At 71.6% G+C, this 47,501-nt stretch carries 38 protein-coding genes; 17 read left to right on the forward strand and 21 right to left on the reverse strand.

The window, feature by feature from the left end:
- The coding region (locus NYZ98_RS35590) for an ArsR/SmtB family transcription factor (protein WP_262848641.1) at window positions 1–425 on the reverse strand (425 nt) is incomplete at its 3' end.
- A gap of 243 nt (window positions 426–668) precedes the next feature.
- Between NYZ98_RS35590 and NYZ98_RS35595 the strand changes: the two genes are divergently transcribed.
- The 4 genes from NYZ98_RS35595 (at window position 669) to NYZ98_RS35610 (ending at window position 5,649) form a co-directional block, all read left to right on the forward strand.
- Window positions 669–2,267: an ABC-F family ATP-binding cassette domain-containing protein gene (locus NYZ98_RS35595; protein ID WP_262848643.1), complete on the forward strand. Its 1,599-nt coding sequence runs from the start codon at window positions 669–671 to the stop codon at window positions 2,265–2,267.
- A gap of 114 nt (window positions 2,268–2,381) precedes the next feature.
- Window positions 2,382–2,597 carry a helix-turn-helix domain-containing protein gene (locus NYZ98_RS35600; protein ID WP_093173121.1) on the forward strand — a complete coding sequence of 72 codons (216 nt, stop codon included), beginning with the start codon at window positions 2,382–2,384 and terminating at the stop codon, window positions 2,595–2,597.
- 143 nt (window positions 2,598–2,740) lie between these two features.
- Window positions 2,741–3,649 carry an enoyl-CoA hydratase/isomerase family protein gene (locus tag NYZ98_RS35605; RefSeq protein WP_262848650.1) on the forward strand — a complete coding sequence of 303 codons (909 nt, stop codon included), beginning with the start codon at window positions 2,741–2,743 and terminating at the stop codon, window positions 3,647–3,649.
- A gap of 125 nt (window positions 3,650–3,774) precedes the next feature.
- Complete coding sequence (locus NYZ98_RS35610; protein ID WP_262848652.1) at window positions 3,775–5,649, forward strand: ABC transporter ATP-binding protein; 1,875 nt, start codon at window positions 3,775–3,777, stop codon at window positions 5,647–5,649.
- 90 nt (window positions 5,650–5,739) lie between these two features.
- Here the strand turns inward: NYZ98_RS35610 and NYZ98_RS35615 are convergent, their stop codons facing one another.
- On the reverse strand, window positions 5,740–6,624 hold the full coding sequence (locus NYZ98_RS35615) for a sulfotransferase family protein (RefSeq protein WP_262848654.1): 885 nt from the start codon (window positions 6,622–6,624) through the stop codon (window positions 5,740–5,742).
- Between the two features lie 173 nt (window positions 6,625–6,797).
- On the opposite strand from NYZ98_RS35615, the gene NYZ98_RS35620 reads away from it, so the two are divergent.
- Complete coding sequence (locus tag NYZ98_RS35620; RefSeq protein ID WP_262848656.1) at window positions 6,798–7,724, forward strand: S66 peptidase family protein; 927 nt, start codon at window positions 6,798–6,800, stop codon at window positions 7,722–7,724.
- Window positions 7,725–7,762: 38 nt separating this feature from the next.
- On the forward strand, window positions 7,763–8,665 hold the full coding sequence (locus tag NYZ98_RS35625; RefSeq protein ID WP_262848658.1) for a hypothetical protein: 903 nt from the start codon (window positions 7,763–7,765) through the stop codon (window positions 8,663–8,665).
- A 51-nt stretch (window positions 8,666–8,716) separates the two neighbouring features.
- Here NYZ98_RS35625 and NYZ98_RS35630 read toward each other — a convergent pair whose 3' ends face one another.
- Both NYZ98_RS35630 and yczE read right to left on the reverse strand, forming a co-directional pair.
- Complete coding sequence (locus NYZ98_RS35630; RefSeq protein WP_262848660.1) at window positions 8,717–10,522, reverse strand: glycoside hydrolase family 15 protein; 1,806 nt, start codon at window positions 10,520–10,522, stop codon at window positions 8,717–8,719.
- Between the two features lie 85 nt (window positions 10,523–10,607).
- Entirely contained in the window at window positions 10,608–11,213 is a 606-nt protein-coding gene (gene yczE, locus NYZ98_RS35635) for a membrane protein YczE (protein ID WP_262848662.1), read from the reverse strand.
- 63 nt (window positions 11,214–11,276) lie between these two features.
- On the opposite strand from yczE, the gene yczR reads away from it, so the two are divergent.
- Window positions 11,277–12,722 carry a MocR-like transcription factor YczR gene (yczR, locus tag NYZ98_RS35640; RefSeq protein WP_262848664.1) on the forward strand — a complete coding sequence of 482 codons (1,446 nt, stop codon included), beginning with the start codon at window positions 11,277–11,279 and terminating at the stop codon, window positions 12,720–12,722.
- Between the two features lie 3 nt (window positions 12,723–12,725).
- Here yczR and NYZ98_RS35645 read toward each other — a convergent pair whose 3' ends face one another.
- A complete protein-coding gene (locus tag NYZ98_RS35645; RefSeq protein ID WP_262848666.1) occupies window positions 12,726–14,237 on the reverse strand; it encodes a peptide MFS transporter in 1,512 nt (503 codons plus the stop codon).
- Between the two features lie 242 nt (window positions 14,238–14,479).
- Here NYZ98_RS35645 and NYZ98_RS35650 point away from each other — a divergent pair, with 242 nt between their 5' ends.
- The 3 genes from NYZ98_RS35650 to NYZ98_RS35660 all read left to right on the forward strand — a co-directional run bounded on the left by NYZ98_RS35650 (window position 14,480) and on the right by NYZ98_RS35660 (window position 18,142).
- Window positions 14,480–16,321 (forward strand): AMP-dependent synthetase/ligase, encoded by a 1,842-nt coding sequence (locus NYZ98_RS35650; RefSeq protein WP_262848668.1) that lies wholly within the window; start codon window positions 14,480–14,482, stop codon window positions 16,319–16,321.
- Between the two features lie 75 nt (window positions 16,322–16,396).
- Window positions 16,397–17,152 carry a hypothetical protein gene (locus NYZ98_RS35655; protein ID WP_262848670.1) on the forward strand — a complete coding sequence of 252 codons (756 nt, stop codon included), beginning with the start codon at window positions 16,397–16,399 and terminating at the stop codon, window positions 17,150–17,152.
- A gap of 162 nt (window positions 17,153–17,314) precedes the next feature.
- Complete coding sequence (locus NYZ98_RS35660) at window positions 17,315–18,142, forward strand: hypothetical protein (protein WP_262848672.1); 828 nt, start codon at window positions 17,315–17,317, stop codon at window positions 18,140–18,142.
- Between the two features lie 85 nt (window positions 18,143–18,227).
- On the opposite strand, the gene NYZ98_RS35665 is transcribed toward NYZ98_RS35660, so the two are convergent.
- Complete coding sequence (locus NYZ98_RS35665) at window positions 18,228–18,539, reverse strand: hypothetical protein (RefSeq protein WP_262848674.1); 312 nt, start codon at window positions 18,537–18,539, stop codon at window positions 18,228–18,230.
- Window positions 18,540–18,685: 146 nt separating this feature from the next.
- A complete protein-coding gene (gene mihF / locus NYZ98_RS35670) occupies window positions 18,686–18,994 on the reverse strand; it encodes an integration host factor, actinobacterial type (protein ID WP_262848676.1) in 309 nt (102 codons plus the stop codon).
- Window positions 18,995–19,235: 241 nt separating this feature from the next.
- Between mihF and NYZ98_RS35675 the strand changes: the two genes are divergently transcribed.
- Entirely contained in the window at window positions 19,236–20,510 is a 1,275-nt protein-coding gene (locus NYZ98_RS35675) for a M14 family metallopeptidase (protein WP_262848678.1), read from the forward strand.
- Between the two features lie 321 nt (window positions 20,511–20,831).
- Window positions 20,832–21,824, forward strand: a complete 993-nt coding sequence (locus NYZ98_RS35680; RefSeq protein ID WP_262848680.1) for an aldo/keto reductase — start codon at window positions 20,832–20,834, stop codon at window positions 21,822–21,824.
- Between the two features lie 113 nt (window positions 21,825–21,937).
- Here the strand turns inward: NYZ98_RS35680 and NYZ98_RS35685 are convergent, their stop codons facing one another.
- Window positions 21,938–24,043 carry a ThuA domain-containing protein gene (locus NYZ98_RS35685; protein WP_262848682.1) on the reverse strand — a complete coding sequence of 702 codons (2,106 nt, stop codon included), beginning with the start codon at window positions 24,041–24,043 and terminating at the stop codon, window positions 21,938–21,940.
- Window positions 24,044–24,121: 78 nt separating this feature from the next.
- Window positions 24,122–26,914, reverse strand: coding sequence for a PQQ-dependent sugar dehydrogenase (locus NYZ98_RS35690; RefSeq protein WP_262848684.1), 2,793 nt, complete (start codon window positions 26,912–26,914; stop codon window positions 24,122–24,124).
- 865 nt (window positions 26,915–27,779) lie between these two features.
- Between NYZ98_RS35690 and NYZ98_RS35695 the strand changes: the two genes are divergently transcribed.
- On the forward strand, window positions 27,780–29,468 hold the full coding sequence (locus NYZ98_RS35695; RefSeq protein ID WP_262848686.1) for a DEAD/DEAH box helicase: 1,689 nt from the start codon (window positions 27,780–27,782) through the stop codon (window positions 29,466–29,468).
- 493 nt (window positions 29,469–29,961) lie between these two features.
- Here NYZ98_RS35695 and NYZ98_RS35700 read toward each other — a convergent pair whose 3' ends face one another.
- From NYZ98_RS35700 to NYZ98_RS35720, 5 genes are all read right to left on the reverse strand, one after another.
- Window positions 29,962–30,975: an NAD(P)/FAD-dependent oxidoreductase gene (locus tag NYZ98_RS35700; RefSeq protein WP_262848688.1), complete on the reverse strand. Its 1,014-nt coding sequence runs from the start codon at window positions 30,973–30,975 to the stop codon at window positions 29,962–29,964.
- Window positions 30,976–31,049: 74 nt separating this feature from the next.
- On the reverse strand, window positions 31,050–31,607 hold the full coding sequence (locus NYZ98_RS35705; protein WP_262848690.1) for an isoprenylcysteine carboxyl methyltransferase family protein: 558 nt from the start codon (window positions 31,605–31,607) through the stop codon (window positions 31,050–31,052).
- A 64-nt stretch (window positions 31,608–31,671) separates the two neighbouring features.
- Window positions 31,672–32,742 (reverse strand): type III polyketide synthase, encoded by a 1,071-nt coding sequence (locus tag NYZ98_RS35710; RefSeq protein WP_262848692.1) that lies wholly within the window; start codon window positions 32,740–32,742, stop codon window positions 31,672–31,674.
- A gap of 224 nt (window positions 32,743–32,966) precedes the next feature.
- Window positions 32,967–33,785, reverse strand: coding sequence for a thioesterase family protein (locus NYZ98_RS35715; protein ID WP_262848694.1), 819 nt, complete (start codon window positions 33,783–33,785; stop codon window positions 32,967–32,969).
- A 129-nt stretch (window positions 33,786–33,914) separates the two neighbouring features.
- Window positions 33,915–34,481 carry a YceI family protein gene (locus NYZ98_RS35720; protein WP_262848696.1) on the reverse strand — a complete coding sequence of 189 codons (567 nt, stop codon included), beginning with the start codon at window positions 34,479–34,481 and terminating at the stop codon, window positions 33,915–33,917.
- Between the two features lie 130 nt (window positions 34,482–34,611).
- On the opposite strand from NYZ98_RS35720, the gene NYZ98_RS35725 reads away from it, so the two are divergent.
- Window positions 34,612–35,283 (forward strand): MarR family winged helix-turn-helix transcriptional regulator, encoded by a 672-nt coding sequence (locus NYZ98_RS35725; protein WP_262848698.1) that lies wholly within the window; start codon window positions 34,612–34,614, stop codon window positions 35,281–35,283.
- Window positions 35,284–35,501: 218 nt separating this feature from the next.
- Entirely contained in the window at window positions 35,502–36,125 is a 624-nt protein-coding gene (locus NYZ98_RS35730; RefSeq protein ID WP_262848699.1) for an FMN-dependent NADH-azoreductase, read from the forward strand.
- Between the two features lie 22 nt (window positions 36,126–36,147).
- Here the strand turns inward: NYZ98_RS35730 and NYZ98_RS35735 are convergent, their stop codons facing one another.
- From NYZ98_RS35735 to NYZ98_RS35755, 5 genes are all read right to left on the reverse strand, one after another.
- The gene (locus NYZ98_RS35735) at window positions 36,148–36,783 is read right to left on the reverse strand and encodes a pyridoxamine 5'-phosphate oxidase family protein (protein WP_262848700.1); all 636 of its coding nucleotides are present in this window, start codon (window positions 36,781–36,783) and stop codon (window positions 36,148–36,150) included.
- Between the two features lie 97 nt (window positions 36,784–36,880).
- Window positions 36,881–37,900, reverse strand: a complete 1,020-nt coding sequence (locus NYZ98_RS35740; protein ID WP_262848701.1) for a LacI family DNA-binding transcriptional regulator — start codon at window positions 37,898–37,900, stop codon at window positions 36,881–36,883.
- Between the two features lie 250 nt (window positions 37,901–38,150).
- Entirely contained in the window at window positions 38,151–38,978 is an 828-nt protein-coding gene (locus NYZ98_RS35745) for an ATP-binding cassette domain-containing protein (RefSeq protein ID WP_262848703.1), read from the reverse strand.
- Window positions 38,975–39,976, reverse strand: a complete 1,002-nt coding sequence (locus NYZ98_RS35750; protein ID WP_262848705.1) for an ABC transporter permease — start codon at window positions 39,974–39,976, stop codon at window positions 38,975–38,977. Before NYZ98_RS35750 ends, NYZ98_RS35745 begins: the two co-directional genes overlap by 4 nt.
- 6 nt (window positions 39,977–39,982) lie before the next feature.
- Window positions 39,983–41,011, reverse strand: coding sequence for a substrate-binding domain-containing protein (locus tag NYZ98_RS35755; RefSeq protein ID WP_262848707.1), 1,029 nt, complete (start codon window positions 41,009–41,011; stop codon window positions 39,983–39,985).
- Window positions 41,012–41,186: 175 nt separating this feature from the next.
- On the opposite strand from NYZ98_RS35755, the gene NYZ98_RS35760 reads away from it, so the two are divergent.
- Window positions 41,187–42,170: a carbohydrate kinase family protein gene (locus tag NYZ98_RS35760; protein ID WP_262848709.1), complete on the forward strand. Its 984-nt coding sequence runs from the start codon at window positions 41,187–41,189 to the stop codon at window positions 42,168–42,170.
- A 79-nt stretch (window positions 42,171–42,249) separates the two neighbouring features.
- Here NYZ98_RS35760 and NYZ98_RS35765 read toward each other — a convergent pair whose 3' ends face one another.
- Window positions 42,250–43,320 carry a LacI family DNA-binding transcriptional regulator gene (locus tag NYZ98_RS35765; protein ID WP_262848711.1) on the reverse strand — a complete coding sequence of 357 codons (1,071 nt, stop codon included), beginning with the start codon at window positions 43,318–43,320 and terminating at the stop codon, window positions 42,250–42,252.
- Between the two features lie 303 nt (window positions 43,321–43,623).
- Between NYZ98_RS35765 and NYZ98_RS35770 the strand changes: the two genes are divergently transcribed.
- Complete coding sequence (locus NYZ98_RS35770) at window positions 43,624–45,594, forward strand: GH32 C-terminal domain-containing protein (RefSeq protein WP_262848713.1); 1,971 nt, start codon at window positions 43,624–43,626, stop codon at window positions 45,592–45,594.
- 163 nt (window positions 45,595–45,757) lie between these two features.
- Here NYZ98_RS35770 and NYZ98_RS35775 read toward each other — a convergent pair whose 3' ends face one another.
- The gene (locus tag NYZ98_RS35775) at window positions 45,758–47,260 is read right to left on the reverse strand and encodes an ISL3 family transposase (protein WP_316249641.1); all 1,503 of its coding nucleotides are present in this window, start codon (window positions 47,258–47,260) and stop codon (window positions 45,758–45,760) included.
- Window positions 47,261–47,501 lie beyond the last annotated feature (241 nt).

A 47,501-nucleotide genomic window follows, 5' to 3' on the forward strand; every position in this document is an offset into this window, starting at 1 on the left:
TGGGGGTGGTCGAGGGGCGGGCCGGGGTGGTCGGATTCGGCGTCGGGGTGCGGGCGGGGACGGTCGGGGTCGGGGGATGGGTCGTAGGGGGCGGTGGCGAGGGTGGTGGGGTGATGGTGGCTGAGGTGTTCCAGGTCGGTCAGCCAGTCGCGCGGGACCGTGAGTCCTTCGGGTCTGAGCCGGTAGAGCCGTTGCCTGCCGTCGGGACGGACCTCCACGAGCCCGGCGTCCCGCAGCACCTTCAGGTGTTGTGAGACCGCCGCCTGGGTGACCTTTAGGTCGGCCATGAGCTCCGTCACCGAGCGTTCGCCGGCCGTCAGCCGCTCCAGCAGGTGCCGCCGCGTCGGGTCGGCGAGGGCGGTGAAGGCGTCGGGACGGGCGTGCCTCAGCCGGGGCCTCCCGGTCTTCCCGGTCTTCCCGCTCATGCCGCGAACCTCCGAGACGCCGCCGGCTCCAGGCCCGCGCCGGGCGCCGTACCGCATCATATTAGTTCTTTCTAAAGTATCAATCCTCAGTACGGCCTGCCCGTACACTAGGAACATGCGCACTCCCGATTGATCGGCGCACTCATGGAAGCGGGCCGAGCCGCACGGCTGCCCTGCGACACTCCGGTCTCTTCCGACAGCACGTCCTTCGACCTCGTTCCCCTCTGGGAGTGTTCCCTCGCCATGATCACTGCGTCTGACATCGAACTGCGCGCCGGTTCCCGCCTGCTCATCGAGGGGGCGTCCTTCCGGGTCAACCCGGGCGACCGCATCGGCCTCGTGGGCCGCAACGGCGCGGGCAAGACCACGCTCACCCGCGTCCTGGCCGGCGAGGGCCTTCCCGCCGCCGGCACGGTGACCGTCAGTGGTGAGGTCGGCTACCTGCCCCAGGACCCCCGCACCGGCGACCTGTCGGTGCTCGCGAGCGACCGCATCCTCTCGGCCCGCGGCCTGGACGAGGTGCTGAGCGAGCTGCGCCAGGCCGAGCACGGCATGGCCTCCGACGTCGACCGCGTCCGCGACCGCGCGGTGCGCGCGTACGGCCGCCTGGAGGACCGCCTGCACGTCCTCGGGGGGTACGCGGCCGAGGCCGAGGCCGCCTCGATCGCCTCCAGCCTCGGGCTGCCCGACCGGGTGCTCAAGCAGCCGCTCCAGACCCTCTCCGGCGGGCAGCGCCGCCGCGTGGAATTGGCCCGGATTTTGTTCAGCGGAGCGGAGACTCTCCTGCTTGACGAGCCGACAAACCACCTCGATGCAGACTCAATCGGGTGGCTTCGTGATTTTTTACGATCTCACCAGGGCGGCTTGATCATTATTAGCCACGATGTGGGCCTTCTTGAAGCGACGGTCAACAAGGTCCTGCACCTGGACGCCAACCGCTGCGTCATCGACACCTACAACGTCGGCTGGACCACGTATCTGGCCCAGCGGGAGACCGACGAGCGGCGCAGGAAGCGGGAGCGCGCCAACGCCGAACGCCAGGCCTCGCAGCTGATGTCGCAGGCCGACCGCATGCGCGCCAAGGCCACCAAGGCCAAGGCCGCCCAGGACATGGAACGGCGCGCGAAGCGCCTGCTGGCCGGGGTCGAGGAGGAGCGGCGCAGCGACAAGGTGGCCAAGCTCCGCTTCCCCGATCCGGCGCCCTGCGGCCGCACCCCGCTCACCGCCACCGCCCTGTCGAAGTCCTACGGCTCGCTGGAGGTGTTCACCGACGTGGACGCCGCCGTCGACCGGGGCAGCCGCGTCGTGGTCCTCGGCCTCAACGGCGCGGGCAAGACCACGCTGCTGCGCATGCTCGGCGGGATAGAAAAGCCCGACTCCGGCGAGGTTCGCCCAGGTCACGGCCTCAAGCTCGGCTACTACGCCCAGGAGCACGAGACCCTGGACGCCGGGCGCAGCGTGCTGGAGAACATGCGCTCGGCCGGCCCCGACGTCCCCGACGTCAGTTTGCGTAAAGTTCTGGGCTCGTTTCTGTTCTCCGGAGACGATGCCGACAAGCCCGCCTCCGTGCTCTCCGGAGGGGAGAAGACCCGCCTGGCCCTGGCCACACTGGTGCTTTCGAGCGCCAACGTCCTCCTGCTCGACGAGCCGACGAACAACCTCGACCCGATCAGCCGCGATCAGGTACTTTCCGCGTTGAGGTCCTATTCTGGGGCAATTGTCCTCGTTACACACGATGAGGGGGCCGTAGCGGCTCTGCGACCGGATAGGGTGATCTTGCTACCAGACGGAGTGGAAGACGCTTGGAGCGATGAATTTTCCGATCTTGTGGCACTCGCCTGATCTTAATTTGAGCGGGTACGGATCTTTTCCCATGGAGTAGGTAGCCGATCCGGCTGAAATGACTGATCATGGCGTGAGTAACGCTGCGGAAGTCTGGCACTACAGGAGGTACTCGTGGCCGAGACTCTGAAGAAGGGCACCCGGGTGACCGGGGCCGACCGTGAAAAACTGGCCGCCGACCTTAAGAAGCGCTATGCCGCGGGTGAGAGCATCCGCGCGCTTGCCGCTTCGACCGGCAGGTCATACGGGTTCATCCACCGCATTCTCAGCGAGTCCGGAGTGACTCTGCGGGGGCGCGGGGGAGCCACCCGAGGCAAGTCGAAGCGCTAGAAAAGGCCGCCTCGGATACGCGCGACCGCAGCCGCTCGTCCCGTTCAGTCGAAACCCGTCCCGCCCGCGCCGGTAGAATCTGATTCTGGAACCTCACCGGGTTCGGGCGTGACGGGACAGCGACATGACGGACGGAGCGGGCGATGCCGGAAGCGACGCTTGGGGGGAGTGCGGCGGCGATCTCGGTGGGCGAGGGTGTCGAGCCGGGCACGGAAGGAGCGCTCACGCGCCCCGGAGGGGTGCGCGGCGAAACCGAGAGAACCCTTACGAGCGAGGAGCTCGCGGAGATCGGTCTGCGCTTCGAGGTGGACGGCGAGATCGCGACGATCACATTGGACCGGCCGGACAAGCGCAACGCGCAGACGTTCGCCACCTGGTCGGCTCTGGCTCGGATCGGCAGAACGCTGCCTGAGCAGGTGCGCGTCGTCGTGGTCAGAGGCGAGGGGCCGTCCTTCTCCGCAGGGATCGACCTGCGAACATTCACTCCGGAAGGGGTGCCGGGGCAGGGCTCGTTCGCGTCCGCGGCCGCGCTCGACGACGGCACGTTCGAAAAGCGGATCACCGAGGCCCAGCAGGGCTTCCTGTGGTTGCGCCGCCCGGACATCGTGTCGATCGCGGTGGTACAAGGACATGCGATCGGGGCCGGATTCCAACTGGCCCTGTCCTGTGACCTGCGGATCCTCGCCGACGACGCGAGGTTCTGCATGAAGGAGCCCGCGCTCGGCCTGGTCCCCGACCTGACGGGCACCAAGCCGCTGGTCGACCTCGTCGGGGTGGCCAGAGCGGTGGAGATCTGCCTGACCGCCCGGACCATCGAGGCCGGGGAGGCGCTGCGGCTCGGCCTGGCCGAGCAGGTGGTCCCGAGAGAGGAGCTGCCCGAGGCCACGCGAACGCTGGCGACGGCACTGCTGTCGACGAACAGGGACGCGGCGACGGCGACCAAGAGGCTGCTCCACGGCGCCGTGGGCCGGACGCTGGAGGAGCAGTGCGCGGCCGAGCGGGCCGAGCAGGCCGTCCGCATCCGGGCGTTGTTCGGGGGCACCGGCTCGTAGGTGATCGTTCGCCCTGAGCTGACCCGGGAATCACGCGACCGTTTCCCGTGCTTCGCCGAAGGAGCAATTGGGGGCGCACGCCCTCGTAGCGGTACACGCGGGGAGAGGACCGGCGAAGGACCACGATGGCGATGTTGGGCGGGGGATACGGGCCGCAGGTGATGCGGTCCCTGCGGCGGGACAGTTCGGTGACCAAGGAGCGGCTCACGCCGGGCACGGTGCCGCGCATCGCCCGGTACGCCAGGCCGTACCGCCGGCAGATCGCCGGCTTCCTGGCGCTGGTGGTGCTGGACGCGGTCATCGTGATCGCCAACCCGCTGCTGCTCAAGTCGATCATCGACCAGGGCATCGTGCCGCACCGCAGCGACGTGGTCGTCCGGCTCGCGCTGGTGATCGCCGGGCTGGCCGTGCTGGACGCCGGGCTCGGGCTCGCCCAGCGCTGGTTCTCCTCGCGCATCGGCGAGGGCCTGATCTACGACCTGCGCACCGAGGTCTTCGACCACGTGCAGCGCATGCCCGTGGCGTTCTTCATGCGCGCCCAGACGGGCGCCCTGGTGTCCCGGCTGAACGGTGACGTCATCGGCGCCCAGCGCGCGATCACCAGCACACTGTCGGCCGTGGTCTCCAACGTCGTGAGCCTGGTGATGGTGCTCGGCGCGATGCTGATCCTGTCGTGGCAGGTCACGCTGGTCGCCCTCATCCTGCTGCCGATCTTCATCTTCCCGGCCCGGTGGGTCGGGCGCCGCATGTCGGGGCTGACCCGCGAGCAGATGCAGCTCGACGCCGAGATGAGCTCGGTGATGACCGAGCGCTTCAACGTGGCGGGCGCCATGGTCGCCAAGCTGTACGGGCGGCCGGACGACGAGGCGGTCCACTTCGGCGGGCGCGCCGGCCGGGTGCGCGACCTCGGCATCACCGTCGGCATGTACGGCACGGTGTTCCGGGTGGCGCTCGGCCTGGTCGCGGCGCTGGCCACCGCCCTGGTCTACGGCGTGGGCGGCGTGCTGGTCGTCGAGGGCACGTTCGCGATCGGCACCCTGGTCGCGCTCGCGGCGATGCTCATGCGGCTCTACGGCCCGCTGACCAGCCTGTCCAACGTCCACGTGGACGTGATGACCGCCCTGGTGAGCTTCGACCGGGTCTTCGAGGTGCTCGACCTCAAGCCGATGGTCGCGGACGCCCCGGACGCGCGGCCGCTGCCGGGCGGGCCCGTCACCATCGAGTTCGACGACGTCTGGTTCCGCTACCCGGCGGCCGAGGAGGTGTCGCTCGCGTCCCTGGAGTCGGTGGCGCGGCCCGACACCGGGCCGAGCCAGGAGGTGCTGACGGGGGTGAGCTTCACCGCGCGGCCCGGCGAGCTGATCGCGCTCGTCGGCCATTCCGGCGCGGGCAAGACCACCATCACCGCGCTGGTCTCCCGGCTGTACGACGTGACCCGCGGCGCGGTGCGCATCAACGGCGCCGACGTGCGAGACCTCACCATGTCCTCCCTGCGCGAGGCCGTCGGCGTCGTGATGCAGGACGCCCACCTGTTCCACGACACGATCGGCGCCAACCTGCGGTACGCCCGGCCCGGCGCGACCGACGAGGAGATCTGGGAGGCGCTGCGCGCCGCGCAGATCGGCGAGCTGATCGAGGCCATGCCGGACGGCCTGGACACCGTCGTCGGCGACCGGGGCTACCGGCTGTCGGGCGGCGAGAAGCAGCGGGTGGCGCTGGCCCGGCTGCTGCTCAAGGCGCCGAGGGTGGTCGTACTCGACGAGGCCACGGCGCACCTCGACTCCGAGTCCGAGGCCGCGGTCCAGCGGGCACTGAAGGCGGCGCTGGCGGGACGGACCTCGCTGGTGATCGCCCACCGCCTCTCGACGATCCGCGAGGCCGACACGATCCTGGTCGTCCAGGACGGCCGGGTGGTGGAGCGCGGCCGCCACGACGAGCTGCTGGAGGCCAACGGCGCCTACGCCGAGCTGTACCGCACCCAGTTCGAACACCAGAGCTGACCACGCCGGGCGCCGGTCCGACGAGCCGGAGCGCGGGACCCGCCCCCGCGGCGGGGTCCGATGGAGCCGACCCGGGGTACGGGGCCGGGGTCAGAGGTAGCCGAGCCGGGCCATCTCCTCCTTGGCCACCTTCTCCACCAGCGAGGCGTCGTCCGGCCGAAGGCGGGCGCGCCAGGAGCCGACCTTGGGCGCCGCCGCCCCGTACAGGGCCACCTTGGAGACCCGGGTCTCCAGGAAGCCGGAGATCGCCGCGATGGTCTCGCCAGGAGAGCCGGCCATGTCCTCGTAGCGGACCGTCAGGAGCTGGTCGCGCGGGACCTCCTGGCGCAGCGCGGCGCTCAGGCGGACGGCGCTGCGCCAGCGCAGCGCGCACTTGCCCGCGAGCTCCATCGCCGACCACTTCTCGCGGTGCTCGCTGGCGTTGACGCCGAGGAACGGGTTCGGGAACTCGGTCTCGTCGCTGAGCATGCTCGGCCGGAACCAGCGCATGGAGGCCCGGTCGGCGAGCATGTCGGCGGTGACGTCCCTGGCGTCCCGGATGAGCTGGACGAACCGGGCGTCGGGGAAGGCCTGGAGCAGCACCGGGGCGCTGTACAGCAGGTCGGGGTTGGCGTCGCCGAACCGGACGATGGTGCCGGGCGAGACGCACGGGCCCGGGCCGGTGACCGCGCCGGCCTCGCGGCAGGACGCCGGGCATTCGGCGCAGGCGCCGGGGACGATCTGCCAGGCCTCGGCGAGCGCGTCGCGCAGCACCCGGACGGCGCCGCCGCCTGTCCTGCGCATGATCGACGGCCGCCGCGCGAACGCGTAGACGACGTGCGCGACCGCCGCCCTGCCCATGGTCACGTGGAAGCCGGGGGAGCGTTTCAGGGCGCGCGCGAGCAGGTCCGCGCCGGAGTGCGGGGCGCCGAGCACGAACACCGGCCTACGGACCTTGATGCCGTTGACCACGAGAATGTGGGTCGGGGGTCGCATAAGTGAGGACAGTCTGACACCCTTTGCGAGGTGAACGAACCGGCCACGCCCCGCCCATCGGTGGCACATGGCCTCACCTGGGTAAGACTACTCACTGTGGCGGGCATTTCCGCCGTTTTAGGCATTTCTGTCATCGGTGAACCGGGACAGACCGACGTCCACGGAGCGTCTCGATGACCAGCCACCGGCTCTGGATCCCGGCCCGGCTCCGCTCCGGCGACCGGGTCGCCGTCGTCGCGCCCTCCGGCCCCGTCGACCCGGTCCTGCTCGCGGGCGGCCGCCAGATCCTCACCGAGATCGGCCTGGACGTGGTCGTCATGCCGAGGGTGCTCAACCGCCGAGGCTACCTCGCCGGATCGGACGCCGGCCGGGCGGCGGACCTGCAGGACGCGTGGTGCGACCCGGACGTGCGCGCGGTGATCTGCGCCAGGGGCGGCTACGGCGCCACCCGCCTGCTCGACCTGCTCGACTGGGCCGCCATGGAGGCCGCCCGTCCCAAGATCCTGCTCGGGTCGAGCGACATCACCGCCCTGCACCGGGCCTTCGCCGTGCGGCTGGGCGTGGCGAGCTGCTTCGGGCCGATGCCCGCGTGCAGCACCCTGGGCGCCGCCGGCGGGCCCGAGCGCGACTCGCTGGAACACCTGTGCACGTCGCTGTTCGAGATGGAGACGCCCACGCCGGTGGCCGGTGACCAGGTGATCGTGCCCGGCCACGCCGAGGGCCCGCTCACCGGCGGCAACCTGACGCTGCTCGCGTCCCTGTGCGGCACCCCGCACGCCATGCGCGCCCAGGGGCACATCGTGCTGCTGGAGGACGTCGGCGAGGAGCCGTACCGCGTCGACCGCATGATCACCCAGTTGCTCCAGGCCGGCTGCCTGAACGGCGCCATCGGCATCGTCCTCGGCTCGTGGGTGGACTGCGGGGAGCCGATGGGGGTGCTGATCGAGCGGCTGGCCCCGCTCGGCGTGCCGATGATCGCCGGGCTGCCGATCGGGCATGGATCACCACAGTTCACGGCATGGATGGGAGCCGATGCGGTCATTGATACCGAATCGTGCTCTTTGACTTGCCTGTTCCGCGATCCTGCTACGGCACTGTAACGCTGGTCGGGGGTAGACGGCCGTAGTTGGGAGCCTGCGTGGGCTGGTTCAGGCGGTACCGAGATCGGCGGGCGGGCGCACCGCGCCGCCCGATCGAGGACGTCGACCTGGACTCCCTGGTCGCGCTGGTCGCCGACACCCTCGGGTACTCCTGCGCCTTCGACGCCGACGGGTCCTCGGTCACGCTGACGGGGCCGAGGAGCGTCACCGTGCGGCTCACCGGCCTGCGCCGTGAGGCCGGGCGCCGGTCCCGCGAGGACTGGCCGGTCCTGGTGTCGGGCCACCTGTCCCGTGCCCTGGCCCGCGCCGGCGACCTGCCCGACGTCTGCGACCTCACCCAGATCCGCCCGCTGCTACGCACCCGGCTCGTCCTGGCCGACACCGTCGAGGACGCCTCCCGGCTGATCGGCAGGCACGTCGGCTCCGACCTGATCGAGATCCTCACCGTCTCCGGCCGCCCCGTACGGCCCGAGGAGGCCTTCTGCTGGCCCATCCCGCCGGCCCAGGCCCTGGACCTGGCCGCGGAGAACGTGCTGGCCGACGAGCGGCTGTCGGCCGAGCGCGCCGACCTCGACGGGATCCCCGCCTGGGTCATGTCGGGGACGACGGTCAGCGCCGCGGTCCACCTGCGCCGCATCGAGGAGTACCTGCTGGTCTCCCCCGACGGGCTGATGGTGGCCCTGCCGCATCCAGGCGAGATGGTCGTCCACCCCATCGACGGCCTGTCGGTGATGCGGGCCATCGAGCGGTTGTGGCTGTTCGCCCGCCGGGAGTACCGCTCGCGCGAGGACGGCCTCAGCCCGCACGTCTACTGGTGGAACCACGGCCGGCTGACCCGCATCCAGGCCGACCTGGTCATGCAGAACGGCCAGCGCCGCCTGGTCGTCGCCCCGCCCCCCGAGTTCGCCCGCCTGCTCGCCGACCTCGCCCAGGACCGCTGACCACCGGGGAGACCGGCCCAGTCTCCGGGGACAGGGCCGGCCCGCGGGCGGCTAGTCGAGCATCTCGGAGTAGCGGGGCTTGCACGTGTCGCGCGACAGGGTGTGGGCGGTGTGGATCAGGGGCACGTGGCTGAAGGCCTGCGGGAAGTTACCCACCAGGCGGCCGTAGCGCGGGTCGTACTCCTCCGACAGCAGGCCGACGTCGTTGCGCAGGGACAGCAGCTTCTCGAACAGCTCCACCGCCTCGTCCCGCCTGCCGATCATGGCCCGGGCCTCGGCCAGCCAGAAGCTGCACGCCAGGAACGCCCCCTCGCCGCCGGCCAGGCCGTCGACGGAGTTCTGCTGGGCGATCGGGTAGCGCAGCACGAAGTCGTCGGACATCAGCTCGCGCTCGACGGCGTCGATGGTGCCGACCACGCGCGGGTCCTCGGCGGGCAGGAACCCCGTCTGCGGGATCAGCAGCAGCGCCGCGTCCAGCTCGCGTGAGCCGTAGGACTGGGTGAAGGTGTTGCGGGCCGGGTCGAAGCCCTTCTGCATCACCTCGGCGTGGATGCGGTCGCGCAGCACCCGCCAGCGCTCGATCGGCCCGGTCTGCCCGAACCGCTCGATCTGGCGGATCGACCGGTCGACGGCGACCCAGGCCATCACCTTGGAGTGCACGAAGTGCCGGCGCGGCCCCCGCACCTCCCACAGCCCCTCGTCGGGCTCGTCCCAGTGGGACTCCAGGAAGTCCATCAGCGAGCGCTGGATCGCCCACGTGCGCGACGTGGCCGTCAGGCCAGAGACCCGCGACAGGTAGAGGCAGTTCATCACCTCGCCGTAGACGTCGAGCTGGAGCTGGTCGACGGCGGCGTTGCCGATGCGCACCGGGCGGGAGTCCTCGTAGCCGTCCAGCCACGGGAGCTCCATCTCTGGCAGGCGGCGCTCGCCCGCCACCCCGTACATGATCTGCAGGTCCTGCGGGCGGCCGGCGATCGCGCGCAGCAGCCACTCGCGCCAGTCGCGCGCCTCCTCGACGTACCCGGCGCCGATGAGCGCGTCGAGCGTCATCGTGGCGTCGCGCAGCCAGCAGTAGCGGTAGTCCCAGTTGCGGCCGCCGCCGAGGTCCTCGGGCACCGAGGTGGTGGCGGCGGCCACGATGCCGCCGGTGGGGGCGTAGGTCAGCGCCTTGAGGGTGACCAGCGAGCGGATGACCGCCTCGCGCCACTGCTCGGCGGCCTGGGGCTTGCACTGGCCGACCCACTCGCGCCACATGGCGTCGGTCTCCTCGAGCTCCTTGATCGGGTCGATCTGCTCGGGCTTGGGGGAGTGGGAGGGGTGCCAGGTGAACACGAAGGACAGCCGGTCGCCCGCCGACATGCGGAACGACGCGCGGTGGGCGTAGTCGCCGCCCTGCAACGGCACGGGGGAGTGCAGCCAGACCGAGTCGGGCCCGCCGATGGCCTGCAGCAACCCGTCGTTGCGGCGGACCCACGGGACGATGCGGCCGTAGTCGAAGCGGATGCGGATCTGCGTGGCCATGTCGACGCTGCCGGCGAGGCACTCGACGACGCGGACCAGGTCGGGGTTGGCGTGCCGGGGCGGCATGAAGTCGGTGACCCGCACCGTGCCGTCCTCGGTGTCCCACTCGGTCTCCAGGACCAGGGTGTTCTCCCGGTAGCGGCGCCGGGTGCTGAGCCGGCGGTCCGGGCCCGCCGGGCCGATCCACCAGTGGCCGTTGCGCTCCCCCCCGAGCAGGGCGCCGAAGCAGGAGGGAGAGTCGAAACGGGGCAGGCAGAGCCAGTCGATCGAACCGTCGCGCCCGACGAGGGCCGCCGATTGCATGTCGCCGATGATGGCGTAGTCCTCGATCCGCATGCCGGTCACGCTAGTACGGTTCGGCCACCCGGATGAACACTACGGTCCGGCCACCTGGAGGGACGCCGCCCGCGGGCGCGGGGTCTCAGCCGCGGGGGCGCATCAGCGGCATGAAGTACTGGGTGAGCGGCCCGATCGCGAGCGCGAACACGACGGTGCCGACGCCGACGGTGCCGCCGAGCAGCCAGCCGGTGGCGAGCACGGTCAGCTCGATCAGGGTGCGGGCCACGCGGATCGACAACCCGAGCCGGTGCAGGCCGGTCATCAGCCCGTCCCGGGGCCCGGGGCCCATGCCGGCGCCGATGTACAGCCCGGTCGCGGCGGCGACGAACACCACGGCGGCCAGCAGGTAGACCCAGCGCGCCACCAGGTTCTCCGGGGTGGGCGCCAGCCAGATCGTCAGGTCGGCGAACAGCCCGAGGAACACGATGTTGCTGATCGTCCCGATGCCGGGCCGCTGCCGCAGCGGGATCCAGAAGACCATCACGATGGCGCCGACCAGGATGATCCAGGTGCCGATCGACCACCCGGTGCGGACCGCCAGGCCCTGGTGGAAGACGTCCCAGGGGTCGTTGCCGAGCCGGGACTCGATCTGCAGCCCGATGCCGGCGCCGTACAACGCCAGCCCGGCGTACAGGCGGAGCAGGCGGTTGGGGAAGGACGCGACGTGGGGGAGGGAGAGTTCGCTCATAGTGGTTTCAATGGTCGGCCGCATTGGCTTGCGACTAAAGGGCCAATCGGAGAAAGTGGCTTTATGGAGCGCTATCTCAGCGGGCCACAGCTCGCCCGGCTCGTCGACATCCCGAGGGACGCCCGCCCCTACTACCGGGCGCTGGCGGGCACGGTGCGCACGCTGATCCTGGACGGGCGGTTGCCCACACGGGTGCGGATGCCCGCCGAACGCCACCTCGCCGAGGCGCTCGGCGTCAGCCGCACCACCGTCACCACCGCCTACGACCGGCTGCGCGAGCAGGGCTACCTCGACAGCCGCCAGGGCGCGGGAAGCTGGACGGCCCTGCCCGAGCCCGGGGCGGTCGGCGCCGAGAACCCGTGGCTCGCCCCCGACGACGACGGCCTGTTCCCGCTGCACTGCTCGGCCCCGGCCGCGACCGGGCTGCTGCCGGACGCGATCGCCGCCGCGACCGAGGCCTACCCGCGCTACACGCTCGGCCCGGGGTACGACCCGGTGGGCCTGCCGTCCCTGCGCGAGGCCATCGCCGCACGCTACGGCGCGCGCGGCCTGGCCACCCGGCCGGAGCAGATCCTGGTCACCCAGGGCGCGCAGCACGCCATCCACCTGGTGATGACGCTGCTGGCGGGCCAGGGCGACCCGGTGGTGGTGGAGTCGCCGACCTACCCGCACGCCCTGGACGCCGCCCGCCTGCGCGGCGCCCGCCTCGTGCCGGTGGGCATCCAGGACGACGGCTGGCACCTGGACCTGATGACCTCCGCCATGCGCCAGTCGGCCGCCAGGCTCGCCTACGTCATCCCCGACTTCCAGAACCCGACCGGCCACCTCATGACCGACGCCGGCCGGGCGGAGCTGGCCTGCGCCGCGCGGCGCCACTGCACGACCCTGGTGGCCGACGAGAGCTGGGCCGAGCTGGCCATCGACGAGGTGCCGGCCACCCTCCCGCTCGCGGCCTTCGACACCGACGCCCGGGTCATCAGCATCGGGTCGGCCTCCAAGCTGTGGTGGGGCGGCCTGCGCATCGGCTGGGTCCGCGGCACGGCGGCGCTGGTCACCCGGCTGGCCGCGCTGCGCGCCTCCGTCGACATCGCCGCGCCGCTGTTCGAACAGCTCGTGGTGGCCCACCTGTTCGGGCGCATCGAGGAGACCAGGGCCGAGCGGCGCCGCACCCTCGGGGCGTCCAGGTCCGCGCTGGTGGAGGTGCTCCGCGCGGAGCTGCCCGAGTGGCGGTTCACCGTGCCGCCCGGCGGCGGCTCGCTGTGGGTGCGGCTGGACTCCCCGGTCGCCACGCCGCTCGCCGACGCCGCGGCGGCGCACGGCGTGCGGCTCGCGCCGGGGCCGTGGTTCGGCGTGGACGGCACCCTGGAGCGCTACCTCCGCCTGCCGTTCAGCATGCCGCCGCGCCCGCTGGCCGAAGCGGCCCGCCGACTGGCCGCGGTGCGGGCCATGGGCTCCTCCCTCGGCCCGCGCGCGCCGCGCGCCCGGGCACCGGTCACCCCGACGCTGTGAACCTCACTCCCGGCCCCGCCCCGCGCGCGGGGGCGGGCGCTCCTCGCCCATCAGCACGCGCAGCCGGTGGGCGAACGCGAGCAGGACGGCGGACGCGGCCACGGCGATGACGGCCAGGGTGAGGAAGTACGCGGGCTGCGACATGTACCTCAGCAGCCGCGCGGTCTGCCCGCCGACCGCGTCGCCGACCGCGAACGACAGGTACCACACGCCGAGCATCTGGCTCCTGAACGCGCGCGGCGCCAGCTCGACGGTGACCGACAGGCCGACCGGGCTCAGCGACAGCTCGCCGAACACCTGGACCAGGTAGACCAGGAACAGCCACCACACCGAGATCCGGTGCGTCTCGGCCATCTGGGCCGCGAGCGCCATGACCACGAAGCTCACGCCGATCATGAACAGGCCGAAGGCGAACTTCTGGGCCGCGCCGACCCGGGCGCCGAGCCTGACCCACAGCATGGCGAAGACCGGTACGAAGATCATGATGAGCAGCGGGTTGAACGACTGCGTGGTGGCGGCGGTGATCGGATGCCCGAAGACGCGCAGGTCGGTCCGCTCCGCCGCGAAGTCGTTCAGCACGGTCGGCGCCAGGTCGTAGATCATCCAGAAGATCGCTGCGGCGGCGAACAGCCAGATGTAGGCCTTCATCCGCGACCGTTCCTCGGGGGTCAGGTTGTGGCTGCCGAGCAGGATGTAGGCGAAGTAGCCGACCGGGACCAGGATCGTCAGCACGGTCAGCGCGACGGTGAAGCGGTCGATGTTCAGCGTGCCGGTGACCGCCCACACCGCGATCGCCGCCACCGCGACACCGAGGCCGGCCAGCACGACCCGCCCGAAGTGCCGCCGCTCCTCGGAGGTGAGCCGGTGCCCGGGGATCTCCCCGACGCCTCGCAGGTGACGCCCGCCGAGGACGTACTGGGTCAGGCCGATCGCCATGCCGACCGCGGCGGCGCCGAAGCCGAGGTGCCAGCGGCCGTCCTTGGCGAGGTTGCTGACCACGTAGGGGGCGGCGAAGGCGCCGAGGTTGATGCCCAGGTAGAAGATGGAGAACCCCGCGTCGCGCCGGGCGTTCTCGCCCTCGGGGTACAACTGGCCGACCATCGTGGAGATGTTCGGCTTCAGCAGCCCGGTCCCGGCCACGATCAGGGCGAGCCCGAGCCAGATCAGCCCGGCGCCCCTGAGCGGGACGGCCATGCAGATGTGGCCGAGCATGATGACCGAGCCGCCGGCCAGCACGGCCCTGCGCGCCCCGAGCAGCCGGTCGGCGACCCAGCCGCCCGGCAGCGCCAGCAGGTAGACCAGCGCCCCGTAGACGCCGACGACGGCGGTGGCGGTCGGCTTGGGCAGCCCGATCCCGCCGCCCGCGGCGGTGGCGGCGAGGAAGAAGAACAGGATGGCGCGCAGCCCGTAGAAGCTGAACCGCTCCCACATCTCGGTGAGGAAGAGCGTGACGATGCCGCGCGGGTGCCCGAAGACCGTCCCGTCCCCCACGCGCGAGCCGACCCGTCCGGCCATGCCGGTGCGCCCCCGTTCCCCGATGCCCGTCCCGCCCCGATGCGTGTCCCGTCCACGGGGAAACCGTGCCCCCGTACCGGATCCGTGCCGGAACGATCACGTTCCGTGGTTGGTTGCATGCCCACCGCCTCCCCGGGGCAAGCGCGGCCGGTGTTCTCACTTCTGAGGGGTTGTCTCCGGTGATCCGCCTGTGGTGCGATGCATGCCCACTCGTGCAAGTGGTCACTTTCTGGAGGCGTGATATGGCCGACCCCCGGGTCCTCGCCGAACGGTCCGAGATCGAGCGGGAGATCGCCGGTCAGACCATCTGCGGACAGCTCAAGCTCACGGCGGAGCGCTTCCCCGACTCACCCGCCTACTCCGACCCCGACGAGGACGGCTGGACCACCATCACCTACGGCGAGGCCCGCCGGCGGGTGCTCGCCATCGCCGCCGGGTACGCGGCCCTCGGCCTGGAGCCGGGCGAGGCCGTCGCCCTGATGATGGTCAACCGCAGCGAGCACGTGCTCGCCGACCTCGGCGCCGTCCACGCCGGCGGCGTGGCGTGCTCGGTGTACGCCACCTTCGCCCCCGACCAGGTCGCCTTCGTCGCCAAGGACGTCAAAGCCCGCGTCGTGGTGCTCGGGAGCGCCGCCGACCTCGCGCGCTGGGAGCCGATCCTCGGCGAGCTGCCCGACCTGCGCAAGGTGATCCTGCTCTCCGACGCGCCCGACGACGACCTGTTCATGAGCTGGGACGACTTCCTGGCCCTCGGCGAGAGCGCGCTGGCCGCCGACCCCGCCGCCGTGGAGGCGCGCGCCGCCGCCGTCGACGCCGACGACGTGCTGACGGTGCTGTACACCTCCGGGACCACCGGCAACCCCAAGGGCGTGCCGCTGACCCACACCAACATCTTCTTCGAGGTCGTCGCCACCGACCGCATGACCGACGTCCCGACGCACGGCGCGCAGATCTCCTACCTCACCTACGCCCACGTCGCCGAGCGCGTGCTGAGCATGTACCTGCCGGTGTTCAAGGTCTCCCACATCCACTTCTGCACCGACCTCGCCCAGCTCGGCACCGTGCTCGGCCAGGTCAAGCCGATGCTGTTCTTCGGCGTGCCGAGGGTGTACGAGAAGATGATGGCCCGCCTGCAGGCCCTGCTCAGCACCCAGCCGGAGGAGCAGCAGGAGAACGTCCGCGCCTGCATGGCCGCCGGGCTCGCCTACGTCGAGGGCTCGCAGTACGGGCAGGAGCCCTCCCCCGAGGTCGTCGCCGCCTACGAGCGCGCCGACGCCGCCCTGCTGTCGGTCATCCGGTCGCTGATCGGCCTGGAGAACGCGCGCTGGCTGGCCACCGCCGCCGCGCCGATGCCCATCGAGGTGCAGCGCTTCTTCGCCGGGTTCGGGCTGAAGGTGCTGGACGTGTACGGGATGACCGAGACGAGCGGGGCGTTCACCGCCAACAGCACCGAGGTGTACAAGCTCGGCACGGTCGGCCGCCCGGGCCCGGGCGTCGAGGTGCGCATCGCCGACGACGGCGAGATCATCACGCGCAGCCCGGCGAACACCTCCGGCTACCTGAACCGTCCCGAGGCCACCGCCGAGCTCCTCGACGAGGACGGCTGGCTGCACACCGGCGACGTCGGCTCCCTGGACGAGGACGGCTTCGTTCGCATCGTCGACCGCAAGAAGGAGCTCATCATCACCGCCGGGGGAGAGAACATCTCACCCGCCAACACCGAGAACTTCCTCAAGGAGCACCCCCTCATCGGCCAGGCGCTCGTCTACGGCGACCGCCGGCCCTACATCGTGGCGATCCTCACCCTCGACGGCGAGGTGGCGCCGGTGTGGGCGCTCGGCCGGGGCATCGACTTCACCTCCCTGGCCGACCTGACCGGCCACCCTGACGTGGTCAAGGAGATCGAGGCGGCCGTGGCCGCCGCCAACGAGAAGCTCGCCCGCGTGCAGCAGGTCAAGAAGTGGCGGCTGCTCCCGGTCGAGTGGACCGCCGAGAGCGCGGAGCTCACCCCGAGCCTCAAGCTCAAGCGGCGCGTCATCCACGCCAGGTACGCCGGGGAGATCGACGAGATGTACCAGGGCTGATCCGCGCGGTGCTTTGCCGGGGCCGGAGCGTGTCGGCCCCGGGTCGTTTACCCCTGGGTGCCTAGCCTCCAGGCCATGACCATCAGAGGTTCGCTCGCGTCGTCGGCGGCGGTGCTGGCCGCGTTCGCGGTCCTGGCGCCGTCGCCCTGGTCCGCCGCCGGGTACGCGGAGTCCGGTCCGGTACCGGACCGGCCCGCGATCCGGTCGGTGAAGGTCAGGCCCGGGGCCCCGGTGGCCGGGCCCAAGGGCGCGGTACGGCTGGTGGTCGAGGTGGTCGCCCGGGGGGCGTCGGGCCCCCGGGGCGTCACGCTGCGGGTGGAGCCCGGCGGGCGCCGCCGCATGCGCGCGCCCGGCGGCGCGGCGGGCGGATCCGGGCCGGACTGGGAGATCTGGCGGTTCAACCCTCCCGTGGGACTCACCCGGTGGTACCCGGCGGGCCGGTGGCGGGCCGTCGCGACCGCCAGGAACGCCCGGGGCGCCCGCGCGACGGCGACCGCCACGTTCCTGTTCAGGAAGGCGACCACGTTCAGCCGGGTCCGGGTGACCCGCGCGAAACGGCGCGCCCACGCCGTGCGGGTGACCGGGACGCTCATGCGGGTGGACCCGACCGGCAGGTTCGACTATTGGACGTTCCCCCGGCAACGCGTCACCTTGCAGTTCAGAAAGCACGCCAAAGGGCGGTGGAAGAAGGTGGCCACGACCAGGACCAATGGGGACGGCGACTTCGCCCGGCGGGTGAGGCGGGCGCGCGGCACATGGCGCGTCGTCTATCCCGGCACCCGCCATTACGCCGACGTATCCACCTCAGCTCGACATATAACTAGAAACTAGGACAAATGGATATAAATCCCGGCGAAGTGCCGGGCGAAGTGTCCAATTTGTAATTATTTTCTGGGTGTTTGCTGGCAACTTTTGCGGCCATCAAAGCGTCTACGACGTAGGCACACCCTCAACCTGGGATGCCTTTCTCTACGGGGAGAGGAAGTCCGCATGATGAAACGCATCGCTACCGCCCTGGTAGCGGCCGCCATGGGCGCTTCGGCGCTCTCCATGGCGGCGCCGGCGCTGGCCGATACGGCGCCGGGTACCGCGGTCAGCATCGAGTCCGTGAAGGTGACCCCGAACTCCGTGGTCATCCGCGGAGGCGATCACGTCGCGGTCACGGCCACGGTCGGTACCGTCAACGCCAAGGACGTGAAGTTCGACTTCGAGCCGACCGGACAGGGTGGGCAGCCCGACTGCAACCCCTGCCCGGGAGCCGCGAAGTCGTCCAGCGGCGACGAGTACAAGACCTGGGACAAGACGATCGTTCTCGACCGGCACGATCCGGCCGGGAAGTGGCTCGTCTTCGTCGAGGCCACCGGTGAGGACGGCACGGTCGTCAAGGCCAAGTCCTCCTTCTTCGTGAAGGTCGTTCAGGACCGTCACCGCGGCCCGCGCGCGACGCGGCTCGCCTTCGACGCCGGCCCTGAGCCCGTCAAGAAGAACCACAAGCTCACGCTCCGAGGCGACCTTGACGTGGCGCGCTGCTACGGCGACTGGTGGTGGAACGGCGACGCCTACGTGGTGGGCGGCAGCCGGTGCCATGACGACTCCCGCTGGCACAGCTGGCACAACCTCGGCTGGCAGAAGCTGAAGGTGTACTTCCACCCGGCCCACGGCGGCAAGTGGCAGTACGTCGACTCCATCGAGACCAACCCGGACGGGAGCTTCTACACGAAGATCCCGGCGTACTGGTCCGGCACCTGGAAGGTCGTCTTCGAGGGCTCGCGCGGCCTGTCAGGGTCGTCGGCAACCGACTATGTGAAGGTTGTCCGCTAAGTCCTTGGCGTGACCGAACCTGAGCGCCTGGCCCCCGGGGACCTCCCGGGGGCCAGGCGTTCCGCCGTTCCAGGGGCCCGCGGGCCTAGTCTTCCGGGGTGGTCGGGCCCGTCTCGCGCGCGAGTTCCAGGGCCGTCAGGTCGAGGGCGCTCAGCGTGAAGATGTTCGCGATCTGCTCCAGCGGCATTCCCGCGTCGCCCAGCTGGGTCATGGTCACAGCGGTGCGCAGGAAGACCCGCCCGATGACCACCTCGTCCACGTCGGGCATGTCCTTGCGGAAGAAGTCGGCCAGTTGCTGGCCGACCTCGCGGTCGGCGTGTACTCGGGGATCGTTGAGCTCGGGGCTGGCCAGGATGTCCGCCAGGTCCCTGCGCTCGTCTTCCGTGAGCTTGCTCAAAGGTCGCCTCCCGCAGCGATGTCGTTATTGGGAGACTATGCGTTCGCGACCCCGGGGAAAACGGCTCGGGTCCTCCGATGATCGGCTGGCGGCGGGACGACCCCGTCCATCCTGCCCGCCGCCGTGCCGACGCCCGGAGGGCGGCCTCAGGGGGAGACGGCGTCGACGAGCTTGCGACGCTGCTGCACGCCCAGGCCGCCGATGCGCCGCTTGTCGTCGACGCCCGCGCGCTCCATCAGCGCGGCGGCCTTGGTCGGGCCGATGCCGGACAGGGCGCGCAGGGCCTGCGAGACCTTGATCTTCTTGGCGGTGTCGTCCTCACGCTTCAGCAGCTCGGCCAGCGTGAGCTCTCCGGTCTTCAGCCGGGCGAGGAGGGCGGCGCGCGCCTGGCGGGCCTCGGTGGCCTTGACCAGTGCCGCCTGGCGCTGCTCGGCGGTGAGTACGGGGAGGGCCATGGGGGTTCTCCTTGGGAGGTCGATGTCGCGGGGGAGTGGTTCCGGCCGCCGGATGCGGTCGGCAAGTGAGTTACCCCCAGTACGGACATTAATCATCCTTATCCCTTCAGTGCCCGATCTACGCCCAGAAGTCGCGTGTCGTACAAGTCAGGAAATTTGGGCCTTCTAAGTTCGGACCATGGACCTGACTCTCAGGGGAGGCGCGCGACATTCCACGAGCGCGCGCCCGAGGGAGGAACAGGTGAGAGCTCGTCTGCTCGTCGTGTTCGCGATCCTCGCGCTGCTGTGCGCGAGCGGGATCCCCGGGGTCGGTGCCTCGGCGGAGCCGCCCCCGAACAACCAGTACCGCGTCGAAGGCCCGGCCACCGCGCAGCAGCGGACCGCCGTCGCGGCCACCGGCGCCGCGATCGACGAGGTGGCCGCCGCGTCGGTGGTGGTGACGGCCTCCGACGCCGAGGTCGCCGAGATCAAACGGCTCGGCTACACGGTCACGCGCATCCCCCGCCCGCTGTCCCCGACACTGCCCCGGCCGCAGGACTTCCCCTCGGCCGACTCCGCGTACCACAACTACGCGGAGCTGACCACGCTGGTGAACCAGGTGGCCGCCACCTACCCGTCCATCGCCAGGAAGTACAGCTACGGCACCTCCTACGGCGGGCGCGACCTCATCGCCGTCAAGATCAGCGACAACGTCGCGACCGACGAGAACGAGCCCGAGGTGCTGTTCACCGCCCACCAGCACGCCCGCGAGCACCTGACCGTCGAGATGGCGATCTACCTGCTCAACCTGCTCACCACCGGCTACGCCTCCGACAGCAGGATCGCCGCCCTGGTGAACTCGCGGGAGATCTGGATCATGCCGGACCTCAACCCCGACGGCGGCGAGTACGACATCGCCACCGGCTCCTACCGCTCCTGGCGCAAGAACCGGCAGCCCAACTCCGGGTCCACCGCCGTGGGCACCGACCTCAACCGCAACTGGGCCTACCGCTGGGGCTGCTGCGGCGGCTCCTCGGGCACCAGGTCCAGTGAGACCTACCGAGGCGCGTCCGCCGAGTCCGCGCCCGAGGTGCGGGCGGTCGCCGACTTCGTGCGCGGCAGGGTCGTCGGCGGCAGGCAGCAGATCAAGTCCAACATCGACTTCCACACCTACGGCGAGCTGATCCTGTGGCCCTACGGCTACACCTACGACGACATCGCGACCGGCCTCACCCAGGACGACCACGACGCCTTCGCCGCGCTGGGCCGGAACATGGCGGGCACCAACAGCTACACCGCCCAGCAGGCCAGCGACCTGTACATCACCGACGGTTCCATCGACGACTGGATGTGGGCCACCTACAAGATCTTCAGCTACACCTTCGAGATGTACCCGAGGAACGGGTCACCGGGCTTCTACCCGCCCGACGAGCAGATCGTGACCCAGACCACGCGCAACAAGGAGGCGGTCCTTCGCTTCCTGGAGTACTCCGACTGCGTCTATCGCATCATCGGAAAGGCCGCGCAGTACTGCTAGCGGGCACTTGAGCATCAGACAGGTCCGCGAGCCCCCGCGGCGCGCGTCCGACCACCGGCGTCCACACAGGGTACGGCCGCCGCCTTGGCACAGGCGGCGGCCGTACCTCCCTTCCGCGCGTCCCGGCAGGGCGATCCTCCCGCGCGCGCCTCGCCGGCGGGTCCCATTTGGCGGGCCCTTTGGCGGTCGTTTGGGCGGGCGGGCGCAGCGGTGATGGCGCGAAGGCGGGTGAGACGCGAAGATCGTGATCAAGACGGACCAAGCGGTCGTCACCCGCCGCACGGCAACGACCGTCGACATATCTACATAGGGAGTTCAGCAATGCGACAGCGCAGGCTGGGCGGCCAGGGACTTCAGGTCTCCACCGAAGGACTCGGCTGCATGGGCATGAGCTCGGCCTACGGTCCCGCGGACGAGACGGAGGCGATCGCCACCGTCCACCGCGCGCTCGACCTCGGGATCACCTTCCTCGACACCTCCGACATGTACGGCCCCTGGACCAACGAGGAACTGGTCGGACGCGCGATCTCCGGCCGGCGCGACGAGGTCGTGCTGGCCACCAAGTTCGGCAACGAGGTGGAGAACGGACGCCTCACCGGCCGGGTCAACGGCCGCCCCGACTACCTTCGCGAGGCGCTCGACGGCTCGCTCAAGCGTCTCGGCGTCGAGCACGTCGACCTGTACTACCAGCACCGCGTGGACACCGAAGTCCCCGTGGAGGAGACCTTCGGCGCGCTCGCCGACCTGGTCGCCGAAGGCAAGATCCGCTATGTCGGCATCTCGGAGGCGGCCCCCGAGAGCATCCGCCGCGCGCACGCCGTCCATCCCCTGACGGCCCTGCAGACCGAGTACTCCTTGTTCACCCGGGACGTCGAGGGGAACGACGTCCTGGCCACCACCCGCGAACTCGGCATCGGCTTCGTCGCCTACAGCCCGCTCGGCCGGGGTTTTCTCACCGGCACCATCCGCAGCGCCGGCGACCTGTCGGAGGAGGACCGGCGGCGCACCACCCACCCGCGTTTCCAGGAGGAGAACTTCGCACGCAATCTCGCCGTGGTCGACCGCATCCGCGTGCTGGCCGACGCCAAGGGCGTGACGTCCTCGCAGCTCGCGCTGGCCTGGGTCCTCGCCAGAGGTGAGGACATCGTGGTCATCCCGGGCACCAAGCGCCGCTCCTACCTGGAGGCCAACGCGGCCGCCGCCGAGATCACCCTCACCCCCGGCGACCTGGCCGCCATCGACGCCGTGGCACCGCCAGGCGTCGCCCACGGCGACCGCTACCCGCCCGGCCACATGGAGGCCGTCCACCGCTGACGGCCGTCCACCGACACCGCCCGCCGCGTCCCCGGCGCGGGGTTCCGCACCGGGGACGCGCGGGCACACGGCCCGGCGGGGGGCACCACGCCCGCCGCCGGGCCGCCTCCCGCCTAGGGCAGGGTCCACTTCTGGCCGGCGCCGGTGCCGCAGTCCCGGATGGCGACCGGGGTGGCGTCGGCGGTGCTTGCTCCGGTCACGTCCAGGCATCTGCCGGACTGGGGGTTGCGCAGGGTGCCGTCGCTTTGCGCGGCCCAGTTCTGGGCGGCGGAGCCGTTACACGTCCAGATCTGGACCTTGGTGCCGTTGGCGGTGGCGCCTCCGGCGACGTCCAGGCATTTGCCTAGGGCTTTGAGCACCTGGCCGGTGACGGTCCAGGTCTGGGCGCCGGTGCCGTTGCAGCCGTAGAGCTGGACCTGGGTGCCGTCGGTGGTGGCGGCGCCCGCGACGTCCAGGCACTTGCCCGCCAGCCCCTTCACCGGACCGGTGCGCGACGCCGGCGGGGTGCCCTTCACCAGGGTGAAGTCGTCCAGGTCGAACAGGCCGGTCCCGGTGCCGGTGTAGGTCAGGAACAGCGTCTGGGCGCCCGTGGGGACGCCCGTCAGGGAGCCCTGCACGTCGGCGTAGGTCTCCCAGCTCCCGGTGTTCGGCACGTTCACCGTCCCGAGCACCGTGCCGGTGGCCGAGCCCGTCCTGACCTGGATCGCGCCGCCGGCCCCGCCGGAGACGACCCGCGCCCTGAGCGCGGTCACCCCGGTCAGGTCGGTGCCCGCGTACGACGACCAGTCACCCGGGTCGATGAACCCGAGCGTCCTGCCGCCGTGCGCGCCGGGCTTGTCGAACGGCGAGGCGCCACTGGCCGTGGTGTACGACTCCGCCTCGACGGTCCGGTCACCCGTCGCGCCGAGCTCCTTGATCCGGATGTGCCGGAACGCGGCGTCGTCGCCGTCGCCGTGGTTCTGGATGCCGATGTACCCCTGCTGGAGGCTGCGCGCCGGCACGGTGTTGGTGAAGTCGTTGATCTTCACCCCGTTGAGCAGGATCTGGACGCGCTCCCCCTCGACCAGCAGCTCGTAGGTGTTCCACTCCCCGGGCGGGTTCAGCGCCGCGTCACGGGCGGCCAGGTCGGCCGACTTGAACCCGTACACCGACCCGGTGGTGTGGTCGGGGGTGTCGGTGGCGTCGATCTGGATCTCGTAGCCGTTGTCGACCGCCGACCAGGGGTCGTCGCTCGCGGGGAACCCGATGAACACCCCCGAGTTGTCGTCGCCGGCCAGCTTCCAGTCCAGCTTCAGCGAGTAGGAGCGGAACTCCTTGGCCGAGTACCACAGCATGCCGAGGCCGCCGGAGGAGGTCAGGGTGGCGTCCGCGGAGGCGAACCCGCCCGGGCCCGCGTGCGACCAGCCGGTCGTCGAACCGTCGTACAGGTTGGTGTACCCGGTCTCCGGCCGGCAGTCGGCCCTGGTCTTGCCCGCCGCGTACCGGATGCCGCCGAGGAGCTGCGCGCGGAAGCCGCTCTCCGCGTACGACTCGATGGTGTGGCCGCCGCCGGTGTAGAACGACCGCCCGCCGCCGTAGGCCTTGCACCAGGTGGTGGGGTGGTCGCCGCTCATCGTGCCGCCGGAGTACGACGACTCGTCGAGGGTGGCGAGCACGTGCGCGGTGGTGCGCGGGTTGGTCCGGTAGTTGTACCACTCGTCGGTGCGCGTCAGGCTCTGGCCGAGGTGCGCGGTCCCGGCGTGCGCCCGGTCCTCCACCTTGACGGTGGCCGGCTGGATCGCCGGATGCGAGGAGAACCACGCTCCGACGAGCTGGCCGTAGAACGGCCAGTCGTACTCGGTGTCGGCCGCCGCGTGGACGCCGACGAAGCCCTTGCCCGAGGCGACGTAGGACTCGAACGCGGTCTGCTGCGCGGCGTTGAGCACGTCGCCGGTGGTGCTGAGGAAGACCACCGCCGCGTACTGGCCGAGGTTGGCGGTGGTGAACGCGTTGCCGTCCTCGGTCGCGTCGACGGTGAAGTTGGCGGACGCGCCCAGGTCACGGATGGCCTGGATCCCCGCCGGTATCGAGTCGTGCCGGAACGCCGCCGTCTTGGAGAACACGAGCACCTTGTAGGCGGTGTCGGCCGCCGTGGCCTGACCGGCTCCGGTTCCGGCTCCTGCGATCATCGCCAGGGCCGCCGCGGCCAGGGTCAGTCCCCGGCGCAGTAGGTTTCGCACCTTGCGTTCCCTCCTTGGGTGGTGATGGACGCCAGAGGGTCTCCGGTGCGCGGGGGCCGCGCACCGGAGACACCGGGGTCAGGGCAGGGTCCACTTCTGGCCGGCGCCGGTGCCGCAGTCCCGGATGGCGATCGGGGTGGCGTCGGCGGTGCTCGCTCCGGTCACGTCCAGGCATCTGGCGGACTGGGGGTTGCGCAGGGTGCCGTCGCTTTGGGCGGCCCAGTTCTGGGCGGCGGAGCCGTTGCAGGTCCAGATCTGGACCTTGGTGCCGTTGGCGGTGGCGCCTCCGGCGACGTCCAGGCATTTGCCGAGGGCCTTGAGCACTTGGCCGGTGACGGTCCAGGTCTGGGCGGCGGTGCCGTTGCAGCCGTACAGCTGGACCTGGGTGCCGTCGGTGGTGGCGGCGCCCGCGACGTCCAGGCACTTGCCCGCCAGCCCCTTCACCGGACCGGTGCGCGACGCCGCGGCGGCCAGGGTGAAGGCGTCGAGGTCGTACAGCGCCCCGGCACCGCCCTTGAACACCAGGTACAGCGTCGTGGTGGCGGCCGGACCGTTCGACAGGTTCGCGGTGACGTTCTGGAACGTCTCCCAGCCGCCCGTCACCGGCACCGCCACCGAGCCGAGCAGGGTGCCCGTGGCGGACCCGGCCCGCACCTCCAGCGTGCCGCCCACGCCCGCGGACGAGACCCGCGCGGTGAGGGAGGTGGCGCCTTCCAGCAGGTAGGGCTGGAACGCGATCCAGTCACCGTTCTCGATGTTGCCGACGGTCTTGCCGCCCTCGGCGCCCGCGTGGGTGATCTGGTCCACCCCGGAGGAGGAACCGTAGTGCTCGGCCTGGCGGTGGCGCGGCTGCAGGGTCGCCTGCGCCGTCCCCTTCAGGCCGCCCGCGTCGGTGTAGTCGGCGGCCAGGACGCCGAAGGTGTTGGCGTCGGTGGAGTGCTCGCCGTCGACCTGCGTCGTGATCGTGCCCGAGCAGCCGGTCTTGGAGGTCATCGCGTGGGCGTGCTGGTCATGGCCCAGCAGGTACGTCACCGTGACCTTCGAGCAGTCGACGGCACCGTCCTCGGGGTCGGTGACCGTCACCGCGTACGAGACCGTGTCGCCGAAGGTGAACAGCTGGCCGTTCTTCGGCGAGGTGAACGTGACGGACGGCGCGGTGTTGCCCACCGTCACGATCACGCTCGCCGTGCCGGTCGCGCCCTGGTTGTCGGTGACCGTCAGCGTGGCGGTGCGGGAGCCGGCGGTCGTGTAGGCGTGCGAGGGGTTGGCCGCGGTCGAGGTGCCGCCGTCGCCGAAGGCCCACGCGTAGGTCAGCGGGCCGCCCTCGGGGTCGGAGGAGCCGGCCGAGGAGAAGTTCACCGTCAGCGGCGGCTGGCCCGAGGTGCGGTCGGCCGCGGCCTTCGCGGTCGGCGCCCGGTTGCCGCCGGCGATGTACTCGATGCGGTACAGGGCCGAGTTGGCGTCGCCGCCGAAGTAGCCGGTGCCGTAGTCCAGGACGTACAGCGCGCCGTCGGGGCCGAACGCCATGTCCATGACCTGCTTGCCGCTGAACGGGAACGCGCCGATCGCGCCGCGCGACCCGTTCGACCCGACCTCGACCGTCTTGATCCATCCCCTGCCGAACTCGCCGGCGAAGAACACCCCGTCCAGCGCCTGGGGGAACTTCACGGGGGAGTTCAGCGCGGCGTCGTAGTGGTAGACCGGCCCGCCCATGGGCGACTCGGAGCCGCCGCCGAACTCCGGCGGTGAACCGGAGTCGCCGCCGTACTTGATCCAGGCCGCCTTCGGCGCCGGCAGCGTGGGCCTGCCGGTGTTGCGGAACGAGTTGTTCGCCGGCCCCGCCGCGCAGTTGTACTTGGCCCCGGAGGTACCGGTGGCGAAGTCGTACTCGTTGTAGGTCTCGGCGGTGGTGTTGTCACCGGTGCAGTACGGCCAGCCGTAGAAGCCCGGACCGGTGATCCGGTTGAACTCCACCTGGCCGCCCGGGCCCCGGGTGGCGCTGGCGGCGCCCGCGTCAGGGCCGTAGTCGCCGAGGTAGACGACGCCGGTGGCCTTGTCCACGCTCAACCTGAACGGGTTGCGGAAGCCCATCGCGTAGATCTCGGGCCGGGTGGCCGCCGTGCCGGGCGCGAACATGTTCCCCGAGGGGATCGAGTAGGTCCCGTTGTCGTTCACCTTGACGCGCAGCACCTTGCCGCGCAGGTCGTTGGTGTTGGCCGAGGTGCGCTGCGCGTCGTAGGCGGGGTTGCGGTTGGCGCGCTCGTCGATCGGGTCGTACCCGTCGGAGTCGAACGGGTTGGAGTCGTCACCCGTGCTCAGGTACAGGTTGCCGGCCGCGTCGAAGTCGATGTCGCCGCCGACGTGGCAGCAGATGCCCCGGTCGGCCGCCACGTCCAGGATCTTCACCTCGCTGCCCGACTGGATCTTCCAGTCCGCGGTGAGGGTGAAGCGGGACAGCCGGTTGACGCCCTGCCACGCCGACCAGTCGGAACCGGTGGCGGGGGCGTCGCCGGCCGGGGTGGTCAGCGGGGGCGCGTAGTACAGGTAGATGCGCCGGTTGGTGGCGAAGGCGGGGTCCACGCCGACGCCCTGCAGCCCCTCCTCGTCGTGGTTGTACACCGCCAGCTTGCCGACCACGGCGGTGGTGCCCGCCGCGTCGGTGCGCCGGAGCGTGCCGTCGCGCGCGGTGTGGACGACAGAGCGGTCCGGCAGCACGGCGAGCGACATCGGCTCGCCGGCCTCCTCGACGCCCTTGGCCAGGGTCACCTGCTGGTAGTCGGCCGGGTTCACGACGACGGCGTTCGCGGCCGGGGCGCCGGCGGCGAGGACGAACGCCGTCCCGCCGGTCGCCAGGAGGGCGGACAGTGCCACCCTGAGTGTTCGTCTGCTTCTGTCGTGCACGTGGAAGCCCTTCCGGTGCCTGGGGGGTGGCGCCCAGGCGGGCCGGCCTGGGCGTGGCTGACCGACCCGGCGCGCGTTTGGGGGGTTACGCGCGCCGGGGCGGTGATCAGGGGGGCCGTCAGGCCGGCGGACACCCGGCCGGGACGGCGCTCAGGTCAGGGATGGGGGGAGCGGGCGAGGCCGGCGCCGGGCGCCGGGCGGGGCGCGGGGCGGGCACCCGCGTCCTTCCTTCGGAAGGACGGCGGCGCCGCACGGGCCCGCGGACACTCGTGACCAGGACCATCGCGCAACACCTCCGCGCTGTTTCCGGAAAATTACGGCTCTGTATCCTCCGGAGCTCTTTCGCCGTGACTCTAAGTTCTTTCGTCACTATCGTCTAGTCTTTAGCTCGACTTTTCGGGACTTTAGTTGCGAAAAGCGTAAGTCCCGTTTTGTGAGGATCGTCCCGCCTGCGGTTTCATGCGCGTGGCCTATACCAGCGGCCTTCCGGGGGCGGTCCGCTCCGGGCGCGGGTCCGTCCGGGCGCGGCCCGGCCGGACGGCGGGAGCCGCCGCGGAGCCGGTCTCCGCGGGACCACAGGAGTAGAGCGAGGTCATCCGGATAGGGGTGAGGACGGCGTGTGGTCGGCGGGTCGGCGGTCTGAAGTAAACTTTCCTCTCCCGCAAGCGTGAAACGACCACTCCCGAACCCGGGAGTGATCCTCGTGCGCCCAAAGGCACCGGGCCGGGGCGGGAAACGCGCCGGCCGGGGGCCCCGGCGGACGGGAGACACGCCGCGGCAGTGGAACATGGTGTCGACAGCGATCCATGTCCGTCCGTCAACGAGGAGCTCGATAATGACCCCCAACGCCACCGAAGACACTTCAGGCTTCGCTGACCTGGGCCTGCGTCCCGAGCTCCTTCGCGCCCTGTCCGGTCTCGGGTACGAAGAGCCGACGCCGATCCAGCGCGAGGCGATCCCGCCCCTGGTGGAGGGCCGCGACCTGCTCGGGCAGGCCGCGACCGGCACCGGCAAGACGGCCGCCTTCGCCCTCCCCATCCTGCAGGCCATGCCGGCGGGCGGCGGCCCCGGGTCGCCGATGGCCCTCGTCCTCGTGCCCACGCGCGAGCTCGCCGTCCAGGTCTCCGAGGCCATCCACCGCTACGGCCGCGAACTCGGCGCCCGCGTCCTGCCCATCTACGGCGGGCAGCCGATCGGGCGCCAGCTCAGGGAGCTGCAACGCGGGGTCGACGTCGTCGTCGCCACACCGGGCCGTGCCCTGGACCACATCGGCCGCAAGACCCTCCAGCTCGACGCCCTGCGCATCGTCGTCCTCGACGAGGCCGACGAGATGCTCGACATGGGGTTCGCCGACGACATCGAGGCCATCCTCCAGGAGACCCCCGAGAAGCGGCAGACCGTCCTGTTCTCCGCCACGATGCCGCCGCGCATCAACTCCATCGCCCGCCAGCACCTCAACGACCCCGTGCGCATCCAGATCGAGCGCGAGACCGACGCCCCCGGCGAGTCCCCGCGCGTGCGCCAGAGCGCATACGTGGTGCCCCGGGCGTACAAGCCGACGGCGCTCGGGCGGGTGCTGGACGTCGAGGCCCCCGAGGCGGCCATCGTGTTCTGCCGCACCCGCGAAGAGGTCGACCAGCTCACCGAGACCATGAACGGGCGCGGCTACCGCGCCGAGGCGCTGCACGGCGGCATGGGCCAGGAACAGCGCGACCGCGTCATGGCGCGGCTGCGCAGCGGCACGGCCGACCTGCTGGTGGCCACCGACGTGGCCGCGCGGGGGCTCGACATCGAGCAGCTCACCCACGTCGTCAACTACAACGTCCCCTCCGCCCCCGAGTCCTACGTCCACCGCATCGGCAGGGTCGGGCGGGCCGGGCGCGAAGGCGTCGCCATCACCCTGGCCGAGCCCAGGGAACACCGCATGCTCAAGACCATCGAGCGGGTCACCAAGAGCAGGATCACCGTCGAGAAGGTCCCGACCGTCGCCGACCTGCGGGCCCGCCGGCTGGAGCTGACCCGCTCCGCGCTGGAGGAGAGCATCCTGGAGGACGACCTGGAGCACTTCCGGGTCGTCGTCGACACCCTCGCCGACGAGTTCGACCTCGTCGAGATCGCGATGGCGGCCGTGAAGCTCGCCCACGAGGCCAGCGGGGCCGCCGCCGACGAGGAGGAGATCCCCGAGGTGCCGCTGCGCACCGAGCGCGAGGGCCGCGACGGGCGCGCGCGCCGCGAGCCCCCGGCGCGCGACGACCGGCGCGGGCGCGGGCCCTCCGGCGGGATGACCCGCATCTTCATCGGCGCGGGCCGCAGCGCCGGTGTCCGGCCGCAGGACCTGGTCGGCGCCATCGCCAACGAGTCACGGCTCAGCGGGCGCGACATCGGCGCCATCGAGATCGCCGACCGCTTCTCCCTGGTCGAGGTCCCCGACAACGCGACCGACGAGGTCATCACCGCCCTCCGCCAGACCACCGTCAAGGGCAGAAAGGTCACCGTCCGCCGCGAACGCTTCGACTCCCGCTGACCCACCCCCACCAACCACCCCCCACCCCGCCAGGTGACCGCTTTCATCTGTCCTGGCGCCTCCGTGAAAAGGTCCTCGCCTTCGGCTCGGGCAGTTTTTCCAAGGGCCTACCGGCCCGTCCGCTCCGGCCGCGTTCTCCCTCGCCCCGGCCTTGGGTCGCCTACCGGTCCCCGGGCTGGTCTGGATCGGCGCCGACGCGGTGGGAGGGGGTGCGGCGAATTCGGCGCCTTGTGCGGCGGCTGACCAGGCCGAATCCGGTACCTCGCCAGGTGGTCGCTTTCGTCGGGCCCGGCGCCTCCGTGAAAAGGTCCTCGCCTTCGGCTCGGGCAGTTTTTCCAAGGGCCTACCGGCCCGTCCGCTCCGGCCGCGTTCTCCCTCGGCATCGCCTTGTGCGGCGGTCGGCACGTCGAACGCACGCTCGGGGCAGAGGTGGGCGCTAGGCCCAAGTAGCCGTCAGGCGGAGAAAATCGCCCGAGCCGAAGGCGAGGACCGTTCAGGACAGGGCGTTGACGGTGGTGGTGAAGAGGGCGGGGAGGTGGTGGGCGGCGGGGACGATGAGGCGGGCGGGGGCGGGATGGCGGCGGGCGGCAAGGAGGGCGCCGGTCAGCAGGCGGTGGCGGAACGACAGGCGGCGCCACGCCCCCTCGTACGCCTCAGGACGCCCGGCGCGCAGGCAGCCGACCAGCGCCCGCGCCGACAGCAGGCCGAGCGACACCCCCTCGCCGGTGAGCGCGTCCATGTACCCGGCGGCGTCGCCGACCAGCAGCACCCTGCCCGCGACGCGGCCGCGGACCCGCTGCCGCAGCGGCCCGGCGCCGCGCACCGAGGTCGCGACCGGCGCCTCCAGGCGGGCCAGCAGGCCAGGGAACCCCGCGAGATGCTCGTCGTAGCCCTGGCGTTCGGAGCTCAGCACCGCGACCCCGACGAGGTCACCGCCCACCGGGGTCACGTACGCCTCGCCGCGCGCCGCCCAGTGCACCTCGACGAAGTCCGTCCAGGGGGCGACCCGGTAGTGCCGGCGCAGCCCGTACCGGCGCGGGGCGCGGCTCGGCAGCTCCAGCCCGAGCAGGGCGCGCAGCGGGGAGTGCAGCCCGTCGGCGGCGACCAGCCACCGGGCACGCATCCCGGCCGCCTCGACCGAGTCCGTGTGCTGCCGTACGTCGCCGACCCGCCCGTGGACGACCTTCACCCCCACCTCGGACGCGCGTTCGGCCAGGGCGGCGTGCAGGGTCGTACGGCGCACGCCGAGGCCGGTCCCCTCGCGGAACAGCGCCTGGGCGTGGTGCCGCTCGTCCAGATAGCTGATCCCGCGCAGCGGCCACCCCTCCACCCGCGCGCCGAGCGACCGCAGGGCGGCCACGCCGCTGGGCATCAGGCCCTCGCCGCACGCCTTGTCGACCGGGCCGGTCCGGGGCTCGACCACCACCGCCTCCATGCCGGCCATCGCGGCGTACACGGCGGTCGCCAGCCCGGCGGGCCCGCCCCCCGCGACCAGCACGTCGATCACGCCCGCGCCCCGTTCACGCGGTCGTTCCGGTCATGGTCGTACCGGGGGCCGGACGACGGACGGTTCTCGGTGGGTCATGCCTTCGCCTCGCTCGCGGGGACGGTTCCTGGGTCGTCGGACAGGGAGGCCAGTGCCGTCTCCTCGCAGCGGATGCGGACCACCATCAGCGCGGCGTTGAGCACCGTGAAGGTCAGCGCCGTCACCCACGCGCTGTGGACCAGCGGCAGGGCCGCCCCCTCCACCGCCACCGCGACGTAGTTCGGATGGCGCAGCCACCGCAGCCGGTACGGCCCGCGCCTGACCAGGGTGAGGCCCGGCACCACGATGACCTCAGTGTTCCACTGCGGGCCGAGTGAGGTGATGCACCACCAGCGCAGGGCCTGGGCCGCGACGACCAGGCCGAGCATCGGCCAGCCCAGGGCCGCGACGAAGGGGCGGTCCGCAAGCACGGGCTCCAGCAGGCAGGCGGCGAGCAGGCCGGTGTGCAGGGCGACCATCCAGGGATAGTGGCCGCGCCCGAACACCTGGCCTCCCCGATCGAGGCTCCAGCGTGCGTTCCGGCGCGCGACCACCAGTTCGGCGAGACGTTCCACGCCGACGAGCAGGACGAGTATCAGGTACCAGGACGACATGCCCTGAGACGATACGGGTCCGCCGATGAGAGCGACAGCCGAGGACGGCGACGGCATGTCGCCGCTACCAGCGCAGCAGGACGAGCTCGGAGCAGAAGCCGGGGCCCATCGCGATGAGCACGCCCGGGGTGCCCGGCGGCGGCGGGCGCAGGGCCAGCGTGTCGCGCAGGACGTGCAGCACCGAGGACGAGGACAGGTTGCCGATGTCCGCCAGCGACCGCCACGTGAGGTCCAGCGCGCCGTCCGGCAGGTCGAGCGCCTCGGCGACCGCGTGCAGGACCTTCGGGCCGCCCGGGTGGCACACCCATGCGGTCACGTCCTTGGAGGTCAGCCCGTGGTCGGCGAGGAACCCGTTCACGTCGTCGGCCAGGTAGGTACGCACGACGTCGGGGACGCTGGTGTCGAGCACGACGCGGAACCCCTTGTCGGAGACGTCCCAGCCCATCACCGCCTCGGAGTCGGGGTAGAGGTGCCCGCGGGTGGCGACCACGGTCGGCCCGGTGCCCGCCGCGCCGCCGGCCGCCGCCCGTCCGGCCCCGACCGCCACCACGGCCGCGGCGCCGTCGCCGAACAGCCCGCTGGCCACCAGGTTGACGGGGGAGGCGTCGCCGCGCTGCAACGTCAGGGAGCACAGCTCGACCGACAGCAGGACCGCGACGTGCTCCGGCCATCCGCGCAGGTAGTCGTGGAGGCGGGCGATCCCCGCCGCGCCGGCGACGCAGCCGAGCCCGAACACCGGCACCCGCTTGACGTCCGGGCGCAGCCCGAGCCGGCCGGCCAGCCTGGCGTCCACCGAAGGCGCGGCGATGCCCGTCACCGACGTGAACATGATCAGGTCCACGTCGGCGGGGGTCAGCCCGGCCGCCTCCAGGGCGGTCCCCACCGCCTCGGTGCCCAGCTCGATGGCCGCGTCGATGAAGATCTCGTTGGACATCCCGAACCCGTCCAGTTTGGCGTACTGGTCGAGCGGTAGTACCAGGCTGCGGTGTTCGACGCGGGCGGAGGTGTGCAGCCGATCGAGCAGCCGCCGGTCGGCGCCGGGGGGAAGGCAAATGCGCGCGAACGCGTCCGTGATCTCGGCTTGCGGGTAGCGGTTCGGAGGAAGGGCACCGCGGACAGCGGCAATTCGGGTCATATGGAATTCCCGGTTCGCTGACAGTGGGGACACCTCTGTCTTGCCCAGCGGGCCGTTTCGCATACCTCGCCGTCACACCCGGCGCACTCGCCCCGCGCGGCGACGACCGGCCACCTGGCACGACACGGCTTCCGGGTCACCCGGCGCCGGGCGCGTGCACGGCCGTCATCCCGCGTCCGCCTCCGTCACCCCGCGCCCTCTCCGTCACCCCGAGTCCGCTTCCGTCACCCCGCGTCCGGGACGCGTACGGCGGCGAGCTGGCTCGCCTGGGCGACGAGGCGGCCCTTGGCGTCCCACGCGTTCGCGACCTCGTCCATGCGGCCACCGCTGACGTCCAGCGACCGCATGCGCACGCGGACCGGGCCGGGCACGGGAAGCCTGCGGACGTACGCGGTGAACTGCACGGTCGGTGCCCAGCCCGAGATGCCCAGGTCGTAGGAGACCGGCGGGACCGGGTCGAGGGCGACCAGCAGGGAGAGCGGGTCCCAGTCGGTGCCGTCCGCGAGCCGCTGGTAGCCCGAGATGACGCCCTGGCGCGACGGGGCGCCCGCCGTGAAGGCGAGATGGCCCGGGTCGAGCCGCTGCTCGACGACCTCCATCAGCGGCACCTCGAAGTCGCCGCCGGGGGACACCGGAGGGGTGCGGACGCACTCCTGCTCGTCGGGCAGGTCCACGGGCTCCGTGCCCGACCACCAGGGGCCGGACTCGTCGAGCAGGCCGAGCGCGATCAGCGCCTCCACGCACGGCCGCCCGTCCTGGGCCAGCCGTGCCCGGACCTGCGTCACGCTCTTCCCCGCGCGCAGCGTCTCCACGAGCACCTCGGCGGGGCCGGGGCCGGGCGGCGCGAGGAAGGAACCGCTCACGGCGGTCACGTGCGGATGCGCCGCGCCGGAGGCCTCGCCCGCGGCCCGGCCGAGTACGGCGAGGAGGTACCCGCCGTGCAACTTGCCGCCGACACTCCACTGCCGGTCCAGCGTCGCCGCGAACTCACCGCCGCCCGGCGTCACGCGCCGTACGGCGGTCGCCTCCTGGAAGATCCCCATATGCGCCCCTTTCGTCCCAGGTCAGGGTGACACCCTGGAGCGCCGACCTCAACGCCGACCTGGACGCGCCGGCCTGAACGGGCACATGAGGCCCGGCGGGCGCCGGCGGGGAGGGCCGGCGGTGGGGGATCAGGCCTCGGGGACGACCTTGATGGCGGAGATGTCGAACTCCAGGGTGATCTTGTCAGAGACCATGACGCCGCCGGCCTCCAGCACCGCGTGGAAGTTGATGCCGAAGTCCTTGCGGTTGACGACGGTGCTGCCCTCGAAGCCGGTGCGCTCGTTGCCGTACGCGTCCTTGGCCGAGCCGGTGTACTCGAAGTCGATGCTGACCGGCCGGGTGACGTCCTTGATCGTCAGGTCGCCGGTCACGCGGAAGCTCGCCGCGCCGAGCTGCTCGACGGCGGTGCTGTTGAAGGTGATCTTCGGGTAGGTGGGCGCGTCGAAGAAGTCGTTGGTGCGCAGGTGGCCGTCCCGCTGCTCGTTGCGCGTGTCGACGCTGGCGACCTCGATCACCACTTCGGCGTGCGACTTGGAGGGGTCGGCGGCGTCGAGGTAGGCGTTGCCCTCGAACTCGTTGAAGGCGCCGTACACCTTGGTGACCATCGCGTGCCGGGCGACGAACCCGAGGCGGGTGTGCGCGGTGTCGAACCGGTACTGGCCGGTGATCTCGGGGCTGAGGGTGGTGGTGGACATGGGGCACTCCTTGGATGTTCGGGCGGATGCGGTCGGCCGTGCGCCGAGGACGGGTGGCACCGAGATGGCTGACGCATCAACAAATTAATGGAAAGATGCTGACGCGTCAACATTCGGTAGGATGGGCGGTATGACGGAGACGCGATGGCTGGATGAGCGCGAGCAGCTCATGTGGCGCGCCTTCGAGGAGATGCGGCGCCGGCTCGACAGCGCGATCGAAACGCAGCTCAACGAGCACGGCCTCTCGGTCGCCGAATACCATCTCCTGGTCCCGCTGTCCGAGGCCCCCGGCGGGCTGCTGCGCGCGCGTGAACTCCGCCTGACGATCGACTGGGACCGCAGCCGGCTCTCCCACCAGCTCCGCCGCATGGAGCGGCGCGGGCTCGTCGCCCGCGAGGATTGCCCGACCGACGCGCGCGGCATCGTCATCAGGCTGACCTCCGAGGGGCGTGCCGCGATCGAGGCCGCCGCCCCCGGTCACGCCGAGACCGTGCGCCGCCTCTTCGTCGACGTCCTCACCTCCGGGGAGATCGACCTCTACACCTCGATCGCCCGCCGTGTCATCGGCGTCCTGGTCCAGGACGCCTCCGAACCCTCCCGGCCTCCCACCGCGGGCCCGGTCCCGGACGACGACTGCGGGGCCCTGGACGACGCGTGCCCGGAGGAGCCGGCCGGGTCGTCTTCGGACGGGCCCTGCCTCGGGGGGACCGCTCCCTGCGAAAGCGACCTGGACGAACCGGGCGACGCCTGCTCCGGTGCCTCCGTCGAGCCGCCCGCGACCGCCGTCCCCGGCCCTCGCTAGCTCGTCCCTGATCCCCGCCCGGGGCTCATTCGTTCTTTCGCGTCCTCCCGGTTCGCGGCACTTCGCCATGCTTCGGCGCCTGGTCCTCTGCGCGCCCGGCCGTCTGGCGGCGCCTGGTCACGCTTCGGGGCGCCGACGGCTTGTTTAAACGGACCACGGTCCGTATCATCGTAAGCGAATCCGGACTGCGGTCCGGAAAGACTTCTAGGAGGATGGCCATGAGCCGGCTGCTGCACATCTCCGCCTCGCCCCGGGGCACCGCTTCGATCTCGCTGGACATCGCCGAGACGTTCCTCGACGCCTACCGCCGGGCGCACCCCGCGGACACGGTCGACCACTTCGACCTGTGGGACGGCTCGCTCCCCGAGTTCGGCCCGGCCGCCGCCTCGGCCAAGATGACCGTGTTCGGCGGCGGCACGCCCGTGGGGGAGCAGGCCGAGGCCTGGGACGCCGCCGTCGCGACCTTCCGGCGCTTCGACGCCTACGACCGCTACCTCTTCAGCGTCCCCATGTGGAACTCGGGCGTGCCCTACAAGCTCAAGCAGTTCGTCGACGTCGTCAGCCAGCCCGGACTGATCTTCGACGTGCACCCCGAGACCGGCTACGAGTCCCTGCTCACCGGCAAGCGGGCGGCGGTGATCTACACCAGCGCGGTGTGGGGGCCGGGTCTCGCGCCCGCCTTCGGCGCCGACCACCAGTCCACGTTCTTCGGCGGCTGGCTGCGCTGGGCGGGCGTCTCCGACATCCAGGAGATCCACCACCACCCGACCCTGACCGGCGACCACGACCTGGCCCGCAAGCGCTCCGCCGAGCGCGCCCAGGACGTCGCCACGTCCTTCTGAGACACGGCCGGGGCCGGAAGCGCTAGAAGGGCCGTCCGGTGCGGTCCCGTATGTGGGTGGGGAGGGGGCGGCGGGCCTGCGGGTCGGTCACCGGGGGCCGCCACGAGCGGGTCAGCGGCAGCACGCCCGCCCACACGTCGTGCGGGTCGTCGGCGTCGTCCGGCATGCCCTCCCGCACCTTGACCGACGCCTCCTTCAGGGAGACCGCGAGGATCGTCGTGGCGGCCAGTTCCTTGCGGTCCGGCCGCCTGGCGTAGTCCCACTGGCCGGGGGCGGCGTGCTCGGTGAGGCATCGGAGCGCCGCCAGCTTCTCGTCCCCCTCCAGCGGGCGCGGGACACCGTAGATCATCGCGCTGCGGTAGTTGACGCCGTGCTCGAACACCGACCTGGCCAGGACGAGCCCGTCCACGTGCGTGATCGTCACGCACACGGTGGACCCCTCGGTCAGGGTGCGGCTCGCGACGGACCCGTGGACGTAGATGTGGTCCGCGTCGAAGCCGTAGACCGTGGGCACGACCATCGGGGCCCCGTCCACGATCACGCCCAGATGGCAGACGAACCCCTCGCGAAGCACCTCGAAAAGGGCCTCGCGATCACTCCGCCCCTGCTCCCGAAGCCGCCTGTGCTGAGTCCGCTCGGTCGCGGAGAGGTCGTTCACCCGCCCAGTCTGCCCCTGATCGGCACCGTTTGTCGTGGTCGGCCGGCGGCGAGGGGGCCGGGTGGCGCCTGGGACCGCCGGTCGCCGCGCCGGTCCGTCACGGGTCAGCGAGGGGGAGTTCGCCGGAGCCCCGGGCGATCAGGCGGGTGGGGACGGTGACGACCTGGGCCCTGGAGCGGTCTCCGTTGAGGCGGGCGATGAGCAGCTCGGCCGCCGCCCGCCCGATCGCGGCCGGGTCCTGCGCGATCACGGTCAGGGGAGGGTCGAGCACCTCGGCGAGGGGGAGGTCGTCGAACCCGACGAGGGCCACGTCGCGGCGGCGCAGGCTCGCCAGGCCGAGGACGACCCCGGTCGAGGCGAAGTTGTTGGCCGCGAAGACGGCGGTGGCCGGGTCACGCCCGGCGAGCACACGGGCCACCGCCGCCGCCGCGGCCTCGTGGTCGTGCCCGACCTCCACCAGGGACCGGTCGTAGGGGATGCCCGCCTCGGCCAGCGCGTCCCGGTAGCCCTGGAAACGTTCCCGCCGGGTGTACAGCGCGGGCACGTCGCCGACGAAGGCGACCCGCCGGTGCCCGTGCGCGACCAGGTGGGCGACGCCGGCCCGCGCGCCGCCCCGGTTGGAGCTGACCACCGCGTCGGCGGTGAGGCCGTTCGCGGGCCGGTCCAGGAAGACCAGCGGCAGGCCCGCCGACCGTTCCGTGCGCATCGGACGGTGGTCGCCGCCGGCCGAGGGCACCACCAGCAGCGCGGTCACCCGCCTGGCCAGGAAGGTGGAGATCAGGGAGCGTTCCCGCTCCGGGGTCTCCTCGGAGGACCCGACGATCAGTGTGAGGCCCCGGGGCCGTACGGCGGCCTCGACGGCGCTCGCGACGGTGCCGAAGAACGGGTTGCCCATGTCGGGGATGACCAGCCCGATCGTGGAGTCGCGCGCGCCGACCCGCATGTTGCGGGCCATCAGGTTGGGCTGGAACCCGAGCCGGGTCATGGCCGCGAGGACGCGCGCGCGGGTCTCCTCCGACACCGGGCCCTCGTCGTTGACGACCCTGGAGACGGTCTTCGCCGTCACGCCGACTTCCCTGGCCACGTCGGTCATGGTCGCGCGGCGCGCCTTGGACATGGATCACCGGTCCGCTCGTTGGATACTTCGCGTCGAAGACAGGCTAGAGGCGGCCCACCGGCCCCCGGCGCGCGGTCACCCGCCTGCGGCCTGCGCACTCACCGGACGACCGGCCCGCGCACGCCCGGCCCGTGTACGCCCGGCCCGCGCACGACCGGCGGACGGGCGACCGTCCCGCGCGGACGGGCGTACCGTACGAGGCGCCGGCGCGGACGAGGTGCAGGCGTGGGGGACGGTGGTCCGGGCGTGTTCAGGAGAGGCCGATGGCGCGGGCGGCGTCCTGGTCGGTGATGACCGCGTCCTTGCCGGACTCCACCCGCAGCGCGCCCGTCATGATCGCGACGACCTCGGCCATGTCGTGGTCGCCAGGCCTGATCTGCGCGACCCTGCGCCCGAGCCGCTGCACGTGGATCCGGTCGGCGATCTCGAAGACGTGCGGCATGTTGTGGCTGATCAGGATCACCGGGAGACCCCGGTCGCGCACCCGGCGGATCATGTCGAGCACCTGCCCGGACTCCTTGACGCCGAGCGCCGCGGTGGGCTCGTCCATCACCACGACGTGCTCGGCCCAGGCCACGGCCCTGGCCACCGCCACGCCCTGGCGCTGCCCGCCCGACAGCGTCTCCACCGCCTGGGTCAGCGACGGGAGACCGATCTTGAGCTCGGCCATGTGCCTGGCCGACTCCTTCCGCATCCGCTTGTGGTCGAGCATCCGGAACACCGTGCCCAGCAGGCCGCGGCGGCGGAGCTCGCGGCCGAGGAACATGTTGCTGGCGATGTCGAGCGAGGCCGCGACGGCCAGGTCCTGGTACACCGTCTCGATGCCGTGCCTGCGGGCGTCGAGGGGGTCGCGGAACCGGACCGGCGCCCCCTCCAGGATGATCTCGCCCTCGTCCGGCTGGACCGCGCCGGTCAGCGCCTTGATCAGGGTCGTCTTGCCCGCGCCGTTGTCGCCGATGACGGCCAGCACCTCGCCGGGCATCAGGTCGAAGTCGGCCCCGTCGAGCGCGGTCACCTGGCCGTACCGCTTGACCAGGCCGCGGGCCTGGAGCACCGGGACCACGGGGGTGTCGGTCATCGGTTCCTCCTGCGGGAGAGCTGGTCCACGGTGACCGCCAGGATGACCAGCACACCGGTGATCAGGGTCTGGTAGATCGAGGGAACGCCCATGAGCTGCAACCCGTTGCGGAAGACGCCCACGATCAGGGCGCCGAGCAGGGTGCCGATGACCAGGCCCCTGCCGCCGAACAGGCTGGTGCCGCCGAGCACCACGGCGGTGATGCTGTCGAGGTTGTCGGTCTGCCCGGCCTGGGGGTCGCCGACGCCGGTGCGGGAGACCAGCAGCAGCGCCGCGATGCCGTACACCAGTCCGGCCACGGTGTAGACGCCGAGCGTCAGGCGGCCGGTGCGGATGCCGGTGAGGCGGGCCACCTCCGGGCTGTTGCCCAGCGCGTACACGTGCCTGCCCCAGGCGGTCTGGCTCAGCAGGTACGCGAACAGCAGGAACAACAGGATGGTCAGCAGCGACCCGTAGGTCACCGTGGTCCCGCCGATGGCGAACGTGTCGCCCAGCGCGGTGAGCGGCGCCGGCAGGTTCACCACGGTCTGGTCGGCCGAGTACACGTGGGTGAGCGCGAAGACGACGTTGAGCATGCCCAGCGTGACGATGAACGGCGGCAGCGGGATCGCGGTCACCAGCAGCCCGTTGACCGCGCCGAACGCCGCGCACACCAGCAGGCCGATCGCGATCGCGACCAGCGGCGGCACGACCCCGTCGGCGGCGAGCTTGGCCATGACGATGCCGCCGAACGCCATGATCGCGCCGTTGGACAGGTCGATGCCGGCCGTGAGGATGATCAGCGTCTGGCCGATGGCCAGGGTGCCGACGACCATGACCTGCTGGATGACCAGCGAGAAGTTGCCGCCGCTGAGGAAACGGTCGCTGTTGAGGGAGAAGAAGACGCAGGCCAGCAGCAGGGCGGCCAGCGGGCCGAGGGTCGGTGTGCCGAGTGCCCTGCGCAGCCGCGACGGCCCGGCCGCCAGCGAGGGCCCCGGGGGTGTCGTCGTCGTGGTCATCTCCGTCTAGCCCCAGCAGTTCTGCAGGCCGAACGCGGTGTCCTTGGACTCGACGCCGGCGGCGGGCTTGTCGCTGATCAGGGTCACGCCGGTGTCGGTGTACCCGGAGGCCTTGGCGCCGCCCTTGCCGAACGCGACGACGGCCTTGACGCCCTGGTCGGCCATCTTCAGCGGGTACTGCTGGGACGTCGCGGCGATCTGACCGCTCTGTACCGCCTTGGTGCCGGTGCAGCCGCCGTCCACCGAGACGATGACGACGTTCTTCTCCCGGCCCTTGGCCTTCAGCGCGGTGTACGCGCCCAGCGCCGCGGGCTCGTTGATGGTGTAGACGAGGTTGACGTCGGGGGCCTTCTGCAGGCAGTTCTCCATCGCGGTCTGGCCCTTGGCCTGGTCGCCGCCGGTGTCCTGGGAGCAGACGATCGACGGGTCGCCCTCCGCGATGCCGAACCCCTTCAGGAAGCCGTCGTGGCGGAGCCGCCCGACCGCGATGCCGGGCGCCAGGTCGAGCGTCGCGATCTTGGCGGGCTCGCCGGCCATCAGGGACTTGGCGTACTCGCCGATGAGCTGCCCGGCCTTGAGGTTGTCGGTGGCGAACAGCGCGTCGGTCGCGTTCTGCGGCTCGACCGGGCTGTCCAGCGCGATCACCATGACCCCGGCCGCGCGGGCCTTCTGGATGGCGGGCACGATCGCCTTGGAGTCGCTCGCCGTGATCAGGATGCCCTTGACGCCGGCGGCGACCATGTTCTCGATCGCGGTGATCTGGCTGGCGTTGTCGCCGTCGAACTTGCCCGCGGCGGTCATCAGCTCGGCGCCCTCGGCCTTCGCGGCGGCCTCGGCGCCCTCCTTCATCTTGACGAAGAAGGGATTGGTCTCGGTCTTGGTGATGAGGCCCACCTTCACCGGGGCGGCGGCCCCCGCCGAGGTGGCCGCGCCGCCGGTGGCGCCGGTGCCGTCCCCGCCGCATCCGGTCAGGGCGATCGTGGCGGCGATGCTACAGGCGGCGAGCGCACCGGCGGTACGAGTGCTGCGAGACATGGGCGACTCCCTGCTTCCATGAGGGGCTCACGATGTCAGCGTTGTCATATGTCAACGTTGACATCCGCTGCGAGCCGATGATGAACTCCGCAGGACGAAACGTCAATGCCCTTGACCCGTAACGAGTCGGCAACGTCGTCCCGTGCTCCCCACCTCCCGGCGGAAAGGCCAGGCCATGCCCCTCTCCCAGGTCGCCGTGCTCGGCGAGTGCGTCGCGGACGCCTTCGTCGCCGAGAACCCGGGGCACGGTGAGCTGACCCTGCGCGTGCTGCCCGGCGGCGGGCCCGCGAACACGGCGGTGGGGCTCGCCCGGCTCGGCACCCCCACCCGGTTCCTCGGCCGGATCTCCGGCGACGCCTTCGGCGCCCTGTCCCGCCGCCGGCTCGACGACTCGGGGGCCGACCTGACCGGGTGCGTCGCCGCCGCCGAGACCAGCACGCTCGCCGTCGCCACCGTCGGCGACGACGGGCGGGCCGCCTACTCCTTCCACTCCGAGGGCGCCGCCGACTGGCAGTGGAGCGCGGACGAGCTGACCCTCGGACGGCTCGGCGAGGCGGCCTGCCTGCACTCCGGCTCCCTCGCCCTGGTCCGCGCGCCCGGCGCCGCGCACATCGAGGACCTGCTCGCCGCCGCCGCGCCGCGCCTCACCGTCTCCATCGACCCCAACGTGCGCGCGGCGCTGGTCGACCCCGCCGTCTACCGGGCGCGGATGCCCCGCTGGTGCGCGCTGGCCGACGTGGTGAGGCTCAGCGACGACGACCTCGCGCACATCCACCCCGGCGAGGGCATCGGCCAGGTGTGCGACACCTGGCACGCCGCCGGCGTACGCCTGGTCGTGGTGACGCGCGGGCCGGAGGGCGCGGTCGTCTCGGTGGACGGCGAACGGGCCGAAGTGCCCGCGCCGCGCGCGCGAGTCGTGGACACCGTCGGCGCGGGCGACTCGTTCACGGCCGGGCTGCTGCACCGCCTGCATGCCGAGGGGGCGCTCGGCGGGCGGCTCGACGCCCTCGATCTCGCCCAGGCCGTGCGGGCCGCGACGTTCGCCGCCCGGGTCGCCGCGCTGACCTGCTCGGTCGCCGGAGCCGACCCTCCCTGGGCCGCGGACCTCACCGAGGACGACCTGCCCGCCCGCGGGCCGGAGTCGCCCGCGCGGAGCTGACGGCGCCCCGGATCGGAGGCGCCCGCGCGGAGCTGACGGCGCTCCGGACAGGACCGGCCTCCGGGGAAACCCCGCCGGCTCAGCGGCCGGGGTCGTCCGCGCGGGGGAGGTGGCGGGTGAGCCGCTGGATCTCGCCGGACCCCCGTGCGAGGTACCGGGTCGGCAGCACGACATGGCGCCCCGGGCCGTCGTAGCCGTCCAACCGGGACACCAGCAGCTCCGAGGCGCGGCGCCCGAGGGCCGCGGGGTCCTGCGCGATCACCGACAGCGGCGGGGTCAGCAGATTGGCCAGCTCCACGTCGTCGAAGCCGACGTGGGCGATGGCGTGATGCAGCCCGAGGTCCTGAAGCGCGGCCCGGGCGCCGATCGTCAGCAGGTTCTGGCTGGTCACAAGCGCGGTGGGCAGCGTCTCGCCGGTGAGGATCTCCCGGGCCGCCTCCTCCCCGGCCGCCTCGCCGTGCAGGTCGCGGCGTACCCAGCCGTCCTTGAGCGGGCAGCCCAGCGCGGCCATCGCCGCCACGAACCCCTCCCACCGCCGCCGCGCGGTCCACAGCGACGCCTGGTCCCCGAGGAAGGCGATCTTGCGGTGGCCGAGCGCGTGCAGGCGGCGCACCGCGTCGGCGACGCCCTCGGCGTTGTCCACCGTGACGGAGTCGACGCCCTCCAGGTCGGCGGCGCGGTCCACGCACACGATCGGCATGCCCTGGCGCGCGACCGCGCGCAGCTCGTCGCCGACCCGGCCGGTCGGCACGACGATGAGCCCGTCGACCCGCCTCGCGTGGAAGGCGCCGAGCAGGCTGCGCTCCCGCTCGGGGTCCTCGTCGCTGCTGCCCGCGAGCAGGAGCAGCCCGAGCTCGCGCGTCACGTCCTCGACCGCGCGGTGCAGCACCGAGGAGAACGGGTTGGCCACGTCCTCCAGGATCAGGCCGATGGTGCGGGTCCTGCGGTCCGAGCGGCGCAGGCTGCTCGCCGTCGGGTCGTGCCGGTATCCGAGCCGCCTCGCGGCCTCGGTCACCTGGGCCGCGAGGACGGGGTCGACGGGCGTGCCGTTGATGACACGGGACACGGTCGCCAGGCCGACGCCCGCCAGCGCGGCGACGTCCTTCATCGTCGGAGCACGCTCCGCCGGGCGCGAGCGCTGTGCGGCCACTGGTCGTCTCCCTTGGTACGGGCAGGATCGGCCGTGACACCCCGCTGGTACGGGCCGGTCGGCCGTGACACCCGCGGTCATCTTGCGGTGCCCCTGCGGGCGGTGTCCAGTACGCCCCCGATCGCGGGGGGCCTATGGACTTTCCCCGGTACCCGATCGATACTGGCCAGCGAATCGAGGAAACGTTTCCTCAACCTGCGCGTAACGCCCCACGCGGGCGCTTCCGGCCTCGCCGTCTTTCGCGGGCCGGGAGGCGCCCGTCAGGCCGCCGGCCCTCCCGCCTTCACCCAGAAGGGAAGATCGATGCGTCGGACCTCACCCCCCTGGTTCGTCCTCGCGCTCCTCACCACGCTGGCCCTCCTCCGGCCGGACGTCTCCGCCGCCCACGCGGGGGACCCCGCCGACTACCCCGAGTACCCGTACCCGACGACCAGCGAAGGCGCCTACGACGAGCCCTATCGTGGCCAGTTCCACTTCAGCTCGCGCGGCGGCTGGATGAACGACGTCAACGCCCCGCTGTACTACCGGGGCACGTACCACCTCTTCTACCAGCACAACCCGCACGGGCTGAACTGGGACACCATGCACTGGGGGCACGCCACCAGCCCCGACCTCGTGCACTGGACCCAGCTCCCCATCGCCCTGGAGCCCGGCGTCCACCCCGGGGACCTGTGGTCGGGGGCCGGCGTGGTGGACACGGCCAACACCTCCGGCCTCAAGACCGGGACCGACGACCCGATCGTGGTGTTCACCGGCACCAACGGGGTCAGTGTCGCCTACAGCACCGACGGCGCGCGCACCTTCACGTCCTTCGACGGCGGGCGCAAGGTGGCGACCCCCGGCGGGGAGAGCCGCGACCCGAAGGTCTTCTGGCACGCGGCCACCCGCAGGTGGGTGATGGCCGTGTGGTCCAACGAGGGCGGCAACGGCGTCTCCATCTACACCTCTCCCGACCTGCTGCGCTGGACGTACGCCAGCCGCTTCACCGCCCCCTGGCTGTTCGAGTGCCCCGACATGTTCCCCCTGCCGCTGGACGGCGGCGGCACCGTCAAATGGGTGCTCAGCGACGCCGGCCTGGAATACGTGGTCGGCGCCTTCGACGGCACCACGTTCACCACCACCTGGGCCGGGCCGCAGCGCATGGACTACGGGGCCAACAACCCCGGCGGCACCATGTACGCCGCCCTGACCTTCGGCAACATGCCGGGCGGCCGGATCGTCCAGATGGCGTGGCAACCCGGCAACCGCGGTGCCACCTGGACCGGGAACGCCAGCTTCGCCGCCGAACTGGGGCTCCGCACCTACCCCGAAGGCATGCGCGTCGTGCGCAACCCCGTCGCCGAGATCGCCACCATCCGCGCCGACCACCGCACCTGGGCCGGCCGCACGATCACCGCCGCCCCGGCCTCCAACCCGCTCGCCGGGATCGCCGGCGACACCTACGAGGTCACCGCCGTGTTCGACACGGCCACCGCGACCGCGTCCGAATTCGGCCTGCGGCTGCACACCCGCGCCGACGGCACCTACGAACGGCAGGTGGCCTACGACCGCGCCGCCCAGACGCTGTACGGCGCGCCGCTCGCGCCCAGCGGCGGGCGCGTCAAGGTGCGGGCGCTCGTCGACCGGGGCCAGCTGGAGATCTTCGGCAACGACGGCAGGCTGTCGTACAGCGACAACGTCAACTTCAGGGGCTCCCCGGCCGCCCAGGGCATCTCGGTCTACGCCACCGGCGGCAGCGTGCGGCTGGTCTCGCTCGAGTACAACCGGCTCCAGCGGATCTGGCCGCCGTCCACCCCCGGCGTCAACCCCGGCAGCAACATCGCGGGGCCGTGGCACCCGGTCGGCGGCACCTGGACCAGCGTCGCGGACGGCAAGACGGGCACGGCGTCCGGCGACGCGTTCTACCTGAGCGGCCAGACCGGTTCGGACTTCACCTACGAGGCGGACCTGCGCCCCGACACGGCGGGCTCCGCCGCGGCCCTCACCTTCCGGGCCAGCGCCGACCTGGCCACCCACTACACCGCCAACGTCGACACCCACGGCCTGGTCCGCCTGTGGCGCCCCGGCGCCATCCTCGGCGACCACCCCACCACCATCACCCCCGGCACCACCTACCACCTCAAAGTGGTCACCCAAGGCCCCCGCATCCGCGTCTACCTCGGCACCACCCCCACCCCCGTCCTAGACGTCACCGACACCACCACCCTCTCCGGCTACTTCGCCCTCAACACCTTCAACGGCACCACCACCATCCGCCACACCACCGTCTCCTGACCGGAGACGGCCCATTCAGAAACGCCCAGCCACAATCAGGAAACGACGGATATCCCTATGTAGGAAAACGCCATCTGAAGGCGTCTCCGAACATCGAGGTCACCGCCGATCGGGTCTGTCTCGCTAAAGGCTCTGGCCCACTTTCGGTGGTGACGGATCGTGGTTAGCCGAGCAGGATGCGATGGCGGAGGAGTGCGAAGCCGGCTCGGCCGTACATCTGCCTTTTGATCATTTTCGTTTTGGTGTTGACGCCTTCGGTGCCTCCGTTGTGGAAGGGGAGGGTGAGGGCGGCGTTGACGGCGTCCCGGTCGTAGTCCAGCCCGCGGGTGAAGGCGTGCAGGTGGGGCAGGTCGACTTGACGCGTTTGGTCGATACAGGCGGTCAGTAGCTGGTCGTTGCCCGGTTTGGGGTCGAGAAGAGCGGCGAAGTCCCGGACGAGTCCGGCGAGCATGGCCATCTCGTGGCAGGCGGTGATGGCGGCATCCAGTCGCTCGGTGTGGTGGCCGGTGAGCTTGCTCGGTTCGGTGAGGAGAAGACCGGCCAGACGCTTGGGGGAGATCGCGGGCCGGTCGCATTCGACGCGGCCTTGGTTGATGTAGCGGTAGAGCAGGTTCTGGCTGCCGGTGTAGCCGAGGTTCTTGATCTCGGCGAGGAGGTGCTGGATCGGGACGGCGGGATCTTCGGCTCGGCGCCGGCGCAGATGGTCGCGGAACGGGTCGACGAGCGTGGGCCGGTACTTCGGCACGCGCACCAGCCGCTCGGGTTCGCCGACCCGGGCGTAGCGCTTGACGGTGTTGAGCGCCAGGCCCAGGCGGCGGGCGCATTCCAGCAGCCCGACACCCTGGTCGAGCAGGGCACGGACCTGCTGCCAGCGCTCGCGCGTGCTGGCGGCCCGCACTCCTTCTTTCGGCGGCGGGCCGCTCTTGCCCCAGCAGACCGAGTGCGCGGCCACCTCCTTCACCACGGCCTCGGCAAGGTTGTGCCAGATATGCCAGCGATCACCGACCTGCACCGCCTCAGGCAGGGCCCGGCGAATCGCCTCGGCGTAGGCGCCGCTGCTGTCGCGGCACACCACCCGCGCACCGCGATGAGCGCGCAGCCACGCCTCCAGGGTGTCGGCCTGACGATCGGCGAGCACGTCGACCCGCTCCCGCGTGATCGCGTCGATGATCACGGTGGCGTAGCGGTGCCGTTTGCGCAGCGCGAAGTCATCCACCCCGATCACCGCCGGCACCGGACGAACCGGCAAAGACAGGCCCAGCAACGACCGGATCGCGCTCTGCCGCGACAGCCCGACTCCCAGCACGGCCAGCAGCCGAGACCCCGCTCGACCCGCCAGCTCCCGCACCACCGCCCCCACCTGCCTGGCCAAGGCGATCGTGCGGCGCTGATACGGCTCGGCCAGCCCGGGCAGCGGCTCCCGGAACGTCTGCCGCTCGCACCCCAGCGTCGCGCACCTCAGCCGCCGAAACCGCAGCCGCACCAGCACCCGCTGCCCGGCTAACGGCAGGTCCGCCAGTTGCCGATCGACATAGCCGTGCACCCGCCCGACTGCTCCGCAGCCGGGACACGCCACCGGCGCGCCCGTGGAGGCGACATGCACCACGATCCCCCTGGCCTCGGATCGAACGCTGCCAATGACCAGGTCGGCCAGATGCGGGAACACAAACCCTGCAAGATCCTTTACGTCACACCGGCATCACGCTGACACAGGACCTCGAGATAACCATGGACCGACACGAACTATGACGTTCCGTCACCACCGAGAGTGGGCCAGAGCCTCGCTAAAGGTGTTTCCAGCGTCTTCGGGTTAGTAGGTCTCGGCGGCCGGGAACCGGTCGCCGAAGGTGATGGAGAACGCGTTGAGGGCCGGCTTCCATCGCACGGCCCATCGTGCCCGGCCTTGA

The organism is Sphaerisporangium corydalis (genome assembly GCF_025506355.1).
GTDB classification, from domain to species: domain Bacteria; phylum Actinomycetota; class Actinomycetes; order Streptosporangiales; family Streptosporangiaceae; genus Sphaerisporangium; species Sphaerisporangium corydalis.

Coding starts and splice junctions, on each gene's coding strand:
- NYZ98_RS35595 (WP_262848643.1), top strand. CDS start 669: ATGATCACTGCGTCTGACATCGAACTGCGCGCCGGTTCCCGCCTGCTC.
- NYZ98_RS35605 (WP_262848650.1), top strand. CDS start 2,741: ATGCCGGAAGCGACGCTTGGGGGGAGTGCGGCGGCGATCTCGGTGGGC.
- NYZ98_RS35610 (WP_262848652.1), top strand. CDS start 3,775: ATGGCGATGTTGGGCGGGGGATACGGGCCGCAGGTGATGCGGTCCCTG.
- NYZ98_RS35615 (WP_262848654.1), bottom strand. CDS start 6,624: ATGCGACCCCCGACCCACATTCTCGTGGTCAACGGCATCAAGGTCCGT.
- NYZ98_RS35620 (WP_262848656.1), top strand. CDS start 6,798: ATGACCAGCCACCGGCTCTGGATCCCGGCCCGGCTCCGCTCCGGCGAC.
- NYZ98_RS35630 (WP_262848660.1), bottom strand. CDS start 10,522: ATGCGGATCGAGGACTACGCCATCATCGGCGACATGCAATCGGCGGCC.
- yczE (WP_262848662.1), bottom strand. CDS start 11,213: ATGAGCGAACTCTCCCTCCCCCACGTCGCGTCCTTCCCCAACCGCCTG.
- yczR (WP_262848664.1), top strand. CDS start 11,277: ATGGAGCGCTATCTCAGCGGGCCACAGCTCGCCCGGCTCGTCGACATC.
- NYZ98_RS35645 (WP_262848666.1), bottom strand. CDS start 14,237: ATGGCCGGACGGGTCGGCTCGCGCGTGGGGGACGGGACGGTCTTCGGG.
- NYZ98_RS35650 (WP_262848668.1), top strand. CDS start 14,480: ATGGCCGACCCCCGGGTCCTCGCCGAACGGTCCGAGATCGAGCGGGAG.
- NYZ98_RS35655 (WP_262848670.1), top strand. CDS start 16,397: ATGACCATCAGAGGTTCGCTCGCGTCGTCGGCGGCGGTGCTGGCCGCG.
- NYZ98_RS35660 (WP_262848672.1), top strand. CDS start 17,315: ATGAAACGCATCGCTACCGCCCTGGTAGCGGCCGCCATGGGCGCTTCG.
- mihF (WP_262848676.1), bottom strand. CDS start 18,994: ATGGCCCTCCCCGTACTCACCGCCGAGCAGCGCCAGGCGGCACTGGTC.
- NYZ98_RS35680 (WP_262848680.1), top strand. CDS start 20,832: ATGCGACAGCGCAGGCTGGGCGGCCAGGGACTTCAGGTCTCCACCGAA.
- NYZ98_RS35695 (WP_262848686.1), top strand. CDS start 27,780: ATGACCCCCAACGCCACCGAAGACACTTCAGGCTTCGCTGACCTGGGC.
- NYZ98_RS35705 (WP_262848690.1), bottom strand. CDS start 31,607: ATGTCGTCCTGGTACCTGATACTCGTCCTGCTCGTCGGCGTGGAACGT.
- NYZ98_RS35710 (WP_262848692.1), bottom strand. CDS start 32,742: ATGACCCGAATTGCCGCTGTCCGCGGTGCCCTTCCTCCGAACCGCTAC.
- NYZ98_RS35715 (WP_262848694.1), bottom strand. CDS start 33,785: ATGGGGATCTTCCAGGAGGCGACCGCCGTACGGCGCGTGACGCCGGGC.
- NYZ98_RS35720 (WP_262848696.1), bottom strand. CDS start 34,481: ATGTCCACCACCACCCTCAGCCCCGAGATCACCGGCCAGTACCGGTTC.
- NYZ98_RS35725 (WP_262848698.1), top strand. CDS start 34,612: ATGACGGAGACGCGATGGCTGGATGAGCGCGAGCAGCTCATGTGGCGC.
- NYZ98_RS35730 (WP_262848699.1), top strand. CDS start 35,502: ATGAGCCGGCTGCTGCACATCTCCGCCTCGCCCCGGGGCACCGCTTCG.
- NYZ98_RS35740 (WP_262848701.1), bottom strand. CDS start 37,900: ATGTCCAAGGCGCGCCGCGCGACCATGACCGACGTGGCCAGGGAAGTC.
- NYZ98_RS35745 (WP_262848703.1), bottom strand. CDS start 38,978: ATGACCGACACCCCCGTGGTCCCGGTGCTCCAGGCCCGCGGCCTGGTC.
- NYZ98_RS35750 (WP_262848705.1), bottom strand. CDS start 39,976: ATGACCACGACGACGACACCCCCGGGGCCCTCGCTGGCGGCCGGGCCG.
- NYZ98_RS35755 (WP_262848707.1), bottom strand. CDS start 41,011: ATGTCTCGCAGCACTCGTACCGCCGGTGCGCTCGCCGCCTGTAGCATC.
- NYZ98_RS35760 (WP_262848709.1), top strand. CDS start 41,187: ATGCCCCTCTCCCAGGTCGCCGTGCTCGGCGAGTGCGTCGCGGACGCC.
- NYZ98_RS35770 (WP_262848713.1), top strand. CDS start 43,624: ATGCGTCGGACCTCACCCCCCTGGTTCGTCCTCGCGCTCCTCACCACG.